The organism is Paenibacillus polymyxa (genome assembly GCF_015710975.1).
Classification (GTDB): domain Bacteria; phylum Bacillota; class Bacilli; order Paenibacillales; family Paenibacillaceae; genus Paenibacillus; species Paenibacillus polymyxa.
Genome location: NZ_CP049783.1, coordinates 1,367,501 through 1,425,171 on the forward strand (window position 1 = coordinate 1,367,501; position 57,671 = coordinate 1,425,171).

Below are 57,671 nucleotides of genomic sequence, written 5' to 3' on the forward strand. Positions count from 1 at the left end.
TTTATAAATAAAATCCGTACTCACTCGTTGTTCAGTTTTCAAAGATCAAATTCTTTTTCACTGCGTTTTTCAGCAGCTATAAGATCATATCATGTTCATTTCAAAAATGCAAGGGTTATTTTATTCTTTTTTATTAAAATCATTTCACCCTAATTATTCTTTTTTGAAACGGCTGTTTTATTGTCAGCTCAAATAATATACCACTTCGCTTTACTGATTACAACATGTAAAAAATACCAATTAAAAACCACTAACTGATTTTTGAAAGTCGGCTCTACTACTGTATCCATCAAACTTTTGAATTTGTTTTTCTTCATTATAATTATCGTGAGTATTTGACTGGATCTATTGCACTTGAAAAATGCTTTTCATGCATAGCGATTAGATATATTACAGGCCTAGACTGGGCGATCAATAATGCAGGCGGTGCTTTAGAGCAAGCACCATTAGCTAAAGTCAGGGTAATGACCTTCCTTTTTGAGTACCATAAAAATTAATGCATTCAGGTGTATATTGGAACATGAAAATTGAGATCCAACAAATGCTTACAGAGAATCAATTGTCAACGTTTCTTCAATAGTTGGTCTGAAAGCATTTCTGGCATACGGTGCTTACGTGGCATCAAAACATGCAATTCAAAGTCTTACCAATGCAACTGCGCTTGATTATGCAAGTCAAGGCATTCGTATCAATACTGTAGCTCCACGACAACCCAATAGGGCAGTTGAATATCAAGGAGTGCTAGCAGTTATGCTGTATTTGTACCAATTGAAGCCAGCTGGCGATTTCAAAAGTTGCAAAAGGTATTGCTTGGCTTCTCTCTGACGAAGCTTCCTATATAATATAATTGGATCTAAGTTAACGATTGATGGTGGCTTGATGCTTTTTAAAATTACTTCCCCCAATAAATAGCATCCTTTACATTCACATATACGCTTTCCCATCACCGTCCGCATCCCCCTATATCCCCCGTACCTCTGGATCAGTGCCAGGTTCGTCTTTTCTTCATCAGAAAAACGACCTTCTTTTATAGGCTGTCAGTCCGGTCATCCTCACTACATGCAGAAACGGGGATATGGGGCCATTAACAGAATCAAATCCGCGTCAGAAAATTCTTTTTAGAATGCACGCGGCAAAAGAGACTGTCCTCTGGACAGCCTCTTTTCTGTAATAGGTCTAACTCATTTAATTCGCTAGTCTGTAGGTTACTGATGGATGCCTGCTTTTATTGCTGGGTCAAGATGATAGGACCGTCTGCTGTAATTGCCAGCGTATGCTCGTATTGTGCCGACAAACCACCGTCCAACGTACGTGCGGTCCAGCCGTCCGCATCAATTTTACTGCGGTATGTGCCTGTGTTGAGCATCGGCTCAATTGTAATGACCATGCCCTCTTTCAAGCGTGGTCCACGGTGCGGAGGTCCGTAATGCGGAACCTGCGGTTGCTCATGCATTTCTTCCCCGATGCCATGCCCAATAAATTCGCGTACGACCGAAAAGCCTTCCGCTTCCGCGTAAGTTTGGATCGCATGGGAAATATCCCCGATCCGATTACCAACAACAGCTTGCTCAATCCCTTTATACAGAGACTCTTTGGTAACGTCCAACAGCTTTTGGGCCTGCTCAGACACATTCCCCACCGCATACGACCAAGCGGAATCTGCCAGCCAGCCATTCAGGTTCACAACCATGTCGATCGTCACGATGTCGCCGTCCTTCAATGGTGTTTTGTTCGGAAAACCGTGGCAAATCACATCATTAGGGGAACCACAAGTTGCAAACTGGTAGCCGTTATAACCCTTTTGCTCCGGCGTTGCGCCGTGCTTCTTCATAAATGATTCTGCAAAGGCGTCAATTTCCAGTGTCGTAATACCTGGCTTAATCATTTTAGCAATTTCCCGGTGGCAAGCAGCCAAAATTTCGCCGGCTTTTTTCATATTTTCAATTTGTTCTTTGGTTTTAATGATAATCATTAAATGTTCTCCTTCTTATCCATGTTCGTTCCACTTTTCACTGCTTCTTTTTTTCTGCTTCTATTGTAACGCTAAAAGCAGTGAAATGGAACCGATGTCAATTGATACCGTTTACAAGGGCTTAAACGGGGTTTATAATACTCCATAATTTGTATACAAGTATGCAAAATTATTTGCAAGATAGGAGTATTCTATGAAATATCCAACAACCTGGTTACAGGGCGCATCGCTTGGAGAGAGGATTGCTTGTGAACTCCGACTTCAGATTATACGTGGTATGCAGACACCCGGCACTGTTCTATCTGAAAATCAGATTGCTACCGATTTTGGTACCAGCCGTTCTCCTGTGCGTGAAGCCATGAAAGTGCTCTCAACCGAAGGACTTATCCGCTTGGAGCGCATGGGGGCGGTTGTGATCGGCATGACACCCGATGATATGGAGGAGCTATTCGACGTACGAATGCTGATTGAACATTTTGTTGTTCAAAGGTATGTACATAGGGATAATACCATATTGGTAAACACTTTAAATCAGATGATCGACAAAATGGAAGTCGCTCTCAAGCACAGAGATATCGCTGAATTTTCACTTCAGGATTTTAATTTTCATGAAGCTCTGGTTCTGGAAGCAGGCCATACCCGTATTCTCCATACCTGGAATGGTATGAGACAGTTGATCCTGACGGTTATGCTGGCTGCGACAGAACAACGTTTTGCGTCTAACATCGAAGAATCTCAAGTCACGATTCACAAGCACCGCACCTTTGCAAATGCTTTAAAACAAGGAAATGATCAAGAATTATCCCGACTCATTGAGGAACATTACCGAGACACTCGCAACGCGGTTAACGATAGTGTTTTGTCCTCCTATAGAAAGACATTATCCTAGCCGGAACATACCCGACAAAGAGCCAATTGTATCGCGTCTTTATGCCCACTCCAACTGACGCGGTTCTCTTTTCAGACTAAATTGTCGACAAGTATACAATTAACTATACATATTAGCACCTTTACTCTTTGAATGTTATGGAACCATCCTCTCCCTAGTCGCATTCGGTTTGATTATACTGCTGGATGTGTTAATTTAACGATAATAGCTAATAAGGTAAGTGAAGGGGAGAATGAATATGACTGAAACCCGATATATGATCGGCGTCGATATTGGCACGACCAGTACCAAGGCAGTGCTTTTTGAAGAAAACGGCAATATTGCCGCGCAGCATCATGTGGGCTATCCACTCCATACACCTGAGCCAGATGCGGCAGAACAGGACCCTGAAGATATTCTCAAAGCTGTCGTAGAGACGGTGCAAGAGGTCATGACACAAAGCGGAGTACCCGCCGAACATGTGCTGTTCGTCTCCTTTAGTTCGGCTATGCACAGCGTACTGGCGGTGGACAAGAACGGTAAACCACTGACCGCCTCCATCACGTGGGCAGATAATCGTAGTGCCAAATGGGCTGAAGCGCTCAAACATAAATACAATGGACACGATATTTACTTACGCACGGGAACGCCCATTCACCCCATGTCACCGCTGACAAAACTGATGTGGATTACACGAGATTTACCGGATGTAGCGGCCCAGACGTACAAGTTCATTTCTATAAAGGAATATGTCTTTGCCCGGTTATTCCACCAATATGTCGTGGATCACTCGATCGCCTCTGCTACCGGACTCATGAATTTGAAGCAGCTGGATTGGGACGAGGAAGCGCTCACTATTGCAGGTGTGACGAAGGAGCAGCTGTCCGAGCTGGTACCGACAACTCATGTGCTAAAAGGACTGGACGCAGCCTATGCACATGACATGGGCCTGCTGGAGACGACCCCTTTTGTGATCGGGGCCAGTGACGGTGTCTTGTCCAACCTCGGTGTGAATGCAATCAAACCTGGAGTTGTCGCTGTTACCATCGGCACCAGCGGAGCCATCCGTACTGTAGTTGATAAGCCTCTCACCGATGCGAAAGGGCGCTTTTTCTGTTATGCCTTGACCGAAAAGCTGTGGGTCATCGGCGGCCCGGTGAACAACGGCGGTATCGTGTTCCGCTGGATACGGGATGAATTTGCAGCCTCTGAGGTGGAAACTGCCAAACGCTTAGGAATTGATCCGTATCATGTGCTGACCCAAATCGCAGAACAGGTGCGTCCAGGCTCGGACGGTCTGCTTTTCCTTCCGTATCTATCTGGCGAACGCGCTCCTCTGTGGGACCCAAATGCGCGTGGCTCCTTCTTCGGCCTGTCCCTGCGGCACAAAAAAGAGCATATGATTCGCGCCGCACTGGAAGGTGTACTGTTCAATCTGTATACAGTCATGCTCGCTATGGAGGAAGTCATTGACAGACCGTCTGTCATTCACGCCACGGGTGGATTTGCACGCTCGGAGCTGTGGAGACAGCTCATGGCAGATATTTTTGATCAGGAAGTCATTATCCCCGAAAGTCTGGAAAGCTCATGTCTAGGCGCAGCTATTCTAGGCTTGTACGCGTTAGGGCGAATTGATTCGCTAGATGCAGTATCCGGTATGATCGGCACCACTCATCAGCATAAACCTGCGGCAGAGCATGTAGATATCTATCGCGATTTACTGCCGATCTATATTCGCATTTCACGTAAATTTGAAGAAGAGTTCAAGGATATTGCAGAATTTCAGGTCAAGTCCCTACAATCTTAAATTAGCGGAACCTGTTCTAATGTTGTTGCGTATTATCGTTTTATAAGACCTGTCTATACTCAGTTGGATAGGATAAGAAGGAGGATTAGACGATGCTCAAAAAATTACTGCACCGCCTGCTACATTCCACCTCTCATTCCCATAAGCGGCGATACAGCAGCTCAGATCGTTATTACGACCGTAGACGCCATTCTTCATCAGACGGATACAAGAACAGCCATAACGGTCACCGATATTATAAGGATAAACGCCGTCACTACTCTAGTTCCTAGCCACACAACAAAAAGCAGTGGCGGAGTACAACGTAACACAAGAAGCAAGCCACAGGCTCCTTAAGCTTATAAAGCGAAGCCCCTTCTCATCAAGGGCCTTCGCTTTATTGTTGTGCGCCCTTCGTTACGCAGAGCAACATCAGTGCATTTTACAGGAAATCGGCTATAACCGAAATTACAGAAATAGGGTTTTAGAGATAATCACCAACAAAATAAACAGTACCAGAATCGCTCCTACAGAGGTCCAGGCTCCTACGCCGCAACCCATACCGCCTACTCCACACATATGACTCATTTACAACACTCCCTTCGCTCATTTCAGGATCATTGTATGTAGACCTAGTCAAATGCGTAAGGGGCATTCCCCCATTTTTGCGGCGAATGCCTGTTTATTTTTAGGGATTAAAGTTATGGATTAACCTCTAACTGCAACAATGCTTCCTCCAACTCCTGCATAAACTGTCGACTATGTTCATAACGTGGACGAATTTGAAAAAGCCGCTCCAGTATATGACGCACAGGTTGACTCAGCATTAATTCTTCCTGCCAGCTTCCAGGGGGTTGATCCGGCTGAGGCTCATAACTGCTATACAGCATAAAAAGCATGAAATGCCCGACATCATACAAATCGCTGTAGAAGGCGACATCTTGTCGCTCAGGTGCGCGCTTTTCCAGCATGGCTTCGGTGAATACATCCTCCTGTCGTTCTCCCACGGCCAAAGCAAGCCCAAAGTCGATTAGGTACGGCTTCCCTTCGCGGTGAATTACGTTAGGAATACGGATATCGCGATGGATGTATCCCCGTTCATGCACATGCAGAACTCGCTCCATTAACTCTAAAATGTAGACGATACATTCCTGTTCCGTAAAGGAACGCTCCTGTTCAAAGATAAGCTCTTCCAAGGTCATACCGGAGACGTATTCCATGACCATATACATTCCGTCCGAATGTTGGTCAATTTCAAGCAACTTTGGAATAAAAGGGTGCTCCATCTTTCGCATAATGTGAGCCTCGCGCTGCAATAGTTGAACTGCCTGCGCTCGTTTGCTCGGTCTGGGCAGTTTTACCGCCACCTCCTGTCCGCTGTGCCGATCCAGACAAAGGTAGGTTAGACCATAGCTACCCATGCCTAAAAGCGAACGAACACAATAACGTCCGCTCAGCAAATCACCAGGCTGTTTGGGATAATCTATCCATGATTCATAAATGTTCCGCAACCAAGCAAACATACTTAGATCCTTTCCTATACATGCCGCAGCCACGTTTCCTATGCGACTTGTCCTCGTATTCTTGTATTCCGTTATTATATCATCCACGCCAAAAGACCATCAGAGCCGGGTAGGTCTGATGGTCTTATTAGACAAGATAATGATCGTTATGCCTCTCTGCGGCTACGTGGTGTCAGACCGAGCCAGGACAACAGCGAACTGCGCGTTTTGCGTTGCCGGCCCTGATAGGTACGTAGATTAGTGATTAACTGCCGATCCCGTTCTTCCTCGACCCTTTCTTTCATCCAACGTTTATGGTCCTCTAGTTGGTTAGATAAGCTAACATTCTTCTCCATCAAACGGCTGTGCTCTGCTTCCAGTTCCTCCAAACGGCTCCGCATTTCCAACAAAGCGGTTTGCACCATATCCTGCATCTGCGCCAGTTCTTGTGGCTCTACGGACTCCTGCGTTTGTACGGATACAGGTGCTTGCTCCAATCTATACTCCATGGTTGGGGTCAAAGTCTGGAACTGTTCCTGCGACTGCATGGGTTCCTCTGATAGCTCCTGAACATTCATTTCATCCTCTATCTCTGTCAGCTCAACCGTAGCAGCAGCTTGCTCCTGCATGACCGTCTCTTCCCTACCCTCAGCCGCCGCCATTATTTCTTGCCAGGTTGCGGTCAGTGACTCAGCATCCGAGATGGGTGGCAAGCGGAATTCTTCATCCTCCAATTGGAAGGGAGCGGTTATTCTCTCAAGTACCACCTGAACGGATTGCTCCATTGTCATATGCTGCTCACGCAACGCCCTCCGCATCACCTTCAAGCACTCAACATCCTCTGCACTGAACATTCTTGACTGATTAGTGGAACGTTGAAACACATATCCCTGTTCCTCCAGCGCCGCTGCATATTTACGAAGGGTACTCGCCCCGATTCCCAGTTGCTTTGCTGCTTCCGTCGTCGACTTGCTTTCTTCCATTTAATCATTACCTCCCCGGATGGTATGGAAAGAAATAAGCTTGTATATGTAGAATTCGCGGAAACCATTGGAAATCCTTTGGCAAAAAAGTTCTAATATTGCAGACTACTAAGAACCTTTGTCATAAACGAATACATTATAAAAATACAAGAAGCGACATCGCTAAGAATGCTCCTGCACTGTATACTCTTGAGACTCATTAAGATACGTCACATAAATGTCATACTCCCAATATTGTTACGTAAACTTTTCTTCCATGGATATGGCTCATGTTATGATTTATACGGAAACCACTTATAAATAAATAGATAACTTACATCCTGTCTTCCAATAAAAGAATATGGATAATCTACACTTATTCTTTGATTAATCCTAAATTGCTCCCCCTATTCACCGTTCTTTTTTAATTTATCGGAATGAGGACAAAAAAATGGATATTTTCAAAAGATCAGCAATATGTTATGTTATGTAACGTAAAATGGATTTCAGGCATAATTTGTAGCATATTAACGTTCGTTGGAACGAGGAGGAAACATAAATGAAGGGGAAGGCAAGGAAAGTAGCGATTGTCGGCGCGGGAATGGTCGGTTCGAGCTGTGCCTACTCAATGGTCAATCAGTCCATTTGTGACGAAATCATGATGATTGACCGCACGTATGACCGGGCTTTGGCCCATGCACTGGATCTGTCCCATTGTATGGATTTTACGTCTACACGCACCAAGGTCCGTGCAGGCACATATGCAGACTGCACGGATATGGATGTTGTGATTATAACGGCTGGGTCCAATCCTAAACCGGGTCAAGACCGCCTATCTGTATTGGACGATGCCGTGCATATCACCAGAGAGATTGTAACAGCTATTATGGAGGGCGGTTTCGACGGTATTTTCGTTATTGCCGCTAATCCTGTCGACATTGTTACTTATCTGGTGCAGAGTATATCCGGTCTGCCGCGCAACAAGGTGATCGGCACGGGCACCTCTATCGACTCATCCCGGCTCAAGACGTTGCTTTCTGAGGTGTTTTCCATAGATCCACGCAGTGTACAGGGGTATGCCTTGGGCGAGCATGGCGAATCCCAATTCGTGGCCTGGTCGCACGTTACGATTGGCGGCAAGCCGCTCTTGCACATTTTGCGTCAGCATAAGGAACGATTCAGACACGTTGATCTGGATGACATCGCCCGTAAAACAAGGGATGCCGGTTGGGAGATTTTCACCCGCAAAGGTGCCACTTATTTTGGTATTGCCAATGCGCTGGCGTACATTACCCGTTCCATTTTGAATGACGATGGTAAAATTATAGCAATTTCTGCCGTATTGGACGGCGAGTACGGACACACTGATGTCTGCACGGGCGTTCCAGCAATCATCGGCAGTAGAGGAATTCAGGAGGTCATCGAGCTTGAGCTGAGTCCAGAAGAACAAGCCAAGTTTGACGCCTCTTGCCGCCTGATCAGCAATAATATTCGTGCTATTTCAGGCTTAGTGTAAGCCCATAGAGTAAGTGTCTTATTCAGAACACGAACCTGCAGCACCAGCAAAAAAGCTCCTTACCCTCTTTTTAGGATAAGGAGCTTTTTCAGTTTCCATATTTCGTCTTATATCTCTTTATAACGAAATATCATCAGGCCAGCAAACGCAAACACGACAAAGCTACCCAGTACCACCATCAACAGTGTATCCGTTGGCACCATGAACGCCCCGAAATTGTCTCCCCCACTCGGCATCATTGCCAATAGAGGCTGAGTCCATGGATAGTACGGACCATAGGTCTGAGAGTTGGCGACCAGCATATTGGGCACGGTAAATACGAAATTCAATGCAAGCGGTGCAGCAAAGCTGGACCACAAAAAGGACACCATCAGTTGCAGGGCTGCTAGCGGCAAACAAGCAACCCAGCCTGCAAGCAGGCTTTGGGCAATTGCGGCCCAAGGAATCGGTCCGCTCATTCCCTGCACAGTTCCAACACCCAGCAGCGCTCCTCCAAACAGCAGCTGAGTCAGTCCGACCATAGCCATGATGATGGTCAGCTTGGCTGCGTACAACCCCGTGCGAGACAACGGCAATGACATCAGTTGCTTCCAGCCGCCGCCCCCATGCTCGAATCGGCAGACTAGAGACCCAAACACGGCGGTCAGCATCGGCAGGAACAGCATTGCATGTATTGTAAGCATAGCAGCCAGCAGCAACAGCCAGTTTCCTCCCGGATTCGCCAGCAAACCAATCAGGACGGCAATCGCTGGACTGACGAGCGCGAGCAGCCAGACAGGCGACTTTGCCATTTTCATGCGTTCGACAGAAAGTAGCCGCACGTATCCTCCAAGCATTACGCCACATCCTTTCGGCTAAAATGAGCTGCAGTCAGCAGGCTGAGAATTGCACCTGTTCCGCATCCGATGGACGCAAATATCCACGCTTGTGGCGCAACCCATGCGAATTGCGGCCAAGCCAGCGGAAACCATTCGGACAACTGGGAAGCAAACAAGCTCCCAATGCCTAACGTAATGCCCAGTGTTACAGGTAGCGCTTGATTATGGAACGTGACCGTTAGCCACAACAACAATACGAGTATAGGCAGCGTGCCGCCCAAGGGCCAAAATCCGAGCCGTATTAGCTCCCCTATCGGTGCAGGTTCTCCCCCAAAGCCAAGAAGCATTCCTAATGTCCAAGTCCCAATCGTCAAAAGTAGACAGGACACGCATAGCATTCCAATGGCTAATGTTAGCTTTGCCATATAAACACTAAATTTGGAAATAGGCAAAGCCAGCAGCTGCTTCCAGGAGTTAGATGTATGCTCCACATTCGCCAACATGGAAGCGACCATCGTAGCTCCAAGCACCAGCGCAAGGGGGACAAACAACGCGATGTTATCCATCAAGCTTTCCCATAAGCGACCCTTATATCGTGGAATCAGATAGTCATAGCGGAGTCCGAAATTCAGTCCCTGCATGGCCACCAGCCCAAGAGGACCGAGGAATACCAGGAACCAGATTCCCTTTCTGCGTGCTTTGAGCAGATCCGCTGTCAGCGCTCGCAGCATCATAGGGAACCCCCTCCTTTGCCCACCACCTGCATGAACATATCCTCCAGCGATTTGCGGCGTTCCTCTACACGATATACAGCATGTGTGTTTTCCACCAATCTTCTGACCAGCAGCGCAACAGCCGCATCATTCATGTTGTCAAAATTCAGTGCTGACCCATCCTTCACTGAATGATAGCCCTGTTCACGTGCAATCAATTGGGCTGCTTCGGGTTCCGATACTACAATCCGAATCCCCCCTGCGGACTCTTGTCGAAGATTGTGAATCGTATTTTGGAAGACTAGTTGCCCTTCACGAATAATACCGACGGTATTCGCCATATGCTCTACCTCGCTCAGCAGATGACTGGATACCAGTACAGTGATCCCCCGCTGCTTGGGCATCGCCTGTATCAATTCGCGCATTTCTTGAATGCCCTCGGGGTCCAAGCCATTCGTGGGCTCGTCCAGAATTAGCACTTCGGGATTGCCGAGCAGGGCTGCTGCGATACCAAGTCTCTGCTTCATGCCCAGCGAGTAGCCTTTAACCGAGCGTTTGGCGTGCTTGGTCAGGCGAACGACCTCCAATACTTCCGCAATGTTCTCTTTCGGTACATTCAAAATACGACGGATAGCCTCCAGATTTTCGATGGCGTTCAAATGACCATAATATGAAGGATACTCTACCAACGAACCGACTTTACGCAAAATATCGAGTCTATGTCTGCGGATATCTTTGCCGAATATACGGATCGTTCCTCGAGTTGGGCGAATAAGCCCAAGCAGCATGCGGATTGTTGTCGTTTTCCCTGCTCCATTGGGACCGAGAAATCCGTAAATATCTCCCCGTGCTATTTTCAGGTCCAGCTGATTAACCGCGGCGCGGCCTTTGTATATTTTGCTGAGACTGTTCGTTTCAATAATTGTTTCGTTCAAGTTCCTCACCTCGACACCTATCGTAACGTGCCAAGTTTAAAGCCAAGGGAACTCTGAGTTTAAGTTTTGTTTAAAAAACGGATTTGCGTCCCGGCTGATGAACTAGAAATCTCCCTCTCCAAATTCATTTCGCGCGCCAAGAGCTCTGTAATCGCCAGGCCAATTCCAGCTCCTTTTTCACTGGATTGCTGCTCCATTCCCGGGCCTTTATCTGTGATGACCAATGCCTCTCTTCCGTTATCCTTCTGTACTTGAATACCGATATATCGACCGGAGGCGGCATGCCGAACTACATTTTGAAAAAGATTGTCCAGCAGACGGCGGAAGCCTTGCTCATCGACATTCCATACCAAACTATGCTCAGGCAGGTCGATATCCACTTCAAAGCCTTCCTTTTCCCACACTGGGTACCAGCTGGCTGCACACTCGCGCACCAGCCGCAAGATATCACGCGGCTCGTTATTCATGGTGTATTTGCCACTGGATAGCAGATTATAGGTTAGCAAGTTGTCGATCAGACTCCCAAGGTCCTTTAACTTATTTTCCATCAGTGTAATCGACTGCTTCCCTTTGCTGCTGAGATTTTCCGCATCCAGGGTATACAGATGGCTGCGCACAACCGTAAGTGGTGTTCGAATATCGTGTGACAGATCGGCGACTAGTCTCTTCCGCAGTTCCTCCTCCTGACGCTCACGTCCTCGACTCTCTGCCAACTGCTCAACCATCCGATTAAACGACTCCTCCAGTTTGCCGATTTCATCCGGGCGTCCGGTAGCAACGAGAATGGGTAATCCATCCTCGCCTCGCTGCGACATGGCGGCCTGAAGCTGCAACAGCCTCCGCCGAATGCCTCCAAAAAACAGAAGCGATACGAATATAAAAGCCCCCAGAACCAATAGAATAAAAAGGAGATAATACATCAACATGCCATTGTCACTAGTCGGATGTTCAAAGAACGAACGGGGCACTTTTAATACCATATAGCCCTGATTCACATCATCCTTGCCCCCGCCAATAAAGGCCACGACCGTAAACGGCCCCTCAGAGCTGGCTTGCTTCATAAAAGATATAGCTTGCGCCGCACTCCATTGTTTTGGAATGGTAGGTTGTGTCGGTAGCTCCAGTCTGGTTAACCCTGCGGTATCGACCCAAAATATTTGTGAATCTGGGAACATATCCTGCTGTATTTTGCGCAGATGGGCTGAAATTTGCTCTGGACTAGCTCCCTTCAAGGCGATAGCTTCTCGATGCCAGCTATGTTCAGTTTGGGTCGTAGAGGGATAGTAAGGATTCTTAGGCTTGATATCCGTCTGCAAATTCAACAGTATGCTATATATCAAGGTTGTAACAGGCAATACAATGGGCAACAACATCATAGCTAACACAATAATGACCAAATAGCGGAACAACAGTGAACTACGAAACCGCCCTCTCTGGGCTGGACGGGAGCTGCGACGCCACCATGCCCACCTCTTACGCATACCGTTCATTATGCTTTCACCCGATAACCTACACCACGGATCGTCTCAATGATGCGGGGTGCCGCAGGATCAATCTCCAGCTTTTCCCGTAAGTGCCGAATGTGGACCATTAAAGTTTTGTCTCCGTCGATATATGGATCTCCCCATACCGCCTCATACATTTGCTCTTTCGTCATAATCTGGCCCAAATGCCGCAGCAAATAAGCAAAAATATGATATTGCTTGCCTGTTAGCGTAATTTCCTCCCCGGTATCACGATTCACAATACGATTATCTGGAGGAAACACAGACAGATGCCCCAGTTGTAGAGATTCTTCGGACACGCTTCCTGATCGCCGCAGCAAAATCTCCATACGTGCTATGAGTTCGTCGGGGTGAAAGGGCTTTGTCACATAATCGTCAGCAAAATCCAGTCCTTGTAACTTATCATCAATGGACGTACGGGCAGACAACATGAGGATGGGAAGCTCCGGGTACTCTTTCTTGAGCCGCTTCCCAATGGTGAACCCATCCAGGCCGGGTAACATCACATCCAAAATCACGAGTCGGCACGCGCGAGCTGCTTCCACAGCTCCATCCCCACTGCGAAGCCAGGTTACAGCGTAATTCCGCTCTTCCAAATACTGATGCGTCCAAGCACCAATATCTTGATCATCTTCGATGTATAGCACATTTGTTTTCATAATAGACACCTACTTATCGTTTTTCTTTTATGTAATGGGCATTATAGCAGTTATGGTACATAACCCACTTAAAAAGGTTAATAACTACCTTATACGACATACGCTTCACAATTTCAAATTTGAATGCAGGTGAACAAGGAGGCCTATCTGATGCTGCTGGAAGCGATATACCACCACCCGAAACGTAATTGGGCTTTTGGTTATGATGATGAAACGATAATTTTACGGCTCCGTACAAAGAAAAATGACCTGACTGCTGTTCACGTTCTTACCGTAGATAAGTACGACTGGGATCGTACTCGGCAGCTTATTCCGATGTCTAAATTTGCCACCGATGGCAGGTTCGATTACTACGAATGTACTGTAAAGCCTACTCACCGTCGGCTGAAATATGGATTTTTGCTGGAAGACGGCGAGGAACGAATTTGGATGAACGAGAACGATTTCACCACCGAGGAACCCCAAAATGCAGACAGTCTGTTCCAATATCCGTTTCTAAATCCGATTGATATATTGAAGCCACCTGCATGGGTGAAGGATGCTGTTTTTTATCAGATTTTCCCGGAACGCTTTGCCAACGGCGACCCCTCCATTAGCCCGGAAGGTGCTGAGGAATGGGGTGGCACACCGCAAAGAGACAATTTTTTCGGTGGCGATCTACAAGGGATTCTCGATCATCTGGATCATCTAAGCGAGCTAGGGATCAACGCCATATATATGACCCCTGTCTTCAAGGCGACGACCAATCATAAATACGATACTGAGGATTACATGGAGGTAGATCCGCACTTTGGGGACAAGGAGATATTAAAAAAACTGGTCGAGGCCTGCCATGAGCGGGGAATCAGGGTCCTGCTCGATGCGGTGTTCAACCACTCGGGGCGTACTTTTAAGCCATTCGTTGACGTACTGGAGAAAGGTGAAGCCTCTCCTTATAAGGACTGGTTCCATGTCCATAGCTTTCCACTGGAAGTGAACGATGGCACACCGACCTACGATACATTCGGGCTGGAACCGATGATGCCCAAGCTGAACACAGAGCATCCTGAGGTAAAAGAGTACCTACTGAATGTGGCAAAACATTGGATTGAAGAGATCGGTATCGACGGCTGGAGGCTGGACGTGGCAGACGAGGTGGATCACGCCTTTTGGCGTGAATTCCGTACGACAGTCAAGCAGGCTAACCCGGATGCATATATTTTGGGTGAAATGTGGAATGAATCGTCTGAATGGCTTCAGGGCGACCAATTCGACGCGACGATGAATTATCCGTTCACCTATGCGGTAAATGATTTTTTCGTCAAAAAAGTGACCGATGCCCAGAGCTTTGCCTTTGCCATTGGGCGACAGCTTGCCCGCTATCCACAACAGGCATCCGAGGTTGCCTTCAATCTGCTGGATAGTCATGATACACCGCGCCTGTTGACACTGTGCGGGGGCGACAAGCGACTGATGCGGCTGGCTGCTTTGTTCCAGTTCACGTACATGGGTGCGCCCTGCATTTTTTACGGCGATGAGGTCGGTCTGGATGGAGATGCTGATCCAGGCTGCCGCCAGTGCATGGAGTGGGACACCGATAAGCAGGACCACGAGCTGTTCGACTTTTATCGTGAGCTGATCGCTCTTCGCAAGGCACACCCTGTCCTTCGTGATCAAGGAAGCATCACTTTCCTGGAGGCACAGCCGGAAGGCGCTTCACTCGCCTACGAGCGCCGCAGCGACGAAGAAGTGCTGCTTGTGCTATTCAACCGTTCCGATGAGCATCACACTTTTGAACTGTCTATTCCAGAGCAGGAATGGGAGGTAGCCTTTGGCGAAAGCCAGTGGTCCGTAGGACCGGAGGGGCTGCATGTCGAGCTTCCACCCTACGGATACGCTGTGCTGAAGGCAGCACCTCCCCGGTCAGTAAAACCTGCTTAAGATGGTGGTGTGAAGACGAGAAGAAAGGCATAAGTTATGTAGGCGCGGATGCTGATGAAAGCACCTGCCGACTATGGCAAAAAACGAGATCGCCGGGAACAAGTTAGATAATTTGTTGCCGGCGATCTTTTTACGTCGAGGATGTAGCTTTTGCACAAGCTGATTATTTATTTTTGACATCTGTTCTTACTACCCCAACATCCGAAGCATTGATCGAAATGGGGTTACCGCCTTGCCCTGTGTGAGCTGAAGAAGATTGTCTAACGTCCACCCTAATTCTTTTGCCCTTAAAGCCAGTTCGTCTCCTTTTTCCCAATGCCATGGCCTCCTTAAGTCTTCGTGGCTTATAAACCTCTCAATATGACCTAACTGTGAAGAGATATGCTATATGCATATGCCGCTGAAAAAAGCAGGTCTCGGCGAATATCAGATCATAGCGAAAAGAGGCGATTAAAATGATTTTATCCACACAAAAAAACCGCTTCAAATGAAGTACCTTTTGAAGCGGTTTTTGAGCGGCTACCTGAAACAGTACAACAGTCTACGCAGGTAGCGTCTGTGTTTTCAATTGCACGTACAACTGGTGTGTCACCTGCTGCGGCTCAATACCCAACTCATCTTCCAGTAAGCTGACGAAGCTTTCATAATGCTTTTGAGCAGCTATATACTCTCCCAGTTGGGCATAAGCAGTCAGCAGCAAACCGCAGATATCATCTGAATAAGGTTCACGCTGCTGTAGGTTGAGCAAGCGTTGGACGGACTGCCGGGCACGACCTGAACGGAGCTCTTCTCTAGCCAGTTCTGAAGCACATGCCAGATACATATTGCGCAGCTTTTCTCTTTTTGCATACGCCCATGGGTAATCGTGTTCCTCCAGATAATTGCCACGGTACAGAGCCAACAGGCTCTCGATACGCGGCGTACCGCCGTTGCCAGATGCCGCCCATTCGGAAATTCCCCGCTCTAATAGCTCCACATCTGTAACCCAGCCATTACGGTTCAAACGATAGCGATCCAGATTGTACTCCAGCTTCGTATCTTGCATCCGTTCTTTCAGCGCCTTGCGAATTTGGTAAATGGACGTATGTAGATGAACAACAGCCTTGTCCAAATGATATTCGGGCCACAGCGCATCCAGCAATTGCTCCTTGCTAACCCATTCCCCTTCATGGTGTAGTAAAAAGGAGAACAGCTCCTGCGACTTTAATGTACGCCATTTGAATGGCTTTGCTCCCACGGCTCCTTGTCCATCCTCCAAAATTTCAAGCCTTTGAAAACAACGCACTTTGGGTAATTGCTCTGCTGCGACGACCGAGCTGGAAGGACGGGAATCTGCCAGCGTGGCTACAATCCGATCCAACGTTTTATTAAGCCGCCGGGCATGAACAGGTTTTAACAAGTAATCCAGTGCTTGCAGTTCGAATGCTTCAATAGCATATTCCGAGTACGCAGTCACAAAGACGATATGAATATGCGAGTCCAGCTGTTGAATCCACTCGGCGGCCTCCAGTCCGTTCATCTCCGGCATTCCGATATCTATAAAAACAATATCCACACGTTCTGCCGCCAGATGATCCAACCCAGCTTGTGCAGACGTATATTTGCCCATGACCGTTAATCGTCCGTCCGCCTCCAGCAACCGTTCCAAGTAGGTTAGTGCCGACCTCTCATCATCAATCAATATCGCCTTCATCTGTGTCCGCGCTCCCTTCCTGCTGCAACCATCCATTACATTGCTCCATGACCAAGCTGTCTGCTTTACCATCCGATTTTTAATTTCTTATATTTTATATATCGTATAAACTCGGGCGCGACATTAGCTTTTTTCGGCAGATGCACTGTATTTTTTATTCATTCACTAGGGCGAGATAAGGTCATTTCCGGCACACGGAAGCTTACTGTCGTCCCTTGCATAGGATTGCTTTCAATCTCCAATCCTTCTCCATACATATGGATCAGACGGCGATGGATATTACGCAGCCCCACACTGGAGGATACATGCTCCTCCGACAGTAAGTGTCGCAGTCGCTCTGGCGGAATCCCTACGCCGTCATCGGTCACGCTGACCACAAAATCGGCTCCAGCCTCTTGTACAATCACCCGCACCGTTCCACCTGTGGCCCGCTGCATTACACCATGTCGTATTGCATTTTCCACAATGGGCTGAATGCTTAATGGCGGGATCAGCGACCGGATGTTCCTCCCTACCTCTATAGTCATCTGCAAACGTTCTTCAAAACGGGCTTTTTCCAATGCCACATACGATTCTACCAATTCCAGTTCCTTGCATAGCGGAACTGTATTCTCCCTGTTCTGAAAATCAAAGCTTCCCCGCAAATACTGGCTCAGCTCCATAAGCAGCTCCGCTGCTTTGTCCGGGTCTACCGCTACGGTCGAAACAATGACATTTAATGCATTGTACAGAAAGTGCGGCTTGATTTGTGCCTGTAAAAAGGCCATTTCCGAACGCACCGCTTCCTCTGCCGAATGGCGCATGTTCAGCAGGGTGCGCACACGCGCCTTTAATTCCTCAGCATCAACAGGCTTACGTAGAAAGTCATTGGCTCCAGCCATGAAGCCTGCACGGATATCGCCGGGCAGGTCGCGTGCCGTCAGCAGCAACACGGGTAGTTCGGAGAGAGAATACCGTTCGCGAATCCGTCGGCACAGCTCAATACCGGACATTTCTGGCATCATCCAGTCCGTAATGACTAGGTCAAATCGGGTACGGCTATTCAGCAGCTGAAGCGCCTCCTCAGCATGTTCCACAGCCACCACACTACAACCTGTGGTGTATAACAGCTCTTCCAACACCCGAAGGTTAACCTCATCATCATCTACAGCCAGCACTCTGTAAGGAACATTCCTCACTTGCTCCAATCCATCTTCTTCAAGCGGATTCACATCCTGACTCGAGGTCACACCAGGCTGCAATATAACCTCAGACAAAACATTTTTTTGAGCTTCATGTGCCGACGTACCAGTCTCCGCTAAGGGCAGTGTAAAATAAAAGGTCGAACCTTTACCCAATCTGGACTCTACTCGGATATGGCCTCCATGCAGCTCCACCAGACGACGGGTTATGCCTAACCCAAGCCCAGTTCCACTATATCCTTCGTCCTCAGCATTCGCCCCTCGGTTAAAAGGTTCAAAGATGTGCAAAAGATAGTCTGGGGCAATACCTGGTCCGGTATCCTTCACACTAATTTCCATTTCGCGGTTCCTGGTCTTGGCAGAGATTACGATTTCGCCTTCCTCCGTAAACTTCATCGCATTCCCCAATAAATTGTATAAGATCTGATTCAGGCGATGTTCATCTGCATCCACCTTAGGCAACGAATTAGGCCATTCTTTGACGAATTGGAGCTTTTTCTTACCTACCGAATGACCCAATACCTCCAGCACAGAGTTCACTGCAGCTTGTACGTTTACAGGCCGGCGGTTTAAGGCTAATCTTCCATTTTTCAAATTAGAAAAATCCAAAATATCGTTAATCAAATAGGAAAGCCTGCGCCCTACATTCGCAATCAAGACCAAATTGTGCTTTTGCGGCTCATTGAATTGTGTCCCATAGCGGTCTAGCATGGATTGAGCGATATTAATAATTCCATGTAGAGGAGTACGCAGCTCATGTGACGTGTTCGCCAGAAATTCGTCCTTTAACCCATCCAGGGTTAGCAAACGTCGTGATAGGTTCTCAACCTCCATGAACGAATGTACAAAACGTTTGGCCAGCAGCAGCGTTTGAGCCAATACGAATATGAGCATTTCATAGGCTGTTACCCCACGTACATCTCCCCATCCCAGAACATACACAAAACTGGTCACCACAATCATAAGAATGCTCATAATACTAATGACTAGCAGTGCAGCGTCGTCCGTCCGTTGAACAAGTCCACGAATTAGGATCAGTAATACATATCCCACACTGACTACACCAAAAAGAAGGATAAACGTTTCAAAGGATGAGAGTACCAGTGTAGGCAACAATAGCCCCATACCCAGCATCAGTGCGGTTGTAATACTATAGAGACGCAGCACGATCCGATTCATAACAATCTGTGTCGTAAGATGAACATACCGAATCAGAAAATAGTAGAACAGCGTCGAAGAGAACGATTGAATTTTCAATATCCATTCATAAGGCAAATCCGGCATTCCCCAGACTAGCAGCTTCTCTCCATGTGTCAGAATGTAAAATATTGCCGCGACGCAAAAGCATGCTAAGTAAAGCAAGGCCTTCTCTTTTTTACGTAAAAGGTACAGCATGATAAAAAATACAGTAGGGATAAAAAATCCTGCGACCAGTACGGTGTCCTCTGCCATCGCTACTTCCCGGCTATGCGTAATACTGGCATAATCACCAAACAGCAGCGGATAAATGATTCCCCCGGAGGAATAGCTATAATTAGCCACATGCACGATAATATCAGTCGCATGTCCATCTATTGCAGCAAATCCAACAAAGGGGGCGTTGCCCTGTTTGCCTTTTTCGGCCGAAACAGAGGGAATACCGCTTGCCCCCACCTCTGCTCCATCAATCCATACTCGGCTAGAGTTGCGAATGTTTTGCATATGGATGCCGTACAGATTTTCCAATTTTTCAGGTAAAAGTACACGAACATGGTAGGTACCATATCCAGTCGCCTGTCCCCCAGGCATCCACTGATTCCATCTACCAGGCACATCCACAATTTTGGCGGAAGATCCGGTGCCTGATCCCAATTTGGAGGAGTTTCGACGATTTCCCCAATCCTGATCTCGCGTTTCCTGAAAAGATGAAGGCTGCAAAAGCTGATTAGGATAAAACTCCCACTCTCCTCCCAACTGTACAGCGCCTTCCTTGTCGGGGTCCCAATTACGCAAATCAATAACACCGTTGTGAGCTTTCCAATGACTGTTTCCGGATAATACGCCCGACACTAACGGATACACCGGCAACGCAACCGCAAGCAGAAGTATAATAAAAAATAAAACACCCTGTTTTTTCATAAATCCCCCGCTCTTTTCAATAACGTCTATCTTTTTGTATCGGTTATTCTATCCAGCTACATTAGAAGCGTTGTCCATACAAAAAGGGACGCCCGCCGCAGATAAAATCTGTGCGGAATCGTCCCCTTCTATACATCCTTGTAGTTCCTAACTTTTCCTATTAAGGAATCAAACCGTCATCATTGCCACCGCCAGGAATCGACCCTGAACCGTCGCCGCTGCCTGTTCCGCTGCTATCGCTTGGCGATGTTGCTCCACCATTGCTGTCGTCGCTGCTTGTTCCGCTGCTATCGCTTGGCGGTGTTGCTCCACCGCTACTGTCGTCGCTTCCTGTTCCGCCGTTATCGCTTGGTGGTGTTGCTCCATCGCTGCTCTCGCCGCTTCCTGTTCCGCCGTTATCGCTTGGTGGTGTTGCTCCATCGCTGTTCTCGCCGCTTCCTGTTCCGCTGCTATCGCTTGGTGGTGTTGCTCCACCGCTGCTGTCGCCGCTTCCTGTTCCGCTATTATCGCTTGGTGGTGTTGCTCCACCGCTGCTGTCGCCGCTTCCTGTTCCGTTGCTATCGCTTGGCGGCGTTGCTCCACCACTGCTTTGTTGCTGGCTGTCTATAAAATCTTTATACTCCTGAATCGCATCTTCCAGATTCATATAATTTTTCTTAACTTCCGGCATAGGATAATACGGGTCCAGACGATTGAATGCATCCACTACTCTGTGAAAGTAGACCGTCGTAGGATCTGTACCATTTACTGTAAGCAGATTGTTCGCAATGTTCTTAATCTCATTGACATCAAGATCAGTTACGATCCATTTGGATTGGTAGTTCGCAAACGCTGTAATCAAATCTGTGTTAGCCTGGTCTACCTGCAGTTGTGTGCTATCTGGATTATTAAGCACAAGGCTTGCCAGATTAATTTGCCCTTGAAGTTCTTCGTTATCTTGCTCGATATAATGACGGCCGAACATCAAAACTTCATTATTAGCCAAATTGATATTGTAATTCAACAACATAGTATCCACCGCTATAGGTGCAGCATACTGGCTCTGTACCCGTTGCAGTTCCTCGTATACGGGAACAACGTCTTGCAATTCAAAGCTGGACAACCCCAAGAAGATGGAGGCATGCTCTGAAGCAGAAGACAAGGATTGCTGAGCTTCAGCGCTTAACGCTCCTGAATTTTGCGCCAAAATTCCATTGATCGCTGTCTGCATTTCGATGACTTCGTTTCTCAATTGTAGCCTTTTCTCGTTATATTTTTCAATATAGGTCCCTTTAGCCTGACTTAATTGATTATAAGAGATCACCAATTGTTCCTCAGGAGTAAACGGCATAATGAGTGCAAAGTGGGCTTGTACTGTTTGTTGATCTAAAAGCGTCATTTCCGTATTCAAGTAATTACGAGCCACAGGATCAGACAGCAGTTTGAGTTGAATATCTTGAACCAACTGCTGCAGTTTTTCCCGTGTTGTAGCAGACACTGGCGCAGTGAATACCGTAAGCCTTTGACTCAGCTCCATGTTCAAGTTCAATACATCCAGCTGCGTCATAGCGGTGTGCATCTTCTCTGTATATTCCTGAATGAGGTTGTCTAGTTCAGTATTTTGAGAACCACTCTGATCGTAGATAACCTGCGCTTCTTGTAAAGTATTTTTAAGCACTGAGAAGTCCGCTGCTTGCAGTGCTAGGAATGATTCTGTGGCACCTTCTATTTTTTGTGTCCATTCCTCCAACTGCTCAGTTGTAGATAATGGATTCAGATATACTTTTGATCCTTCCCTCACTATGGACTTGTAACGCGCTTTGTCCGTTTTCAAATTCTCCACACGATCCGTTACATCGAGAAAATGCAGATAGGCATCTCTGAGTTTTACTGATGCTTTGTATACCTTGATTACTCGACCCAAGCTTTCTACTTCCCGATCCACAATGTTCTGAGGCGCATTCCCTTCCAACACATTGTTGCCAAATCGAATCGCTTGACTTAGTGAGTCATCCCAGTGAGGCGGAAATTCGTCACCAATCATTCGGTTTTGTTCAAGGGTAGTCGAAGCTAACTGAATCAGTCTAGTTAATTCCTGTGTTCCAATCACCGGTTCTGTGGCTGAGGCTGTGTACACAGAAACGTCCTGTTTCAATGTGCTGAGCGCTTGATCTACTTCTACTTGTGTAGCTGCTGTATTGTTTAGTACCAGCATAGCTTGATGGATGGCTATGGACAGGTTTTCCTTCGCTCCGGCTGGGTAAAGTGCTTGATCCGTTCCACCCTCGCCTGCACGCTCCAGCAGTTCTTTGGCTGCATGGACTTCTGTCTCCAGCCGACTGCGGTCTACGCTGATAATGTCACTGTTGTGTTTTTTCTTATCTTTGCTGTCTGTATCCGTGACAACCGCTCCAGTAGAGGACGATTTCGTCGTACCATTCACGAGACTAACAGCTTCTTTCATCGCATTATAGTTGATAATAACATCCTGTGGCTGTTTTTGTTCCGGCAGGTTAAGCTGGCTGATTGCTGCTCCCTTAGCCAACGTAATAAAAGGAACGCCCACATATTGAGATGCATCCAGCAAACCAATACTACCGTTAACCAACAGCTTGCCAAGTCCCTGTTGCAATGAAACACGACTAATCGCGGCATTACCTTCGGTCACGATCGATGCATCATTTTTCAGCGTCAAGTTGTCAATCTTTGTCGTCCCGGTTGCTGTCAATTGTGCATCTTGAGAGCCAAGCTCAACACCAGACCATGTCGTATTTTCCAAAATGGCTGATACCGGCTGGGTACCTGAGCCTTTGATTTCTAATACGCCTGTGGAGGACATGTTTTTCAAGGTTACCGAACCATTGACGATTAGGCGTCCATCAAAAGACACACCCTTACCGTCAAATACGCCACCGTCTGCGTTAATTTCCAGCTTATTTACACCTGTGAGTGTACGCAAATTACGGTTAAGATCGATTTTTGCCCCTTTTAATACCGCTTTATTATTTTCACCGAACAAACCTTGCAAAGATCCTTCCAGCTGGTAAGGGATATTTCCGATTCGAACCGTATTGCCCTCTGATTTCACTTCCCCTACTGGATGATCCAACAGGCTAACAAATACTTCCGCACCACTCTCCCGGTTCAACGGATTTTTCAAATCTGTTGCAGAAGCATCCTCTGATAATAGACCATAATTGCGAGCTACCTGAACTGCATTTTGCTGTGCGTCCGCATTACCTGCATCCTGCAAGTCCATTGCGCGTACTAGCGATACGATCAGTTCTTCCTTGGTAATGGCATCCCCCGGACGGAACAGTTCTCCGTTGCCTGTCATATACCCGGCTGCACGTACAGCCTCAATATAGGGAGCACCCCATGCATCCGAGGATACGTCCATAAAAGAAGTTTGCGGCTGATTGTTAACTTCCAACTGGAACAGACTGCACAAAATCTTAGCCGCTTCGGCGCGGGTCAAATTCTTTTGTGCCATAAAATCGCCCTGATTACCACCTGTCATCAAACCCAAAGTGCGAGCTTGTGCTACAAATCCAGTTTCACTTTGCGTATCTGCTGTCGCTGCATAAGCAGTCTGGGCGCCACCCATCCAAGGCAGAGATACAATGGAGCCTGAAGCAATCCCCAGCACCATTGCAGATGCAATCCATTTATTTCGATTTACAAGTTTCAATATTTTCACTCCTAGACGCTATTTATTGGCATATATCCTGTTATATCAAAGGCTTTAGTCATGTTTAGTTCTACGATTTATGCAACCAAGGAACTATGCTAAAAGAATTATATGAAATCCCACTGAACCGATTCTGAACAATTAGACCTATACAACGTGTTTCATAGAATATTGCTTGACTTGGAGCTAACTACACATGGCCTAATCTGCTTGTATTCATTTAATTTATTGCTGCGAATGGTTATTTAGACAGAACTAGCGAGGATGGGTGAGGCGGTAGAAAATGACTATGACCGTTCTAATATAAGAAATGACAAGAACGCCCTATCCATTGATATAGGGCGTTCTTGATCAGAAATGAGGAGGTGAAATCTAAATATTTGCAATTTGCTCATAGTGAGCGAGGATGCTCTTGGATAATGGAATAATGCTAAAACCTAACATGCCAACTACATATGTTGAATATCCGTTTTGTTCATTAACCCCTGCGTGCTTTGCGAGAGAGCAGGTTGCCCAAGGATTGAACCCCTTGTACAAACACGACTAGAATGACGACGGTTATGAGCATAACTAACGTATCAAAACGTTGATAGCCATACGCTATCGCCAGATCGCCAATGCCGCCGCCGCCGACCGCACCAGCCATAGCCGTTGCACCAATCAGTCCAATGGCGGCTGTCGTTAACGACAAAATCAGAGAACTGAATGCCTCGGGCAGCAAAAAGTATCGAATGACCTGAAACGGAGTCGCCCCCATCGCATCTGCTGCCTCCAATATTCCCGGATTGACCTCCAACAACGAATTTTCGACCAGCCTGCCGATATAGGGTGCTATATAAATAATTAAGGGGACAATTGCCGCACTGGTCCCAATGGATGTATGCACAATCAGACGGGTTAACGGAATGATCGCGATTAGCAATATAATAAACGGTAAGGAACGAACAATGTTAATGATCGGATTTAAAATACTGTACAGCCATTTGTTCTCCAAAATTCCGCCTGAACGGGTGACGACGAGTAAAATACCGATAGGGATACCAATCAGAGCACCAATAAATAATGATATGCTGACCATAAGTATAGATTCATACAAAGCTTCCCACAGTTGATCCCAAGTTATCGTGGTTCCTGTAATCATCATAGACTTTCCACCTCCTGAATATGAACCCCTTTGCTCTTGATAAAATCAACAGCCTGCTGAACGGCATGCTGCTCACCGCGCAATTGAAGTGTCATATAGCCAATCGTCGTTTCTTGAATCTCCGTCATGTTGGCAAACAAAATGTTCACATGGATATCGTGCTTCCGAATCAATTCATGAACCACTGGGTCGGAAGCTGCCTGTCCGATAAATTCCAGCTTGTAGATGCGTTGCGACTCTTGCTGCTCGAACGTTTGCAGCACACTATCCGGCACTTGATCGTGAATAACTGTGCGTACAAAGCTTTGCGTCGTTGGATGCTTCGGCTGTCCGAATACCTCCAGCACGTTGCCCTGCTCAATGATTTCTCCCTTTTCCATGACGGCCACCTTATTGCAAATCCGCTGAATCACCGACATTTCATGGGTAATGATCAAGATGGTGATCTTGTATTCCTTGTTGATTTTGCGAAGCAAATCAAGAATAGACTGCGTGGTCTGCGGATCAAGTGCCGAGGTTGCCTCATCACAGAGCAAAATGGACGGGTTGCTCGCAAGCGCCCGCGCAATCCCGACACGCTGCTTTTGCCCGCCGGAAAGCTCGCTGGGATAGCTATTTGCCTTATCCGATAATCCTGTGAATGCCAGCAACTCTGTTACACGCCTCTCAATTTCCCGCTTGTTGCGCTTGAGCAACACCAATGGAATGGCAATGTTTTCGAATACTGTTTTCGATTCCAGCAGATTAAAATGCTGAAAAATCATTCCGATCTTTTTCCTTACTTTTCGCAGCCCGGAGGTCGAATAGGCATTTAAGCTCTCCCCTTCGACAAGAACCTCACCGGTCGTTACTTTCTCCAGACGATTGACCAAACGGATAAGCGTACTTTTCCCTGCACCACTAAATCCGATAAAACCAAAGATATCTCCTTTATCTACTGTGATATTTATATTCTTTAACGCTTGAATGCTTAAGCCTTTTCTTACATAGGTTTTGGATACATTCCTAAGTTCAATCATAGCTCCTAACTCCTTCCGCTCCATCAAGTATGTAAGATCTCTCTGAGTTGATTTCTTTCCTATGGCATGAATACTCGAATTAAATCCGAGTATTTTAGTAAGTTTTATAGAGTATACTACTTCGATTTTATATTGATGTCAATATGTGTTTTAAGTTTGGTGCAAGCATTTCTTTCTTTGCATAAATGAACATGATATTGCAGATGGTATGGAATATGCCGAAGTATACACATCTTACCCGAACCGGGGCGGAAGCGGAGGAACATAGATGAAGCGAATATTAACCTTGTGGCTATGCATTGCAATGATGGGAATGTCCACAGTTATGGGAGAATCGGCATCAGCTACCCAAGCTGTGGACGGACAACCGTATCATTTTGGGTTTAAAAAAAGCAAAGGAGGCGAGCTGCCCTCCATCGCACAAGAAGGCTTTATGCACCTGATTGAAAGACAAGGCGGCATCTTTTTGGGGGATACGACTAAGAAAGAATTATTTCTTACTTTCGACAACGGTTACGAAAATGGATATACTCCCAAGGTACTGGATGTATTGAAAGCAAAAAAGGTTCCGGCCGCCTTCTTTGTTACTGGGCATTTTGTAAAAGACCAACCAGATTTGATGCGCCGCATGGCGAGTGAAGGCCATATCATCGGAAACCATTCATGGAGCCATCCTGATATGAGCACCATTTCTTCGGCAGAGATTCGATCTGAGCTGGATCGGGTACGAACTGCATCTGCAGAGCTGACCGGGCAAAAGGAAATGAAATATGTCCGACCACCGCGCGGCATTTTTAATGAAAAAGCATTGGCATCCTGTCGAGAAGCCGGATATACGAGTGTGTTCTGGTCGGTAGCCTACAAGGACTGGGACACGAATATTCAGCAGGGGACGGACTATGCCTATCGTCAAGTTATGCAGCAGCTTCACCCTGGAGCGGTCATTTTGCTCCATTCTGTATCCAAGGATAATGCCGAGGCACTGGGCTCGATCATTGACGAGGCACGCAAGCAAGGATATGAGTTCAAAAGCCTAGATGATCTTAAAGTTAAGCACTATCATTAAAAATAGCATCTAACTTAATGACTCAATACCGTCATCAGCCCGATCCACATCTGCCCTAGCAGACTGTGTGAATCGGGCTGATTAGTTTACGAATAAGAAAGGTCATTGATATAATGACGTAAGAAACGATTTGGATAGCACTTTTTTGGAGGTACATATATTATGCACTTTGTATTTGATTTGGATGGGACGATCTGCTTTAAGGGGCAGTGTGTGTCGGATAAGATCGCAGGCTGTTTGGAACAATTGACTCAAGCGGGACATGAAGTCATTTTTGCCTCGGCACGACCAATCCGCGACATGCTGCCCGTACTTCCTGAACGCTTTCACAACTACACCCTGATTGGTGGTAACGGCTCAATGATCTCCCAAAAAGGCAGTGTAAAATACGTAGAGTCCTTTCTTCCGGAAGTAAAGAATGCTCTACTCACACTGCTAGAGGAGCACCAAGCCACCTACCTGATTGACAGTGAGTGGGATTATGCATATACAGGCGCAGTTGATCATCCCATACTCAACAATGTGGATGTTAGCAAGTTGGCGCAAAAGCTGCCTTTGGCGTCCCTGAAATCTATTGTAAAAATACTCATTTTAACTGCTGACGATATGGAAGGCTTGGCTGCTAAGCTTCTACCGCTGGGTGTGGTCATTCATCAACACCGCAATGAACAGGTACTGGACATTAGCCCACAGAATATCCATAAATGGAACGCGCTTCAGAAGCTAGGTGTGCAGCCTCGTCAATTTATCGCTTTTGGTAATGATGCGAATGATATTCCAATGTTCAAAGAGGCACACCATGCCGTCATGATTCACCATCATGCTGAACTGGCTGCCTACGCGACTGAATCTATTCCTAATGAGGGAGAAAATCAAGAAGAACGGATTATCGCCAAAATACGCGAATTGGCTGAAACAGTAACTGTGTAGTCCAACGCTAAGGAAGGGGAGGCTTCTCTATGAGCCTCCCCTTCTTTTTATCATCTTAAGGATAACGAACATTTATTTTAAGGTTAACTTATACACTCTAGCTTCATAAGGGCGCAGCTTCAAAGCGTGCAAATTTTCTCCTTTTACCGGTTCATAGTTGGAGAGAAGCAGCTCCGCCTTGGCGATAGGAAACTCCTCACCGTCGGGCCAGTGGAACACTGGATCACGGTCAAAAAAATTCAGAATGACTAGCAAACGCTCTTGTCCCAGCATGCGCGCAAATACATACAGTTCTGTATCAAGTGGCAACAACAGCTTGTATTCGCCATAGACTATGACCTCATGTTGTTTGCGCAGAGCAATCAACTTGCGATAATAGTGATAAATCGAGTTCGGATTATTTCTTTCCGCCTCTGCATTAATGTGCTTGTAGTTATCATTAATTTTCATCCACGGCTCTCCATCGGTAAATCCGGCTGCAGGTCCGGCATTCCACTGCATGGGAGTGCGTGCATTATCCCGACTTTTTCGCCAGATCGCGGCCATAATCTGCTCCTCCGGCTCACCGATCTTTCGTTGCTGCTCATAATAATTCAATGTTTCTACGTCCCGGTAATCATCAATCGAAGGGAAGGCAATATTCGTCATCCCAATCTCTTCACCCTGATAAATATAAGGCGTGCCCTCAAGCATATGTGTGAAGGTTGCCAGCATTTTGGCGGATTCCACACGGTACTGGCCATCATTCGCAAAACGCGAGAGAGCCCGCGGTTGATCGTGATTGTTCAGATAATTGGCATTCCATCCTTCCTGATGAAGCACCGTCTGCCAACTACTCATTATTTTTTTCAGTTCCACCAGCGTCCACGACTTGTACTTCCATTTTTCCGTTCCTAACCCTTGGGCATCAATAAACATGTGTTCAAACTGAAACACCATATTCAGCTCATGCCGCTGATCTCCCACATAATCCAGTGCCTGCTCTGGCCCTAAACCGGACGTTTCACCAACCGTCATTAAGGGATAACGCTCCAGTACCTTTTCGTTCAGCATCCGTAGAAGTACATGTACTTGTTCAAGGTTGGAAAAGAGCTGATAGGCACGCACCAAGGTTTGTTTGTCAGGATTATGCGCATCCGGCAGTCCTTCGGCTTTGACAATATGGGCAATGGCGTCAAAGCGGAAGCCATCGACTCCCTTTTTTAACCACCATTCCACCATACGATAGAGTTCACCCACCATCTCTTCATTTTCCCAGTTCAGATCCGGCTGATGCTCGGAATATAGATGCATGTAATATTCGTCTGTAAGCTTGTCATATTTCCATACAGAACCGGAGAAATACGATTCCCAGTTGTTCGGATATCCGCCATTTTTGCCTGTTCGCCATATGTAGTAGTCCCGCTTCGGATTATCCTTGGACGAGCGTGACTCCGTGAACCACGGGTGCTCATCCGACGTATGGTTTAATACCAAATCCATCATAATTTTGATACCTCGTTCATGCGCCTGATGAAGGAGTTCATCAAAATCCTCCATCGTTCCAAACTCATCCATAATGGCATAATAATCGCTAATATCATATCCGTTATCGTGATTGGGCGACTTATATATCGGGCAAATCCAGATCACATCAATACCCAGCTCAGACAGATAATCCAGCCGAGACAAAATGCCGCGCAGGTCCCCTTTTCCGTCTCCGTCAGAATCCTGAAAACTGATCGGGTATATCTGATAAACAACAGCTTCCTTCCACCATATTTTTTTAGGCATGTTTCCCTCCTGTATCTTCTCTGTACATCCAATAGCTTATGCTCTTAACATACACGCAATACCTGTATGCGAATCGTCGGTGCAGGGAAATGAGGGACTTGTAAGCTTGCTTAGGTACACAAGCAGAGCTGCTATAGCCTACGATATGTTTTTTTAATTTTTTTTTTGAAAAACAGGTTGTATACATGGACTTGGCGTTACCTATATTTATGAACTACCCATATACTTGAACCAAAAGCGGTGCCATTCTTGAATTTAGGGAGGAATTGATATGAACTTTCGGCCCAAGGAGCCAAAGGATTTAATTGTGGAGTCAGCTGTGATCCCGCCCAACATCCATGTGGATGTGGAGTCAGCCACTGAGGGGGGAACACGCCGCCTGATGCTTAGTGATAACCCGGAGACGCTTACCCACGTGACGGTACCTACCGAGCAAGCCACTTTGTGGCATGATGTGGTTCGCACCACCACCCGGACAGTCAAGCACCGGATTTTCGGCTGGCATTATAACAAAATCGACAGCCCTGTTAAACTGGGCATCACCATAGAGAATAAAAGCACGGCCCGCCTGGAAGTACGCCATATTGAACGTGCCCTGGAGATTGTACCTGAGGATGGCAACTGGATTATTGATGTTGGGCAGTCTATTGCCAAAAGCTGTTTGGCGGGTACGATGAAACGTCTGAAGCCAGTAGACCGTCACAAATTTGGCAGAGGCACCGCCTTGCTGGAGGAATTTGAGCTACCCGAAGGATCACTGGCCGGATTCGTCTATGACCTCACGGTAGAATATGCCGAAGGCCACGGTACGCTGGACTATGTGATTCGCACCGTAGTCAGCAAAGATACGCAGACTGATCTGCGCGAGATTCATGAGGATGCGCTCCCCCCTGTACCCCCGCCACAGGCGCATCCACGGGGCGTATGGTCCTTTTCTGAAACAAATGCGCGTATGCCGGAGTATGTAGTAGGGCAAAGCGCCAACTACCGAGCATGTGCCACTAAGAAGCTGAACGGCGAAACTCCTGCAGATCTTCTGTTTACAGGGGAACGCAGCGAGCTGGGGCCTGCGCTTGATAATCGCGGACAATTCGGAACAATATATAACGCAACCATTCCTATCGTTAATCACAGTAGTGAGGTACGTACCGTACGAATCTACGCTAATCCACGTGGAGGTGCATTCGCCGGGTCTGTACGCGTAGATGGTCATGTATACGGTATCCCCTTGCTACAAGATAATACCAAGGTATGCCGACTGACTGACATCCGCGTCCCGTCTGGCCAGTCGAGCTATTCTCTTAGCTTCATGGTTGCAGGTAGCGCGACTACTCCGCTGGGTTTATACGTGATCACACTATAATCGTAATAACATTAGATGGACACATGGGTCGCCTCAATAGTGCAAAGAATATAATTAAGATGTAGTTGTTCTAAAAAAATCAAATAACCCGGTGACCATAGATCATCGGGTTATTTGTGTCGATTTCTTTATAGAATACGCTATTTCAGATTACACTACTCTACTAAGTATAAAATTGGATGGTGGAGTAGGCTCCGGCTTACCAAACAAATAACCCTGAGCTAGCGACACACCTGCATCACGACAAAATTCAAAATCCTCCATTTGCTCTACACCTTCAGCCAACACCTGACCACCAAAACGAAAAGCGGATTCCACTATCCCAGTAATTTGGCGTTTTTGATCACTGTTACTGTGACAGCCATCAATTATACTGCGGTCAATTTTAACATAATCGGGCTGGAGGCAATTCATAAGCTCTGTCGTAGAATAACCTGCCCCTACATCGTCCAGTGCCACCGAAACTCCCCGTGTACGATATTGTTCAAAGATTTGATGCAAAAAATTCAGGTCGTCTATTTCTTCCGTCTCTACGACCTCAAACACAAAATCCTCCGTATTCATGGATAGCCGATCAATTGTCTCAAAGGTATGATTCAAGCAATAAGCCGGATTATAAATAGTTGAAGGGAGAAAATTAATAAATCGTTTAATTCCCGTCGGAAGGCATGTCGCACTTTTTTCAATGGCGGAAATACGAGCCGAGCGATCCAAATGAGCATGCAAGCCAGCTTCACGAGCAACTTCAAACAATCGGAAAGGCTGAAAAGACTTATCGGGCTGTGATGGACGCAGCAAAAACTCAAAGCCTATGATATTCAGCTTGTAGTCAACAATAGGTTGCATATGGCTGGTAAAGTTTTGATTCTTAATAATACTCACCAGATCCGGATGTTGCAGTCGAGCTTGCAATTGACTAAATAAAAGCCAGTCCTCAAATCCCTCAACATGTTGCAAACCAGTCACCACAACTTGCATTCGGTCCAAGCACTCCTGCGGCAGACGAGCCAGTCCGTTAACCAACTGTTCCAACTGTGAACGGCTGTCGTAGCGAAACACGATGTTATCCTCACACCAATGTTCTGGTTTCATTTGTTCCGATAGCATACCCAAGCCCTCTAATGCTGGAGTAAGCGACACCCTAGAATGCCTAATTTTCAGCAATCCTTGATCCTTAATAGGTAATATGATGCTGCAATTGCTGCAAGTCATAATGGTCCTCCTCGGAACAATTTCCCGGTTTTTTCACCATTATATCACAAACAATTAGAACAAAAGTACTATATAATTACGTGTTTTGACAAAAAATAAGCTTATTCCGAACAACAACTTAGGACTTAAGTACATATTCGACAAAAACAAAGCCTTTTTTACACTCATAATAAACACGGTACTATTGTATTGGGCATCAAAAAAAGCAGCAAATCTCTTGTTTAAAGAGACTTACTGCTTCATTCTGTTATGGAGTGGAGACTAAAATCCCAAGTTACTTGGACGCCTTTGGCTTCGTTGTTATAGCCGGTTTTGCAGCCGCAGGTTTAGTCGTTTTGACAGCTGGCTTCGCGGTTGCTTTCGCAGGTGCCGCAGCTTCCTTCACAGAGGTCGTTGCTGCACTAGGCTTAGCGCCAGCTTTCAAGCTGTATTTGGCAAACCCGTCTGCCGCGTTGCTCAAGTATGAAATTTGTTGATTTCCGGCCAGCACGTCTTTGGCATCAGGAGAGGACTCAAAAGTAACCTTGGCCTGACCAAAAGGAGCAATAGACCAGTTGCCGTCCGCTGACGGGTTAATCGTTCCGTTCGTACGGATATAATCAACAACGACTTGGCGACTTTCATCCGGTGCTGCCATCACAATTCGTTTGCCATCTGGGTTAGCCAGTTTGGAGGAGGAAGCACGATAGTTATTGGTCGCAACAATAAATTTCTGTGCAGGATCAATAGCCTTCCCATTGTATTGCAGATCCTTGATACGATGGGCTGAAGAATCAATAATAGTTCCCTTGGCATCATATCGTGCAGGCTGAGTTACATCAATCTGGTAATTCACACCGTCAATCACATCAAAATTGTAGGTTGGGAAATCTTTGTTGATCAGCGATTGTTCCTCAGTTTTGCTAGGATCAATGCGGTTGAACTGACCCGCAGACCACTCCAGCCACTCCTGAATTTCAGCACCAGTAACTTCTACAGCATGAACCGTGTTCGGGTACACATACAGATCGGACACGTTTTTAATCGCTATTGTACCTTCAGGAATGTTGGTATAATACTCGGCACCGTTGCGACCACCGGCTTTGAATGGAGCGCCTGCCGATAATACGGGGAGATTTTCGTATTCGGTTCCTTTAAGATGGTTTTGAACATACCATTTCTGTGCATTTGTCACAATTTGAATGGACGGGTCATCCTGCACTAATGCAAAATAGCTGGTAATCGGTGCAGTCGTTGTTCCGACAGGTTGACGGATATAATCCAGCGTTCCTTGATGCTCTCCTTTAATTGCATCAACCAGTTTAAAGTCAGGAATAAACTGCGCAGTCTGATTGGTGGTACTCACAACTGGACGTACTTGAGACTGAGAGTTGATTACATTCCACTCACGGTTTTTCTTTTCCAGGCTCAGATCAATAATGCCCAGATCCTTGCCCCACGATGAAGCTTCTACTGCTGGTACGCCATTAATAGTTCCTTTATCCAAATCTACACCCTTCATATCTTTAAAATCTGAGCTTGGGAAAGATTTATGAGCATGCCCAAACAGAATCGCGTTAATCCCGTCTACCTTGCTCAAATATTTAACGGCATTTTCCATCATTGGCGTTTGCGGCACATCCTCATAGCCTGTATGTGCAAGCACAACAATAATGTCAGCCCCTTCTGTTTTCATTTGCGGAATAAACTTTTTGGCTGTTTCCACAATATCCTTTGTAACGACCTTATCTTTCAAATTAGCTTCATCCCACTGCATAATTTGGGGGGTTACCAGACCGATGACACCCACTCTGAGTGTATGCTCTTCGCCCTTCTCATCCATTACTGTTTTATCAAGAATCTGATAAGGGGTAAAATAATTTTTAGTAGCTTCGCCCCCTTTATCAACATAAACGTTCGCATTTACGTAAGGAAAGTCAGCGCCCTTGAGCGATTTGTCCAAAAAGTCGAGACCATAGTTGAATTCGTGGTTTCCCACAGTAGCCGCATCATAGCCCATCAAATTCATCATCTTGTAGACTGGATGGACGCCGCCTTCTTTCTCAAAGGTTTTGTTGCGGGCCATATAATCGCCTAATGGGTTGCCCTGCAGCAAATCACCGTTATCGAACAGCATACTGTTTCTTGTTTCACTACGTGCTTTCTGGATCAAACTAGCTGTACTAACCAAGCCATATTCGTTGGTTTCTTTGTCTGAATAGTAATCATAATTCATCAGTGCTCCATGAATATCCGTTGTTTCCATGATCCGCAAATTCACCGTAGCGCTATCGCGAGAGTCGCTAGCTGCCCAGGATGGAGCGGCTGAAAACACCAGTAGGCTACAAGCTACAACTGCTGCTGTAAACCCTTTAAACCAATTTTTACGAAATAACAAAATATATCCCTCCTCATTAAGGTGTATGCCTCATATACATACTTTTGCACATATATGTAAGCTTTGAACCCACCATTCCTATTTTAATCCAACGCCAGACAAAAGAGTAGTCATTTGCTTAAAATATTTATGAAAAAATAATTATTTCTCGTATAAAAAAAGCCAGTAAATCTCCTGAAAAAGTTGGAAATTTACTGGCTTGTCCGTTTATATTGTTTCTATTTCGTCCACATCTGGCGCTCCGTTTGTTGACCCACGTACTCAATACGAGTTGGATTGACGTCTAAAATGACATAATCGGGATCATCTGGTCCGGAAAACCATTTTTTCAGAGAATCATTCCACACTTGTTTGCGTAACCCCTCATCAGCTGTAATCTGGACGGTAGCCTCCACTTCCAAGACTTCCTTCGTGCCACCCACTTCATAGCCCAGCAGCAAATAAGCATTCGGATTGTCCTTTAGCTCATCCACTTTATGTGTTTTGCGATCCGTCGCCAGATGAATGTTCATTCCATCGTTAAAAAGGGCCATATAGCGTACTTTCGGTTTTCCGCCCTCTACCGTACCTAACGAGCAAAATTTGTTGTTATCCAAAGCCTTCACAATGGCTTGTTCCAGCTGACTGCGATCCAGTGTCTCCGTTTTACCCACAGTACAACAACTCCTTTTTACGAATTAGAATTCTATAGGGCTATGCCACTTGGCACCAGCTCTCCTAAACATACAGTGTAGCTGTTCTGAAAATAACATGACCGGAACAGATCTGAATGATTCATGTTCATTTTCAGATCGAAGCTCACAGTAAAAGTGTACCCTGTCGTTCGACAAATGAACCGTGAGCGCTTCCTCAAAGCTGGACAGACCCGCTTTCAAGGCATATAATCGTCGTAGTAAACCCGAATAAACGAACCCATTAAACCATACAATGCCAGGGGTGCTGGAATCGGCCGGCTGAGAGTGTGTCCCAAGACACTGACCCTTACAACCTGATCTGGGTAATGCCAGCGTAGGAATGCTTAAGCAAGATGTGCCTTTTATTAAAACAGGACATCCCTTACTTTGGTATATACAAGCGCAAGCGTCCCGGAATCTCGGGACGCTTTTTTTTGTTGAAGATAAAGTTGTTGGAAAGATTGCTTCCGGCAGATGTGATTTTTGTGAAAATGGGGAATATAAACTGTCTGATTGGACGGATAACGGGTAATTAAAAAGGAGAGAACACAACGATGAAGCGCATGAAAATGTTAAGCCTGGGTCTGATCAGTCTGTGGCTCATGGCTATGACTCTGACCGCTTGCGGCGGCAATCCCCCTACATCTCAAAAGGAGGTTCCTGCTGCCGACACTTCAACGTCTACCTCGGCAAAGGGGCTCAAAGATGTTAAAGTCGTGCTCGACTGGACACCCAATACGAATCACACGGGACTCTATGTCGCCAAGGACAAAGGATTTTACGAAAAAGCAGGCTTAAATGTCCAAATTGTTCAACCTGGTTCAGGGGGAGCCGACCAAATGGTTGCTTCGAATGCTGCACCTTTTGGTATCAGCTATCAAGAAGGCATCACTCAGGCTCGCATCCAAGGCGTACCGCTCGTATCCATCGCTGCGGTGATTCAGCACAACACCTCTGGCTTCGCAGCTCCGGTAGACCGCGGAATTAAAAGCCCGAAAGATTTCGAGGGTAAAAGCTACGGTGGCTGGGGTTCTCCTGTAGAAGAAGCGGTCATGAAATCCATCATGGATTCAGACCAAGGTGATGTGAGCAAAGTGAAAATCGTCAATATGGGCAATGCAGACTATTTTACAGCCGTGAAGCGGGATATTGACTTTGCCTGGATTTTCTACGCATGGACCGGGATTGAGGCCGAGCTTCGAGGCGAGCCCTTGGATATGCTGTATGTAAAAGATTATTCCAAAAGTCTCGATTACTATACACCTGTAATTGTGAGTAATGAACAGACGATAAAAAATGATCCTGACCTAGTCAAAGCGTTCATGGATGCTACCGCACAAGGCTATGAATACACTATCGCCCATCCAGAAGAAGCGGCGAATATCTTAACTAAAGCTGTGCCAGAGCTGGACAAAAAACTGGTACTTGCTAGCCAAAAATGGCTAAGCCCGCGTTATCAAGACGATGCCACGCAATGGGGCTTACAAAAAGCAGAGGTATGGCAAAACTACTCGGATTGGATGTATGAACGCAAGCTGCTCAGCAAATCTTTGGAAGTCGATAAGGCCTTCACAAACGACTTCTTGCCCAAGCGTTGATCATTTTGTTAAATCGCTAAATAAGACTGGACTAGAGAAGTGAACGAAGCGCCACTACGCGCTTTGTGTGTAAAAATGCCACACAACCTATCAAAAAACTAAAGTGCTTTTAAGGCGGTTGGTAGCGGAGCGGTTCATTTGAATCTGGAAAAGCGAAGCGTTCGCCTGAAGCTTTCTTTAGGAAAGCTAGCTTCGGAAGCATACGCTCAGGGGGATTCTTACCTTTAAAATTTAATTCAAAGAATCCCATGGCAACAGCGATCGTAAGATCAAATGAAACGCGAAGCGGTCTCCCCGCCTTAAACCAATTTATTTTCCTAATAACTTAAACAATAAAGGACAGGTGAAATTCACATGGCTAATACACTGCTCAGCATTCAAGTAATCCCTAAAACACCTAATAACGAAGACTCTTACCCCTATGTAGACAAGGCGATTGAGGTCATCCAGCGTTCCGGTGTCAAACATCAGGTGAATCCATTGGATACGACCATGGAGGGCGAGCTCGACGAGTTGCTGAAAGTGGTTAAAGAAATGCACGAGGCTTTGACGGAAGCTGGAAGTCCCAGCGTCATTTCACAGATCAAAATTGCACATAACCCACAGGGCATCAGCATGAACAAGCTGACCGAGAAGTATCGCCCATGAATCCGAAAGGCAAGAACGCATCCTGGTGGAAAAGCGTATGGCCGCCCCTTGTGGCGGTCCTCTTCTTTTTAGCGGCTTGGCAGGGAGCGGTTTCCTATTTACATATTGAATCCTGGCTGCTGCCAGCTCCATCCCTAATCGTAAAAGAGGGTATGGCGCAGTCGGCGTTGCTTGGTGCCCATACATGGGCTACGATTCGCCTGACGCTTGCGGGATTTGCTATAGGGACAGCAACAGGACTGCTGATCGCCATCATTCTCCATACGATTCCTTTTCTCAAATCTGCTCTGTACCCGCTCCTGATCCTTAGCCAAAACATTCCGATTATCGCCCTCGGTCCGTTGCTCATGGTATGGTTCGGTTTTGGCGTGCTGCCCAAGCTTATGGTCATTACATTAGTATGCTTTTTTCCCGTGGCTGTAGCAGCCATGGACGGGCTGACACGGACAGACCGTATGATGATGAACTACATGCGGATGTCGGGTGCAAGCCGCCGGGCTATTTTTCTAAAACTAGAGCTGCCACACTCCCTGCCACAAGTCTTCTCTGGCATTAAAATCGCTGCTACCTACAGTGTGATGGGCGCAATTATTGCCGAATGGATTGGGGCCAGTGAAGGAATTGGATATTATATGTTGCTGCAAAAATCTGCCTATCGTACGGATCTCATTTTTGCCGCTATCGGGATTATTGTTACACTCAGCTTACTGATGTTTGTCGTTATTCTACTACTGGAGAAATGGTTGGTGCGCTGGAAACCCGATCAAGAATAGCCTCCACATATTTGCATTAAAGCATTAATGAAAGGACGTGGCACATATGAGTCTGCATCCGACGGACTTGACATCACCACACATGGCTCATGAGCAGCAACAAGCCGGGGAACCGCAGGTAATCACGCCTGCCCCTCCTGCTTTGGAATTGGACGGGATCAGCCTCGCCTTCCAGAAAAAACGAAGCACACTGCCTGTACTGCAGAATGTGTCCCTCACCGTCAAGCCGGGAGAATTTGTCTCCCTCGTCGGTCCGTCAGGCAGTGGCAAAAGCACGCTGTTTCACATCATCGGCGGGCTGCTCAAGCCGCAGCAGGGACGTATTCATATGCATGGACAGGACGTGACTAGTGAACGCGGTCATATTAGCTATATGCCGCAGCAGCCCGCCCTTTTCCCGTGGCGCACCACGCTGGACAACATACTACTCGGGCAGGAAAATGCACCGCGAAAGGATGCAGTAGCAGAGTCCCGATACGTCAGCGAACGTGAACGACGCAAAGAAGCCTTGCAATGGCTTGAGCAGGTTGGGCTGGGCAAGTTCGCGAAGGCGTATCCGCATACGTTATCTGGTGGCATGCAGCAACGTGCGGCCTTTCTTCGTGCCCTGCTTAGCCCACAGGAATTAATGCTGCTGGATGAGCCGTTCAGCGCACTCGATGCGCTGACACGTGCAGACATGCAGCAATGGTTATTGCGGATGTGGGAGAAGAACCGCCGCTCTGTGCTGTTCATTACCCACAGCATTGAAGAAGCGCTGTTGCTCTCCGACCGCATCTATGTGCTGTCAGCGCGACCTGCTTCAGTGATGCATGTCGTAGACGTTCCTTTTCCTCGCCCGCGTAGGGAAGAAATCACCCTCGATCCACGCTTTATGGAATGGAAGCGGACAATGACTGGCTGGATGCGTGAGGAAAAATACAAACTGGATGGCGATATGGACACCGCTGAAAGTGCTCGTAAAAACACCCTGAACGATGGGGCAAATTTCTTATGAATGATTGGAACCTGCACTCTGCATTCAGATTGAACGCAGCAGCAACTGCTCCCTTAATCGACGCGCACATTCATGTAGACAGCTACCCGCCTGAGCAACAAGAGCTATTGCTCGCTTCGCTTGCCGACAACCATGTAGAAGCCATTATAGCCGTGTCCATGCATCTCGCCTCCAATCAAGCCAACCTGCGCCTGGCTGAGCGTTGGCCCGGGCTAGTACGTCCAGCCTTCGGCTTTCATCCAGAACAGGCTCTGCCACCACAAGCCGAGCTTGACTTGTTGTTTGATTGGATGGACGAACATGTACAACAAATGATTGCGGTAGGTGAAGTCGGCCTGCCCTATTACAATCGGCTGGAAGCCTCACGCAGCGGAGATGCTTTTGACCTCGCTCCCTATATAGCACTACTGGAGCGATTTATCCAGTTTGCAAGCAAGCATAGCAAGCCCATCGTGCTGCACGCCGTTTATGAAGATGCAGACATGGCCTGCGACCTATTGGAACGTCACGGCGTTACGCAAGCGCATTTTCACTGGTTCAAGGGCTCTGCCGCCACGACCAAACGTATGGCCCGTAATGGCTATTATGTGTCCTTCACACCGGATCTCCTGTACGAAGAAGAAATCCGCAGTTTGGCAAGACAGTATCCGTCTAATCAGGTCATGGCAGAGACAGACGGCCCATGGCCATTCGAGGGCCCTTTTACCGGACAGCAGACACATCCACGGATGACTGCCGAGGTCATTCGCGAGTATAGCAAGCTGACCGGTCAAGATGAAGCTACTGTCCGTCAATTGTTTTATGATAATACGAGCCGCTTCTACTCCCTGTCCAATTCATAAAGGCATATCAGCTAGTTACTAAAAGGCTCACAACCATAACTTGTAGTCAAAGCAAAGAACCTCCTTATATACGCGAAACTTTATCATGCGTAATTAAGGAGGTTCTTGTAATTTTACATACACGTGTTGCTCAAATGCAGCTCATCCATTGCAACGTTTTTTGACGTTGCTCCACTTTATTGCTTCAAGAAACCCTTCTGTTCCAAAAATGGCTTCAACTGCAAACGCGCTGGCTCGGTCAATCTCGTCGCCATTTGCTCAGACCAAGGTGTAGAGCGTTGACCGCCCGTACGTTCCTTCAGATATTCAGCTGATGTATGGTCGTATACCTCTACAGCTTTCATCGTCTGATTTTTATCGTAACCATTCATATGCAAAACACCGGACAGTGGAAGTCGTGGACGCAAGCCCGTTTCCTGATCCGGTACACCAATGCACATACCGAACACTGGATATACCAGCTCTGGTAACCCTAACAACTCGGATACCTCTGCTATTTTAGTACGAATGCCCCCGATGTAAACGATGCCCAAGCCGAGTGATTCAGCGGCCACCGCTGCATTTTGTGCAGCTAACGCGGCATCAATGGTTGCAACCGTATAATTTTCGACGGACCCTTCGTAGGAAGGCTGGCCTGGCTGATGATGAATCGTCACCTGCTTCAAACGATACAGGTCTGCGCACCACACCAGAAATGTAGGGCATTGCTCAACATAAGCCTGCCCTCCTGCCAACTCGGCCAGTTTTGTTTTTAAGGAAGGCTCGGTAACGGCAATAACGGTATATGCCTGCACATTGCTGGACGAGGATGCCATTTGGCCAGCTGCCACAATAGCTGCGAGCTGCTCGTCGGTAATGGGGTCTGACTTGAATTTTCGCACAGACCGGTGGTTCATCAACAAGGAAATCGTATCATTCATGACGGCTTCACTCCTAATCCATAATATAAGCTCTTTATCTGCTTCAAGCTGTGAGTACACGAAAAGGTTCTTGCATACTTGCATGGCACTCCTACAAATATTATGAAACTTTCGCCAATGATAAGCAACCTGACGCGATGAAAGATGGCACCATGGATTACACAAATGAAAAACTTAGCAAAAAAGCAAGTACGCACAAAGCTAAAATTGTGTGTACTTGCTCTAATTACAAAATGATCTCGCTACAAATATCCAGCAGTATGCGTCTGCCTAATACATCAAAACATTTACAGCTTCACGCGCTGGAGACGCAGCGCATTCAGCACGACCGAAACAGAGCTGAATGCCATGGCCGCTCCCGCCAACCATGGAGCAAGAAAGCCTAAAGCAGCAATCGGAATGCCGATCACGTTATAACCGAGCGCCCAGAACAGATTTTGCCGTATGTTTGTCATGGTCCGCCGGCTCATTTCGATCGCGTCCGGAATGCTATTTAGGTTACCACGCATGAGCGTAATATCGGCAGCCTCCATGGCCACATCCGTACCCGTACCCATTGCCATCCCTATATGAGCTGTAGCCAGCGCCGGCGCATCGTTAATACCGTCCCCGACCATGGCTACGATCTTGCCCTGTTCCTGAAGTCGTTTTACCTCTTCGGCCTTTCCTTCAGGCAACACTTCCGCCAGCACCCGTTCAATTCCCGCCTGGGCGGCAACGGCCCGCGCCGTCCTTTCATTGTCACCCGTAATCATGATGACTTCAATGTTCATCGCCCGCAGACGGGCAACAGCTTCTCGTGACGTTTCTTTAATTGTATCCGCGACGGCCACTAATCCGGCATAGGAACCGTCCACAGCGACAAGCATCGCCGTTTTCCCTGCGCCTTCCAGTTCATTCATTTGCTGCTCGGTTGAGTCATCAATCGCGATGCCTTCCCTGCTCATTAACCGGCGTGTGCCCACCAATACCTGCTTGCCTTCCACAGAGGCCTTCACACCATAACCCGGAATATTTTCAAAATCCGTCGGGCTCACTAGCTCAATACCTCGATCAGCAATCCCTTTTACAATAGCTTCTGCCAGCGGATGCTCCGAGCTTTTTTCTGCCGCACCGAGCAATCGCAGCAAATCCGTTTCAGCCAGGCTGCTTGCGCCAACCATAACATCCGTTAGCTCTGGCTTGCCGTTCGTAACCGTACCTGTCTTATCCAAAATCACTGCGTTGACGGAACGGGTCATTTCCAAATGCTCGCCGCCCTTGAACAAAATACCGTACTCAGCGGCACGTCCCGATCCTGCCATAATGGACGTTGGGGTAGCCAATCCGAGCGCACAAGGACAAGCAATGACGAGAACTGCAATCATTTTCTCCAATGATCCTGCAAAATCAGACGGTGTCACAAGGAAAAACCAGACGAGAAACGTCATCACGGCAATAGCAACTACGATGGGAACAAAGATACCCGAGATTTGATCCGCAATCCGCTGAATCGGGGCCTTGGAGTTTTGCGCATCTTCCACGACCTTAATAATACGGGCCAACGCCGTATCACCACCCACACGCTCAGCCTGGATACGAAGTACTCCGTTTTTATTGAGCGTGGCTCCTGTGACCGGGGAACCCTCTCCTTTTTCAACCGGAAGACTCTCGCCACTTAACATGGATTCATCCACTGCCGAACGCCCATCCACGACTACACCATCGACGGGAATTTTCTCCCCTGGACGCACAATAAAGATATCCTTCACACGCACTTGTTCAATCGGTATATCTAGCTCTTGTCCATCACGTACCACACGTGCCGTTGTCGCCTGTAGGTTCATCAAGCTCTTGATCGCCTCAGACGAACGTCCTTTGGCTACCGCTTCGAACCATTTACCGACCAGAATAAGCGTAATGAGTACCGCGCTTGTCTCGTAATACAGCTCTGGCATGGTCATGACAGGCATTCCCGCCATTCCCTCCATGACATCAGACGGACGCAGGGTAAGGTACAAGCTGTAAAAATAAGCCGCAGACGTACCCAGTGCAACTAACACATCCATATTCGAACTGCCGTTGCGAAGCGCTTTATACGCGCCCACATAAAACTGCCATCCAATGATGAACTGAATGGGTGTTGTCAGTACAAGTTGAAACCATGGATTCAAGAACAGTTCCGGTACATAAATCCATGAGGTAAAGGAAAAATGAGCCACCATCGCCCACAATAACGGAAGCGACAGCACTGCCGATATTATCCACTTCCATTTTTTACGTTGGATATCCTTACTGCGAACATCCGCAATATTGTCCTCAGCACTCTGTGGGATCGCTCCGTAGCCCAGCTGTTCAATCTTGCTTACCAGATCACTAACCGTAGTACTCCCAGCAGAATATTCCACATGAGCTGTTTCCATCGCCAAATTAACCGTAGCACCTGTTACGCCTGGTATTCGGTTTAATCCTTTTTCAATTCGAGCTGCACAGGCTGCGCAAGTCATGCCCGTCACATTCAAATTGGCTTCTTCACTCACAGTTCCAAAACCAAGAGAAGCAATTTTATCGCGGAATTCAGGGATTTCCACCTGCTTGGGGTCATAGGATATAGACGCCTGCTCCAATGCCAAATTCACATTAGCCTGCGCCACTCCGTCTATTCGGTTTAAACCTTTTTCAATACGGCTTGCGCAGGCTGCGCAGGACATCCCCGTAATATGAAGCGTTGTATGCTTATCACCGTCGGTCGCGCGGTTTTCCATGGTAGTCCTCCTTCTACATACCCCAGTGGGGTATATTGTGTTCAAAAAGAAAAAGCTCCTAACATGGAAGCTTCTTCTTCGAACAAATCTGTTCACGAATCATACAGCACCTTAATCTTAAACAACATCATAGCCTTGGTCTGCAATGGCTGTTTTCAGAGCTTCAACACTCAGCTTGGATTCGTCATATTCTACACTTACCTGTTTCGTTTCGAGGCTGACCTTGCCGGTAGCGCCTACTTTCTCCAAAGCTCCTTCTACGGCTTTCACGCAATGATTACAGCTCATGCCTTCTACGTTCAATGTAACTTGTGCCATTTTCGTTTCCTCCTCAAGGGTACGTCCATACCCATAATGTGTATATCTGCTACTTTTAACGGATTAGCTTCTTAACCGTAATTAGTAGCTCATCAATCACTTCTTGCTCTCCTGCCTGCATGCGCTCAATGACACAGCTTTTCATATGCCCTTCCAGCAGTAGCTTGCCGACACCATTCAGTGCCGACTGAACAGCCGCAATCTGGTTCAACACATCGTCACAGTAAGTGTCCTTCTCAATCAAGCCCTTAATCCCGCGTACCTGCCCTTCAATACGGTTTAACCGAGATACAAGGCTGTTCTTGAATTCCGCCGAATGATGACTTTTTCTAACTGTCTTCTCCCCATCTGTTCCACAATGAGTCCCGTGGACTTCAGTGTGGGAAACAGGTTGCTCCTCAGCCATACATCAGCCTCCTGTGTGGTGTAATGCACTCATGCATTTAATATAACCCCATCATAATATACCCCCACGGGGTATGTCAACATTCCTAAAAAATGTCACCATTTTGCCTTGTTTCACACTTTTGAGCGTGCTTCCTTGGCAAGTACAACAAAGCTTAACAGCGCACCCAGCTCAGCTATAGCAATAACAACCGCCATCGGTACGGGGGTTGTTCCACTACCCAAGCCTACCAACGGTGAAGCGATGGAGCCCAGCAATAGAGGCAGCAAGCCAAGCATGGCGGACGCACTGCCTGCGGAACGCTGCTGACTCTGCATGGCCAGTGAAGTCGTCGTTGTACTCACAATACCTACGCAGGATACGACAAAAAACATCGGAATTAATACAGCTAACAATTGGCCTCCGGTAAAAGCTACGGTAAGCAAGCTGATCCCGGCTACAGCCGCAATTATCAGACCTGACAAGAGCAATTGTCGTTCGCTAAATCGACCCACGAGTCTACCCGTCAACTGGGAAAACAGTACAATCCCCAAACCATTCACTGCAAAAATGATGCTATACGTCTGGGGAGAAACCCCGAAAATATCCTGAAGCACGAAAGGCGAGCCAGCGATGTACGCAAACATCGCCCCTGTAATCAGTGCCTGCGAGAGGGCATAACCCATAAAGCGCCGATCTGCAAATAGATGACCGAGTGTTCCCAGCGTCTGCTTCAAGCCACCGGATGACCGACGGTTCGTTGGCAACGTTTCTGGAAGACCCAATACAACGGCAATTAGCATGGCCACACCAACTACACACAGCACCATGAAAACACCGCGCCAGGAAACAAAATTCAAAATGACACCGCCCAGCACAGGTGCAGCAATGGGAGCCACACCATTCACCAGCATGAGCAGTGAGAAAAAGCGTGTCAATTCTTTGCCCGAGTACAGATCACGGGCCACTGCTCTGGAAATCACGATCCCCGCCGATCCCGTAAGCCCTTGAATAAAGCGAAGCGCAATGAGCACAGCGATATTTGGAGCAAACACACATAACAGCGATGCCGCGGCGTACAGAATAAGCGAAATCACCAGCGGTCCTCTGCGACCCCTCACATCGCTAAGCGGACCAGCAACGATCTGACCAACGGCCAGTCCCAACAGACAGGCTGTCAGACTAAGCTGCGCTAGCGAAGTAGTCGTATGCAAATTGTCGGCTAATGTAGGCAGTGACGGCAAATACATATCTATGGACAATGGTCCGAAGGCACTTAATGCACCCAGAACAAAGGCAATCCATAATATTCGTGATTTGGTCATATCTGCGGCAACCATTACCGTATTGGATAACCGATTCATGATAATAATCATCCTTTTCACTAAAATATAAATAATGACTTCAATATATTATGATATCATTCATTTCATCTGGCTTCGAATAATTACACGCTAATCCGCGATTTTTTTTCAAAATTGCTATAAATCAGGCAGGAATTTACCAATTTCAGGTCGAATTACACGGTAACCAAAACAAAAAAATTGTAGAATCTGGAGAATGATAATGGTCTATGATGGAGTGCTGCTGGGTCTCATTGTAGGCCTGTTTAGAGGAGGCTGGCGGCAAGGTCTGATCCGTTTCAGTCATATTCGCCTTATAGCCGGTTGGATGTTCCCCCTGCTGCTGGTGGTTCAATTCATTATTTTTTATGCTCAGGAAAAGTGGGCTTGGCTGGCAGCCATTAATGGGTATCTATTTATGGGAGTCTACGTGGTCGGATTGATATTTCTCTGGTTGAACAGACATCATAAGGGATTCAAGCTTATTTTAATCGGCGTGTTGATGAATTTTATAGTTATGGCAGTGAATGGCGGCAGGATGCCGGTCTCGCTGAGCGCTTCTGAAGTACTGGGTCCCTATTATACAGATATGCTTAAATCCGGCAGTGTCATCTCGAAACATTACATGATGGATGCGAGCACACGTTTATCATTGCTTGGTGACATCATTCCCCTTTCCAAGCCCTATCCCCGCACGCAGGTGATTAGTATTGGAGATGTCGTCATGAACTTCGGGATGTTCCTGTTTATCCAAAATGTGATGGTCGTAAAAAGAAATAAGGATAATCAACAAGAAACCAACCCCCACCATGCCTAGTTCAGAGCTTATTCCAAGGAAGGGAGGGAACCGTATGAAAAACTTGAAATACTCCCGTGTGATTATCAATGCTATTATCGTTGCTTCTGTCGTAATCGCTTTGACTTCCGGTTACAAAATTGGAGGCTAGTCACCGATAAAGAAAAAAAGGAAGCACAGGCTCAACAAAACAGGCTGGATTCCGGCCTGTTTTTTCATGTGAAATTTTCGATTACAAAATTGTAAATTATCCCATTCACCCCTGGTAGCTTTGACATCAAGATACGACAAGGCAGGAGAAAAAATGATGAGTATATTAAAAAAGCTGCAAGAACGGGTTACCACGACGGGAATATACGTATTTTTCATGTGTATGGTAGGCCTGATCGTTCTCTTGTATACGAACCATTGGTCCTTTTTGCACTATTCGACGACAGAGTGGGTCACGATCTATTCCCTGTTGGGAGCAGTTCTGATTCTGGAGCATTTTACATTCCAGTTGCCACCAGCCAGTAACAAGCAGTCCATGGATTCCTCCGTGTACCTCGCTTGTATTTTTGTGCATGGCACTGAAATTGCCATTTTGATTTTGCTGTTCAATGTGATCATTGCTGCGTTTCGGCATACAGAACTGTCCTGGTGGAAACATGCCGTCAATTTTTCCATTTACGCACTTTCCATTTTCCTGTCGTCAACCGTATTCGAACTAAGCGGCGGAACGCAGGGAGCCTTGAACGAGGACCATTTTGCTTCCTACCTGCTCGCATTGATCTGCTACTTTACGGTAAACACAATCACCTTGGGCATCTACTTCTATATCGCATATAAAGGGTCGTTCAATGAGCTCAAACAGGCTTTTTTGGCAGAATCCCTGCTTGTATACTTATGTACACTCATCCTGTCTTTGGTCTTGACCACGCTGATTTACTACAACGGCATTTTAGGACTTTTGCTGTTCTTGGGGCTAAGCATGCTCTTATCCCACGCGTTCAAGCAAATGTTCACGATGTATCGTGAGATTGAAGAAAAAGCCAACACGGATCGCAGAACAGGGCTGTACAATCACAGCTACTTTGAAAATACACTTGAAGCTGAACTAAATACATCCAGATCGCAGAATACTCCCCTAAGTCTGGCGCTGATTGATATTGATGATTTCAAAAAATACAATGATCATTTCGGTCATCTCAAGGGCGATCAGCTACTGGGGTTTCTCGGTGAGTTTCTCAAAAAGGAAACGTTCGGTACTCATATTACCGTATCCCGCTATGGTGGAGAAGAATTCACTTTGCTTATGCCCGATCATACTGCTGAACAAGCTTATGAAAAGGTCAATGCTATCCGAAAAAGACTGAATGATTCCCGTTACGAGGGAGTTGAAATTTTCCCACACGGGTGTCTGTCCTTCTCCGCAGGCATTGCACAAAGCCGCATTGACATCTACGACAAATCACAGCTGGTCGATCTAGCGGATAAAGCACTGTACTATGCCAAGAAACAGGGCAAAAATATCGTTCATACACACGGCAGTCTAAATGAAGTGGAACGCGAGGTCGATCTCGGACAGGATATTCGTGATCTGGAGCAGCAGCTTAATCTATTCTTGTACAAGGATATTAACACCTTCAAGCATTCCAAACGGGTATTCAGATATGCAGCAGACATGAGCGATGTGCTTCAGCTCGGTCCGAAGGATAAGCGGCGTTTTTTACTGGGAGCCCTCATTCACGACATCGGCAAACTGGAAATCCCCTGGAATATTCTTAATAAAAAAGAGAAGCTGTCTAGCGAGGAATGGCGGATGGTACAAGCTCATGTCATGTGGGGCAAACGTATTGTCGAAGCCAATGAACGATTCATAGATTTAGTTCCTTTTGTGGAGCTGCATCATGAACGTTATGACGGGGGAGGCTATCCGTTTGGCTTTAAGGGCGAGCAAATCCCAAGGCTGTGTCGGATGCTGACGATCATCGACTCTTTTGACGCGATGACAACAGAACGTCCCTATCAACCGACCAAAACATTCGAGGAGGCCATCGAAGAATTGCGTACTTGTTCGGGGAGCCAATTCGATCCCGATCTAACGGCTATTTTTATCCAATATATTCAACATAAGCAACCTGCTTTCACGCAGTCTATAGAAGCAGGCATCTAATGTCTCATACACTATTCCACTTTATCCCTACTGTGAAAGAAATCCTGGCGATTTCTTTCACAGTAGGGACTTTTCATAAGAGTGGCATTTTGCATCATGCTTATTATTTCAAATTTCATATAAATGTCATAATTCGCTCCATCTATTCACGCTATATGCACTATGATTAAGATAGGAATTGGTTTGTCCGTATAAAATGCTACAAATGAGGATATCCTCGCTTCAAGTAATCGAGAGAAGGTGACTTCACAGGCATGTTGTACCTGTCCAGACCAGCCCGTGTGGCTTGTCTTTTATTGCTGTGTCTCCCTCTTCTGCTCCTGTTTCCTCACTCATCGTGGGCTCATGCATTTGTCGTTGAATCCAGCCCGACCGAAAATCAGGTTTTGGACAAGTCCCCTTCTCAGGTGACTATCACTTTCAACGAAGATTTGCAGTCTGCCTTCATGTCCATCAAAGTGACTGATGAAACAGGCAAGCGGGTCGACACAGGAAAAGCACAGCTCAATCCAGAGCACCAATCCACCATGGAGATCCAATTGATTCCAGGGGTGAAGAATGGAATTTACACCATCACTTGGAGAGCTTTGTCCGCAGATGGACACCCAGTCAATGGAGTGATTCCATTTCAAGTAGGTAGCGGTTCCAATGCGTATACCGATCAAGCTACCCCTTCTGAAAGCTCTGGGACATCACGAATCGACTTAATTGCTGTCCGTTGGCTCCTTTACATAGGGTTATCGCTGCTGTTTGGAGCGATTTGTTTCCGACTGTTCCTCTTACCGAGCATAAACCGAGCCAAGAATCGCAGTGAACAGCAGATGCTTAGTCAGCGACCCTCTGACACATTACCCCGTTGGACTAAGCTGCTCTGGAGCGGCTACGGCATAACGTCTGCTGTCATTTTAATTAGCCTACCGCTTCAGGCGTCTTGGGATGCCGGAGTTTCCATCGGGGAGGGCTTCTCACTCCCTATTCTGGGAGAAGCTCTTCAATTTACGGGAGCAGGGCAAATCTGGTTTATCCAGATGATTCTCGTGCTGCTTCTAAGCGTAACGCTAATTTATGCGATCGATCCCAGCATTTCTGATCGCCAGCGCCGTGTTTGGGGCTACAGCTCCGTTTTACTCACGCTGAGCCTCATGCTGTCCAAGGCCTTTGTCGGGCATCCGGCAGCAGCCACCCACCCGGCTCCAGCCATTGTGGCAGATTTCGTCCATCTTGCAGCGTCAGCTTTTTGGATCGGATCACTTGCCGTCATGGTGGTGTGCCTGCCTGTTGCCGGATTGGAGCTGCCTGTATCCGTGCAGGCAACTCTGCGACAAACGGTCCTGCGCCGCTTCGCTGGCTGGGGCATGGCTATGGTGGCGGCGCTACTCGCCACTGGTATCTATGGAGCGGTGCTGTACATTCCAGCTCCCTCCATGCTGCTGAACACATCCTATGGACTCGTTCTGCTTGGTAAAGCAGCGCTACTGCTAGTAATGCTGGTCTTCGCAGCCAGCCAGTTTCGCAGCGCTCGGCAAGCGGCGGCGAGCAAGCGAGCCGCCGGAGGATTGCGTACCGAGCTGTCCGTCGGTCTGCTCGTGATGCTACTGGCAGCGGTGCTCACTCACCTGTCACCTGGCCAGGCACCTGCTGTACCGTTTGAGGAGACTCGCACTACTGGCGAATACAGCGTTACACTGGCAGTCAGCCCTAATGCTGTGGGCAGCAATGAATTTAAGGTATCCGTTCAGGATAGCAAGGGGGCTGCCGTTTCAGGAATCCAGCAGGTCACATTAACGCTTATCCCAGCTAATCCTGACCAAGATCAACAGGAATTTGTCTTGCCCGTGAAGCAGCAACAGCCTTTCCGCAGTCAGGAATTGATAACCTCCGAAGGAACATGGGCGGTAAAAGTACATGCTCTGACAGCATCACTCGATGCGGTTGATGCTGAATTCACTCTGCAAGTAGACGGTAAAAAATAATTATTTTATTCTTAAAAGGAGCGAAATAAATATGAATACAACGATTCAAACAGCAAAATTCAGGTTTTCCAGGTTAGCAACTTCCATGGGTTTAATTGCGGCTGGTGCCTTGCTTTTTGCAGGTATGGCCAGTGCGCATGTGACGGTCAAGCCTTCCGTTTCACAACCTAATGCGTGGGAAACGTACACGTTGAAAGTGCCTGTGGAAAAAAACATTCCAACCACTAAAGTCGCCTTAAAAATTCCCAAAGAGGTCGTTTTCAAACAATACGAGCCTGTACCGGAATGGAAGGTAGCCACCGAAAAAGACAGCTCTGGCAAAATAACTACCGTCACCTGGACGTCTGAAAAAGACGGAATCCAAGCAGGTCAGTACCAACGCTTCAGCTTTGTAGCACAAAATGCAGATCAGAATACTGCAGCAGCCTGGGACGCCTTCCAATATTACAGTGACGGAAGTATTGTGGAATGGACAGGCGATGAAGGAAGTAACAATCCTCATTCTATTACTACAATCACGGCGGATGCCACACCGGAAACTCCTGCTCCTGCCGCAGACAGCGGACATGATTCGGCAGGCACCGCAGAGGGTCATGCAAGCACAGATACGGCTAAAGATAGCAGCAGCACCGCACCTACCTCGGACAATGCTGCTGAGGCTGCCCCTGCTGCTTCTGCTCCAGCCAGCTCTGCTGCACAAACCACAGCACTTGTTCTCTCGATCATTGCAGTCGTGCTTGGTGCAGCAGCAGTAGGCATTACACTCAAGCGTCGCAAGTAATCTGGGTTACAATAAAATATAAGACTGTTTTAAAAAGAAAAAGCTGACACCGTTTTAAAAGGTGTCAGCTTTTTTATATGAGAAATAACAATGTTTTCGTATACTATTCAGCCTAAATATATCCTCAGATTTATCTCATCCTATCATTTCACATTCACCTATCTATCATTTTTTTGGTAAAATGATAGGAACCTCACGATTCTAACATGATAGCATTGCAATCTATTGAGCATAGGAGATCATAGGATGAAAATCGTAAATAAGGCTTTTTTATCTAGCGTTATCCTTCTGAGTACCGCAGCGGGCATCTATAGCCCTATGGCACAAGCGGAGGCGGGTAAGGTCAGCATCATGCTGGACGGATATCCATTGCCGTTCCCTGTACAGCCTGCCATGATGGACGGCACGACGATGGTTCCCTTTCGCGCTATTTCTGAGGCTCTGGGCATTACAGTGAAATGGGATCAAGCCAGCCAAAGCATCACCGCTACCAAAACGCAAGGCAGTGCAACCAAGCAGGTGGTTCTCAAAATGGGGAGCCGCAATGCCACAGTAGACGGGCAAACGGTTCAACTCACAGCCGCACCGCAAACCGTGCGCGGCAGCACGATGATTCCGCTGGGCTTTTTCGGGCAACAGTTTGGAGCCACAGTCAACTGGAATCAGGGAACACGGACGGTCTCTATTACATCGCCACGTGAAGCTATGTATACTGTAGGCTTCTATGCGCTGTCTTCCTTTGACCAAAAATCCAAAATACCGAATTTTAATGCCGTTGCCTTCGGCTGGAGCCGAATTGATACAAACGGACAGTTCACAACGACTGGCAAAGAATATAAATGGCCACAAGCTGCCGGAGCTGTAACGCCTGAGTCTATTTTACAGGAGGCAGATAGCCAGGGGACTTCCCCTTACCTGATGGTTTATTCTGTAGACGGTAATCATGAGCTAACCAAGGTTTTGGAAAATACGCAGCTTCAAGAACAAACCATTTCCCAAATCGTCAGCACTGCGACCGATAAGCAGTTCAAGGGCATTACGTTAGATCTTGAAGGATTGGGCTGGAGCGGCGATAAGGCCAAAGCTCGTTCTGATTACAATGCTTTTATTAAAAAGTTATCGGCCAAAGCGCATCAAGCCGGACTCAAGCTCACCGTCGTTCTGCATCCGCTGAATAGCTCTTACGCTGGCTATGACTACAAAACGCTGGGCAATCTGGCGGACGATCTGATCATCATGGCCTATGATTACGGACAAAAATCTACACCTGAGCCATTGGATAAAGTGGACGAAGCCATAAAACTGGCGTTGAAGGAAACCTCGCGGGATAAGCTCATTTTGGGAATTTCAATGGGTAGCGAAAAAGACAGCACCGTTAACGCCAAGATCGGTTTAGCCAAACGTTATGATCTCAAAGGAATCGCAATCTGGCGTCTGGGCATCATCGGAGAAACAGCCTGGGCACAGATGAACGAATCCATCGAGTTTAAATAGTGTCCATTTTGTAAAAGGAATCCGTCCTTATTCCGCCCGCTAATGATTTTCATGCGCTTTCTATGAAATCATCGGTGGGCTTTTTTCATGTCTATTTTAGCAAAATGCTTGCCTGACTTGGAAATTGTCTCCACAGGCTCGCATCCTTGTTCTCCGTAGAAGATCCCCCAGTCTCTCATAAAATCCAGCAACGGTCTTAACGTATCTCCCAACGGGGTAAGCGAGTATTCCACACGTGGTGGGTTCTCGTTATAAATTTCACGGTGCACAATTCCATCACGCTCCAATTCGCGTAGCTGCAAGGTTAGCATCCGCTGTGTAATATTAGGCAAGGTTCGTCGAATTTCATTATAGCGCCGTGGTCCTGTGGTCAAATGATACAAGATGACCCCCTTCCACTTGCCTCCAATCACCCCGACAGTTTTCGCTACCGGACATCCAAAATTAACGCTAACTGTATGTTCCATCTCCTGTGCCATGTATTCCCCTTCTTTCTACAGGATGTAGGCTAATAGCCTCAGACCTATAACAAGGAACAAATATGTGCGTACTTGTTCCCTGCAAAAACTTTCTATATGATAACTATATATTCGATATTAGCTCTCATTATAGTAGCAGAAAACCCATAGAGCACCAACTAAACCCATATCAAAAGGAGTACATTTTATGTTCAATACATCAGCTAAAAAGCAGGAAATTCTGGATGCCTTTTTATTCAGACATGCCACGAAGGAATTCGCCCCCGATCGCATCATACCTGAGGAGGATTTTCAATTCATTCTCGAAACCGGACGACTTTCCCCAAGCTCCGTAGGATTTGAACCGTGGCAGTTTGTGGTCGTGCAAAATCAGGCATTGAGAGAAAAGCTGGCGGCGGTTTCCAGTGGTGGTCAAAAGCAAATTCCTGCGGCCAGCCACGTCGTTTTGATTTTGGCACGTAAGGATGTCCGTTATGATTCACCTTACGTGGAGTACATGTATAAAGAGGTTAAGGGGATGTCTGACGAAGACTTTGCCTCCCTACCAGGCCGCTATAAGATTTTCCAGGGTGAAAACCAACGCCTGCTGGAAAACGAACGCACGTTATTCGACTGGGCCTCCAAGCAAACTTATATTGCCTTAGGTAATATGATGACAGCGGCAGCTCAGATCGGCATTGATTCCTGCCCGATTGAAGGCTTTAACTATGATCAGGTGCATGCCATTTTGGAGGAAGAAGGCCTGCTGGAGGACGGGCTGCTGGATATTTCAGTCATCGCTGCCTTCGGTTATCGTGCTCATGAACCCAAGCGGGAAAAATCCAGGCAACCACTGGAGAAAGTTACACGTTGGGTCCTGTAACCTGCGACTCATACCCTTCCAAACCTAGGACATTAAAGCATCTAAAAAGCGGGCTTGCGGCGCTTCATCTGAATGATGAACACACCGTAGCCCGCTTTTTCAGATCACTTCAATCTCTATTAAAATTCCTTTGGAAGCCAGGTTATCCAGGCACTCCTTCATATATTCGTCATCATGCTCCACATATGCGTCCGCGCCTGCCAGTTCCTCGCCTAGCTCCGCTTCCCAAGGTTCACACTGCTTACCACGATACAATGGCTGTTCCCATAGTGGATCAACATTGTATCCTCTTCTTTTCATTTCGTCCATAATGAGCTTATGATAGCGTACCAGCAGCATGGGGTGATAGTCGAACACATAATTCACTGTGGCGTGTGGCTTTCCCCACCCGTTCCCCCGCAGGGCACAACACTCACGATGTTGTCCCAACAGTTGGGGACGGGGGAGCTTGCCAATCAATTGTTCATGCCAAAGCCTCATGCTTCCACAACCTTATCTGTAGCTTTTTCTGTATTATTGGATTAGCATACGGATACCTGTCAGTACAATACCGATCAGGAAGCCTGTTACTGCGCCGTTAATACGTATCCACTGCAAATCCTGTCCCAGTTTGTCCTCCATCAGTGCAATCAGGGATTTGTTGTCCATTTTGTCTACATTTTCGCGCACCAGGTTACCAATCCGGCTATGATTGGCTTCCACGAGACTAGTAATTCCTTCCACGATTCGTGCATTAATTTTGTCCAGCAATTCGGTATTCCCTCTTAAATCAGCCAGCATCCGATCCAGTAACGGTAAAATGTAGGTCGGCACATAGTCTTCGTCTTCCATATAGTTCAATAAGCGGGTACGAAGCTCTTCCATTTTACCGAGCACGGACGCTTCGCCTTCCCAAGCTTCAATCAGGCTATCCTTCCAGCCGTTCAGCCCTTCCTGAACCGTATCCTTCGTTGCCAATCGGGTCACCTGTGTTCTCAGACCGTCGATCACTGCCAGACGGCGCGGATGCTCTTCCCTTTGCAGCTCTGCTACCTGATCCAGCAGGAAATGACGAATCATTTCACCCATGCGCTCTTCGTTCAGATAGCCGAGGAAGGCGTTCAAGGCAAATTGCATCAGCCCGCTCACCTGCAAACCACTGACAGCCTGCATCCCTAAGGTGCCAAGTGTATAGCCTGTTTCCGGTCGCAAAAGCCAGGATTCCGCCTGCTCCAGCGTGTAATCCAGTGCGCGAATATCATAGCCCTTCTCACTGGATTGGCGGGCAAGCGCCTCCAGTAGTGGTCCGGCATCGATGTCCGTCACCTGTCGCTTGATCTCAGCCACGATAATCGGAGCCAATTCCGCGAGCGGGAGCGACTGGACGAGCCGCTTGGCGAGCACATCTATCGATGCTGCTGCTTCTGGTGTACGCAATCCTTTTTCCACACCGCCCAGCATCAGCTCCGCCAAACGAATGTCCGCGATTTTAGAAGCAATGCTGTCTTTGTTCAGCAAGTTATTTTCCACCGTATTCACCAATGCATTCGTGAGCTTGTCCCTATTTTTAGGGAGAAGCGCCGTATGTGGTATCGGGATGCCTAGCGGATGACGGAACAATGCTGTGACAGCGAACCAGTCTGCCAGTCCCCCTACAAGTCCTGCCTCAAAGGCTCCGGCTAACAATCGAGCCCAGCCATATTGCTGGAAGGGCACGGTGGCTGCAAAGCCTGCCCCTAGAATAACGAGCGACCAAGCCGCTGCGGTTTTCGTATTTTTGGGTTTTTCCATCCTGTAATCCTCCAAACTGACTATCGATAAGTTAAGCAACTATACATATATTACCCATCATATCATTGCCTGTGTAATTTCCAAAGTTGAGAGCACTTATAATTCAACACATAAGGACATTTTTTGCGTAATTTTTTATGCATATATCTCTCTTTTTTACATTCATGTTCGTGAACCAAATCACAACACTGGGTCCAAAATCTCATTTTCAATAATAAGCCTTACGAACCATTTTATCAGAACCAAGTCCTAAATTTCTTAAACCGAAAGGAGAAGTGAATGGAAAAGTTGAATGGGCATGTAAGATATTTTTTTCAACACTATCCTATATTTGACCCCAGAAAGGATTTGAATCCATGATGACCTCAGAATTCTTTCAACAATATTCGACCTTTTATACGGATAACCAGGTTGAATATCCATAAGAAGCGGGGCTTCTATAAAACTCACACACATAATTTGATATATAGACATATTTAATGTGATAAAATAAACTTTTATTAAATAGTAAATCATGTTTAATCAGCCATTATATATTGGTAAATCAAACCAAGATAAGCTAGATAAAATTGCTTTTTTGTAAAGGAATTGAATATGACAACAGACCAAAAAAACACCGAGGGCCTCTGGAACGGCGAACCTGTCGTAATTGTGCGCACTCCCTCCGCTTTTGCCAAGCAATCCCTTTTATATATTCAGGAATTAGGCTATTTCCAAAAAACCTCTGATTTTACAATAGAAAGGAAAGAACTCACCTCCTTTTTGCTTGTTTTTACGCTGTCTGGTAAGGGAGAATTACTGTACCGGGACAAGAAGTATATTTTAAAGCCTCATGATTTGTTTTTTATTAATTGCGATGAATATTTACAATACAGCACCTCCGGTGATGAAGCCTGGGAGTTTATCAGCTTATACCTGTACGGCAACCTGATCGAACATTTTTACGAACAATTTGCCAAGCATAATAAACCGGTAATATCCCTGCACAATCCATATGTTATATTAGACAAGCTGCATGCACTAATCTGCGGGCAGTCTGATCGAAGCCTTTCCGGCGAGCTGCTAACGTCCAGACTCATTGGTGAAATACTGACGTATATTTTGCAGCATCCTTATGATCATCGGTATGTAAATGCAGGAACGCTCAGCGAAGTACGTCAGGTGCAGCAGTATTTGGACCAGTCCTACTGTGAGCGAATTACGCTGGACTCGCTGGCAGACATGTTCAACCTAAACAAATTTAATCTTGCTAAAAATTTCAAAAAACAGATTGGATTTTCTCCAATTGATTATCTCATTAATGTCCGGATCACAGCCGCTCAGGGATGGCTTAAAACCAGTGACATATCCATTGTGGATATCGCAAGGTACGTTGGGATTCCCAATACGAGCCATTTTATCAACCTATTCAAGGAAC

General features: G+C 46.8%; 49 protein-coding genes and 1 riboswitch (1 of these 50 cut by a window edge). Of the genes, 22 read left to right on the forward strand and 27 right to left on the reverse strand.

Features of this window, described 5'->3' with window-relative positions; translation table 11 throughout:
• Window positions 1-597 precede the first annotated feature (597 nt).
• Window positions 598-825: an SDR family oxidoreductase gene (locus G7035_RS06270; RefSeq protein ID WP_230877853.1), complete on the forward strand. Its 228-nt coding sequence runs from the start codon at window positions 598-600 to the stop codon at window positions 823-825.
• Between the two features lie 400 nt (window positions 826-1,225).
• On the opposite strand, the gene map is transcribed toward G7035_RS06270, so the two are convergent.
• Complete coding sequence (gene map / locus G7035_RS06275; protein ID WP_013369117.1) at window positions 1,226-1,972, reverse strand: type I methionyl aminopeptidase; 747 nt, start codon at window positions 1,970-1,972, stop codon at window positions 1,226-1,228.
• Between the two features lie 193 nt (window positions 1,973-2,165).
• Here map and G7035_RS06280 point away from each other — a divergent pair, with 193 nt between their 5' ends.
• From G7035_RS06280 to G7035_RS06290, 3 genes are all read left to right on the forward strand, one after another.
• Window positions 2,166-2,861 (forward strand): GntR family transcriptional regulator, encoded by a 696-nt coding sequence (locus G7035_RS06280; RefSeq protein WP_019685953.1) that lies wholly within the window; start codon window positions 2,166-2,168, stop codon window positions 2,859-2,861.
• Window positions 2,862-3,099: 238 nt separating this feature from the next.
• Window positions 3,100-4,647: a gluconokinase gene (gene gntK, locus G7035_RS06285; RefSeq protein WP_019685952.1), complete on the forward strand. Its 1,548-nt coding sequence runs from the start codon at window positions 3,100-3,102 to the stop codon at window positions 4,645-4,647.
• Window positions 4,648-4,739: 92 nt separating this feature from the next.
• Window positions 4,740-4,919, forward strand: a complete 180-nt coding sequence (locus G7035_RS06290) for a hypothetical protein (protein ID WP_080561121.1) — start codon at window positions 4,740-4,742, stop codon at window positions 4,917-4,919.
• A 175-nt stretch (window positions 4,920-5,094) separates the two neighbouring features.
• Here G7035_RS06290 and G7035_RS27290 read toward each other — a convergent pair whose 3' ends face one another.
• From G7035_RS27290 to G7035_RS06300, 3 genes are all read right to left on the reverse strand, one after another.
• Window positions 5,095-5,214 carry a hypothetical protein gene (locus G7035_RS27290; RefSeq protein ID WP_013369112.1) on the reverse strand — a complete coding sequence of 40 codons (120 nt, stop codon included), beginning with the start codon at window positions 5,212-5,214 and terminating at the stop codon, window positions 5,095-5,097.
• Between the two features lie 113 nt (window positions 5,215-5,327).
• Entirely contained in the window at window positions 5,328-6,149 is an 822-nt protein-coding gene (locus G7035_RS06295) for a serine/threonine protein kinase (protein ID WP_019685951.1), read from the reverse strand.
• A 146-nt stretch (window positions 6,150-6,295) separates the two neighbouring features.
• Window positions 6,296-7,111, reverse strand: a complete 816-nt coding sequence (locus G7035_RS06300; protein ID WP_019685950.1) for a MerR family transcriptional regulator — start codon at window positions 7,109-7,111, stop codon at window positions 6,296-6,298.
• Between the two features lie 538 nt (window positions 7,112-7,649).
• On the opposite strand from G7035_RS06300, the gene G7035_RS06305 reads away from it, so the two are divergent.
• A complete protein-coding gene (locus G7035_RS06305) occupies window positions 7,650-8,606 on the forward strand; it encodes an L-lactate dehydrogenase (protein WP_019685949.1) in 957 nt (318 codons plus the stop codon).
• Window positions 8,607-8,713: 107 nt separating this feature from the next.
• Here G7035_RS06305 and G7035_RS06310 read toward each other — a convergent pair whose 3' ends face one another.
• The 5 genes from G7035_RS06310 to G7035_RS06330 are packed head-to-tail and all read right to left on the reverse strand — an operon-like array spanning window position 8,714 to window position 13,236.
• Entirely contained in the window at window positions 8,714-9,442 is a 729-nt protein-coding gene (locus G7035_RS06310) for an ABC transporter permease (protein WP_019685948.1), read from the reverse strand.
• Window positions 9,442-10,158 (reverse strand): ABC transporter permease, encoded by a 717-nt coding sequence (locus G7035_RS06315; RefSeq protein ID WP_019685947.1) that lies wholly within the window; start codon window positions 10,156-10,158, stop codon window positions 9,442-9,444. Before G7035_RS06315 ends, G7035_RS06310 begins: the two co-directional genes overlap by 1 nt.
• Entirely contained in the window at window positions 10,155-11,072 is a 918-nt protein-coding gene (locus G7035_RS06320) for an ABC transporter ATP-binding protein (RefSeq protein ID WP_019685946.1), read from the reverse strand. Before G7035_RS06320 ends, G7035_RS06315 begins: the two co-directional genes overlap by 4 nt.
• 59 nt (window positions 11,073-11,131) lie before the next feature.
• Window positions 11,132-12,562: a sensor histidine kinase gene (locus G7035_RS06325; RefSeq protein WP_019685945.1), complete on the reverse strand. Its 1,431-nt coding sequence runs from the start codon at window positions 12,560-12,562 to the stop codon at window positions 11,132-11,134.
• Window positions 12,562-13,236, reverse strand: a complete 675-nt coding sequence (locus G7035_RS06330) for a response regulator transcription factor (protein ID WP_017427209.1) — start codon at window positions 13,234-13,236, stop codon at window positions 12,562-12,564. The genes G7035_RS06325 and G7035_RS06330 overlap by 1 nt, the downstream gene beginning before the upstream one ends.
• 150 nt (window positions 13,237-13,386) lie before the next feature.
• Here G7035_RS06330 and G7035_RS06335 point away from each other — a divergent pair, with 150 nt between their 5' ends.
• The gene (locus tag G7035_RS06335; protein ID WP_019685944.1) at window positions 13,387-15,156 is read left to right on the forward strand and encodes an alpha-glycosidase; all 1,770 of its coding nucleotides are present in this window, start codon (window positions 13,387-13,389) and stop codon (window positions 15,154-15,156) included.
• Window positions 15,157-15,319: 163 nt separating this feature from the next.
• On the opposite strand, the gene G7035_RS06340 is transcribed toward G7035_RS06335, so the two are convergent.
• From G7035_RS06340 to G7035_RS06365, 6 genes are all read right to left on the reverse strand, one after another.
• Window positions 15,320-15,472, reverse strand: coding sequence for a hypothetical protein (locus G7035_RS06340; RefSeq protein ID WP_016818821.1), 153 nt, complete (start codon window positions 15,470-15,472; stop codon window positions 15,320-15,322).
• 225 nt (window positions 15,473-15,697) lie between these two features.
• A complete protein-coding gene (locus G7035_RS06345) occupies window positions 15,698-16,921 on the reverse strand; it encodes a response regulator (RefSeq protein WP_230877836.1) in 1,224 nt (407 codons plus the stop codon).
• 86 nt (window positions 16,922-17,007) lie between these two features.
• Complete coding sequence (locus G7035_RS06350) at window positions 17,008-20,148, reverse strand: hybrid sensor histidine kinase/response regulator (RefSeq protein WP_019685942.1); 3,141 nt, start codon at window positions 20,146-20,148, stop codon at window positions 17,008-17,010.
• A gap of 160 nt (window positions 20,149-20,308) precedes the next feature.
• The gene (locus G7035_RS06355) at window positions 20,309-23,818 is read right to left on the reverse strand and encodes an S-layer homology domain-containing protein (protein ID WP_172494046.1); all 3,510 of its coding nucleotides are present in this window, start codon (window positions 23,816-23,818) and stop codon (window positions 20,309-20,311) included.
• Window positions 23,819-24,296: 478 nt separating this feature from the next.
• Window positions 24,297-24,962, reverse strand: coding sequence for a methionine ABC transporter permease (locus G7035_RS06360; protein ID WP_017427204.1), 666 nt, complete (start codon window positions 24,960-24,962; stop codon window positions 24,297-24,299).
• Window positions 24,959-25,981, reverse strand: a complete 1,023-nt coding sequence (locus tag G7035_RS06365; protein WP_016818826.1) for a methionine ABC transporter ATP-binding protein — start codon at window positions 25,979-25,981, stop codon at window positions 24,959-24,961. The genes G7035_RS06360 and G7035_RS06365 overlap by 4 nt, the downstream gene beginning before the upstream one ends.
• 268 nt (window positions 25,982-26,249) lie before the next feature.
• Between G7035_RS06365 and pdaA the strand changes: the two genes are divergently transcribed.
• Together pdaA and G7035_RS06375 are read left to right on the forward strand one after the other, a co-directional pair.
• The gene (gene pdaA / locus G7035_RS06370) at window positions 26,250-27,047 is read left to right on the forward strand and encodes a delta-lactam-biosynthetic de-N-acetylase (RefSeq protein ID WP_019685940.1); all 798 of its coding nucleotides are present in this window, start codon (window positions 26,250-26,252) and stop codon (window positions 27,045-27,047) included.
• Between the two features lie 162 nt (window positions 27,048-27,209).
• Complete coding sequence (locus tag G7035_RS06375; protein ID WP_019685939.1) at window positions 27,210-27,977, forward strand: HAD-IIB family hydrolase; 768 nt, start codon at window positions 27,210-27,212, stop codon at window positions 27,975-27,977.
• 72 nt (window positions 27,978-28,049) lie between these two features.
• On the opposite strand, the gene G7035_RS06380 is transcribed toward G7035_RS06375, so the two are convergent.
• A complete protein-coding gene (locus tag G7035_RS06380; protein ID WP_019685938.1) occupies window positions 28,050-29,750 on the reverse strand; it encodes a glycoside hydrolase family 13 protein in 1,701 nt (566 codons plus the stop codon).
• A 271-nt stretch (window positions 29,751-30,021) separates the two neighbouring features.
• Here G7035_RS06380 and G7035_RS06385 point away from each other — a divergent pair, with 271 nt between their 5' ends.
• Window positions 30,022-31,113, forward strand: a complete 1,092-nt coding sequence (locus G7035_RS06385) for a hypothetical protein (protein ID WP_019685937.1) — start codon at window positions 30,022-30,024, stop codon at window positions 31,111-31,113.
• A 150-nt stretch (window positions 31,114-31,263) separates the two neighbouring features.
• On the opposite strand, the gene G7035_RS06390 is transcribed toward G7035_RS06385, so the two are convergent.
• The 3 genes from G7035_RS06390 to G7035_RS06400 all read right to left on the reverse strand — a co-directional run bounded on the left by G7035_RS06390 (window position 31,264) and on the right by G7035_RS06400 (window position 35,355).
• The gene (locus G7035_RS06390; protein ID WP_019685936.1) at window positions 31,264-32,325 is read right to left on the reverse strand and encodes an EAL domain-containing protein; all 1,062 of its coding nucleotides are present in this window, start codon (window positions 32,323-32,325) and stop codon (window positions 31,264-31,266) included.
• A gap of 274 nt (window positions 32,326-32,599) precedes the next feature.
• Window positions 32,600-34,702: a bifunctional 2',3'-cyclic-nucleotide 2'-phosphodiesterase/3'-nucleotidase gene (locus tag G7035_RS06395; RefSeq protein ID WP_019685935.1), complete on the reverse strand. Its 2,103-nt coding sequence runs from the start codon at window positions 34,700-34,702 to the stop codon at window positions 32,600-32,602.
• Window positions 34,703-34,920: 218 nt separating this feature from the next.
• Window positions 34,921-35,355 (reverse strand): pyridoxamine 5'-phosphate oxidase family protein, encoded by a 435-nt coding sequence (locus G7035_RS06400; protein WP_019685934.1) that lies wholly within the window; start codon window positions 35,353-35,355, stop codon window positions 34,921-34,923.
• A gap of 269 nt (window positions 35,356-35,624) precedes the next feature.
• Window positions 35,625-35,734: riboswitch (TPP riboswitch) on the forward strand.
• Between G7035_RS06400 and G7035_RS06405 the strand changes: the two genes are divergently transcribed.
• From G7035_RS06405 to G7035_RS06430, 6 genes are all read left to right on the forward strand, one after another.
• A complete protein-coding gene (locus G7035_RS06405; protein ID WP_019685933.1) occupies window positions 35,717-35,908 on the forward strand; it encodes a hypothetical protein in 192 nt (63 codons plus the stop codon). It overlaps the preceding riboswitch by 18 nt.
• 22 nt (window positions 35,909-35,930) lie before the next feature.
• Complete coding sequence (locus G7035_RS06410) at window positions 35,931-36,974, forward strand: ABC transporter substrate-binding protein (protein ID WP_019685932.1); 1,044 nt, start codon at window positions 35,931-35,933, stop codon at window positions 36,972-36,974.
• Between the two features lie 354 nt (window positions 36,975-37,328).
• A complete protein-coding gene (locus tag G7035_RS06415; RefSeq protein WP_016818835.1) occupies window positions 37,329-37,622 on the forward strand; it encodes an MTH1187 family thiamine-binding protein in 294 nt (97 codons plus the stop codon).
• Window positions 37,619-38,395: an ABC transporter permease gene (locus G7035_RS06420; RefSeq protein WP_019685931.1), complete on the forward strand. Its 777-nt coding sequence runs from the start codon at window positions 37,619-37,621 to the stop codon at window positions 38,393-38,395. The genes G7035_RS06415 and G7035_RS06420 overlap by 4 nt, the downstream gene beginning before the upstream one ends.
• A 46-nt stretch (window positions 38,396-38,441) precedes the next feature.
• Window positions 38,442-39,392, forward strand: coding sequence for an ABC transporter ATP-binding protein (locus tag G7035_RS06425; protein WP_019685930.1), 951 nt, complete (start codon window positions 38,442-38,444; stop codon window positions 39,390-39,392).
• The gene (locus G7035_RS06430; RefSeq protein ID WP_019685929.1) at window positions 39,389-40,234 is read left to right on the forward strand and encodes a TatD family hydrolase; all 846 of its coding nucleotides are present in this window, start codon (window positions 39,389-39,391) and stop codon (window positions 40,232-40,234) included. The genes G7035_RS06425 and G7035_RS06430 overlap by 4 nt, the downstream gene beginning before the upstream one ends.
• A gap of 176 nt (window positions 40,235-40,410) precedes the next feature.
• Here G7035_RS06430 and nfsA read toward each other — a convergent pair whose 3' ends face one another.
• From nfsA to G7035_RS06455, 5 genes are all read right to left on the reverse strand, one after another.
• On the reverse strand, window positions 40,411-41,154 hold the full coding sequence (gene nfsA, locus G7035_RS06435; protein WP_013369076.1) for an oxygen-insensitive NADPH nitroreductase: 744 nt from the start codon (window positions 41,152-41,154) through the stop codon (window positions 40,411-40,413).
• 287 nt (window positions 41,155-41,441) lie between these two features.
• The gene (locus G7035_RS06440; protein ID WP_019685928.1) at window positions 41,442-43,898 is read right to left on the reverse strand and encodes a heavy metal translocating P-type ATPase; all 2,457 of its coding nucleotides are present in this window, start codon (window positions 43,896-43,898) and stop codon (window positions 41,442-41,444) included.
• Window positions 43,899-44,015: 117 nt separating this feature from the next.
• Entirely contained in the window at window positions 44,016-44,216 is a 201-nt protein-coding gene (locus G7035_RS06445) for a copper ion binding protein (protein WP_019685927.1), read from the reverse strand.
• Window positions 44,217-44,271: 55 nt separating this feature from the next.
• Window positions 44,272-44,622 (reverse strand): metal-sensitive transcriptional regulator, encoded by a 351-nt coding sequence (locus G7035_RS06450; protein ID WP_017427194.1) that lies wholly within the window; start codon window positions 44,620-44,622, stop codon window positions 44,272-44,274.
• A gap of 113 nt (window positions 44,623-44,735) precedes the next feature.
• Window positions 44,736-45,965, reverse strand: a complete 1,230-nt coding sequence (locus G7035_RS06455) for a multidrug effflux MFS transporter (RefSeq protein WP_019685926.1) — start codon at window positions 45,963-45,965, stop codon at window positions 44,736-44,738.
• A 202-nt stretch (window positions 45,966-46,167) separates the two neighbouring features.
• Between G7035_RS06455 and G7035_RS06460 the strand changes: the two genes are divergently transcribed.
• From G7035_RS06460 to G7035_RS06480, 5 genes are all read left to right on the forward strand, one after another.
• A complete protein-coding gene (locus G7035_RS06460; RefSeq protein ID WP_017427192.1) occupies window positions 46,168-46,761 on the forward strand; it encodes a DUF5317 domain-containing protein in 594 nt (197 codons plus the stop codon).
• A 283-nt stretch (window positions 46,762-47,044) separates the two neighbouring features.
• Complete coding sequence (locus G7035_RS06465) at window positions 47,045-48,895, forward strand: bifunctional diguanylate cyclase/phosphohydrolase (protein ID WP_019685925.1); 1,851 nt, start codon at window positions 47,045-47,047, stop codon at window positions 48,893-48,895.
• A 296-nt stretch (window positions 48,896-49,191) separates the two neighbouring features.
• Window positions 49,192-50,868, forward strand: a complete 1,677-nt coding sequence (locus G7035_RS06470; protein ID WP_230877854.1) for a copper resistance CopC/CopD family protein — start codon at window positions 49,192-49,194, stop codon at window positions 50,866-50,868.
• A gap of 31 nt (window positions 50,869-50,899) precedes the next feature.
• The gene (locus G7035_RS06475; protein ID WP_019685923.1) at window positions 50,900-51,649 is read left to right on the forward strand and encodes a YcnI family copper-binding membrane protein; all 750 of its coding nucleotides are present in this window, start codon (window positions 50,900-50,902) and stop codon (window positions 51,647-51,649) included.
• 246 nt (window positions 51,650-51,895) lie between these two features.
• Window positions 51,896-53,143 (forward strand): stalk domain-containing protein, encoded by a 1,248-nt coding sequence (locus tag G7035_RS06480; RefSeq protein WP_019685922.1) that lies wholly within the window; start codon window positions 51,896-51,898, stop codon window positions 53,141-53,143.
• 68 nt (window positions 53,144-53,211) lie between these two features.
• Here G7035_RS06480 and G7035_RS06485 read toward each other — a convergent pair whose 3' ends face one another.
• Window positions 53,212-53,622: a winged helix-turn-helix transcriptional regulator gene (locus tag G7035_RS06485; protein ID WP_019685921.1), complete on the reverse strand. Its 411-nt coding sequence runs from the start codon at window positions 53,620-53,622 to the stop codon at window positions 53,212-53,214.
• Window positions 53,623-53,809: 187 nt separating this feature from the next.
• Here G7035_RS06485 and G7035_RS06490 point away from each other — a divergent pair, with 187 nt between their 5' ends.
• The gene (locus G7035_RS06490) at window positions 53,810-54,484 is read left to right on the forward strand and encodes an NAD(P)H-dependent oxidoreductase (RefSeq protein ID WP_019685920.1); all 675 of its coding nucleotides are present in this window, start codon (window positions 53,810-53,812) and stop codon (window positions 54,482-54,484) included.
• 99 nt (window positions 54,485-54,583) lie between these two features.
• Here G7035_RS06490 and G7035_RS06495 read toward each other — a convergent pair whose 3' ends face one another.
• Together G7035_RS06495 and G7035_RS06500 are read right to left on the reverse strand one after the other, a co-directional pair.
• Complete coding sequence (locus tag G7035_RS06495) at window positions 54,584-54,964, reverse strand: TIGR02328 family protein (protein WP_019685919.1); 381 nt, start codon at window positions 54,962-54,964, stop codon at window positions 54,584-54,586.
• Between the two features lie 33 nt (window positions 54,965-54,997).
• Window positions 54,998-56,254, reverse strand: a complete 1,257-nt coding sequence (locus G7035_RS06500) for a DUF445 domain-containing protein (RefSeq protein ID WP_016818853.1) — start codon at window positions 56,252-56,254, stop codon at window positions 54,998-55,000.
• Between the two features lie 594 nt (window positions 56,255-56,848).
• Between G7035_RS06500 and G7035_RS06505 the strand changes: the two genes are divergently transcribed.
• Window positions 56,849-57,671, forward strand: the 5' portion of a protein-coding gene (locus tag G7035_RS06505; RefSeq protein ID WP_016818854.1) for an AraC family transcriptional regulator. 59 nt of this gene lie beyond the right edge of the window; the window shows 823 of its 882 coding nt (coding positions 1-823); its start codon is at window positions 56,849-56,851; its stop codon lies off the right edge, out of view.

Coding starts and splice junctions, on each gene's coding strand:
- map (WP_013369117.1), bottom strand. CDS start 1,972: ATGATTATCATTAAAACCAAAGAACAAATTGAAAATATGAAAAAAGCC.
- G7035_RS06280 (WP_019685953.1), top strand. CDS start 2,166: ATGAAATATCCAACAACCTGGTTACAGGGCGCATCGCTTGGAGAGAGG.
- gntK (WP_019685952.1), top strand. CDS start 3,100: ATGACTGAAACCCGATATATGATCGGCGTCGATATTGGCACGACCAGT.
- G7035_RS06290 (WP_080561121.1), top strand. CDS start 4,740: ATGCTCAAAAAATTACTGCACCGCCTGCTACATTCCACCTCTCATTCC.
- G7035_RS27290 (WP_013369112.1), bottom strand. CDS start 5,214: ATGAGTCATATGTGTGGAGTAGGCGGTATGGGTTGCGGCGTAGGAGCC.
- G7035_RS06295 (WP_019685951.1), bottom strand. CDS start 6,149: ATGTTTGCTTGGTTGCGGAACATTTATGAATCATGGATAGATTATCCC.
- G7035_RS06300 (WP_019685950.1), bottom strand. CDS start 7,111: ATGGAAGAAAGCAAGTCGACGACGGAAGCAGCAAAGCAACTGGGAATC.
- G7035_RS06305 (WP_019685949.1), top strand. CDS start 7,650: ATGAAGGGGAAGGCAAGGAAAGTAGCGATTGTCGGCGCGGGAATGGTC.
- G7035_RS06310 (WP_019685948.1), bottom strand. CDS start 9,442: ATGCTTGGAGGATACGTGCGGCTACTTTCTGTCGAACGCATGAAAATG.
- G7035_RS06315 (WP_019685947.1), bottom strand. CDS start 10,158: ATGATGCTGCGAGCGCTGACAGCGGATCTGCTCAAAGCACGCAGAAAG.
- G7035_RS06325 (WP_019685945.1), bottom strand. CDS start 12,562: ATGAACGGTATGCGTAAGAGGTGGGCATGGTGGCGTCGCAGCTCCCGT.
- G7035_RS06330 (WP_017427209.1), bottom strand. CDS start 13,236: ATGAAAACAAATGTGCTATACATCGAAGATGATCAAGATATTGGTGCT.
- G7035_RS06335 (WP_019685944.1), top strand. CDS start 13,387: ATGCTGCTGGAAGCGATATACCACCACCCGAAACGTAATTGGGCTTTT.
- G7035_RS06345 (WP_230877836.1), bottom strand. CDS start 16,921: ATGGTAAAGCAGACAGCTTGGTCATGGAGCAATGTAATGGATGGTTGC.
- G7035_RS06350 (WP_019685942.1), bottom strand. CDS start 20,148: ATGAAAAAACAGGGTGTTTTATTTTTTATTATACTTCTGCTTGCGGTT.
- G7035_RS06360 (WP_017427204.1), bottom strand. CDS start 24,962: ATGATGATTACAGGAACCACGATAACTTGGGATCAACTGTGGGAAGCT.
- G7035_RS06365 (WP_016818826.1), bottom strand. CDS start 25,981: ATGATTGAACTTAGGAATGTATCCAAAACCTATGTAAGAAAAGGCTTA.
- pdaA (WP_019685940.1), top strand. CDS start 26,250: ATGAAGCGAATATTAACCTTGTGGCTATGCATTGCAATGATGGGAATG.
- G7035_RS06375 (WP_019685939.1), top strand. CDS start 27,210: ATGCACTTTGTATTTGATTTGGATGGGACGATCTGCTTTAAGGGGCAG.
- G7035_RS06380 (WP_019685938.1), bottom strand. CDS start 29,750: ATGCCTAAAAAAATATGGTGGAAGGAAGCTGTTGTTTATCAGATATAC.
- G7035_RS06385 (WP_019685937.1), top strand. CDS start 30,022: ATGAACTTTCGGCCCAAGGAGCCAAAGGATTTAATTGTGGAGTCAGCT.
- G7035_RS06390 (WP_019685936.1), bottom strand. CDS start 32,325: ATGACTTGCAGCAATTGCAGCATCATATTACCTATTAAGGATCAAGGA.
- G7035_RS06405 (WP_019685933.1), top strand. CDS start 35,717: ATGCTTAAGCAAGATGTGCCTTTTATTAAAACAGGACATCCCTTACTT.
- G7035_RS06410 (WP_019685932.1), top strand. CDS start 35,931: ATGAAGCGCATGAAAATGTTAAGCCTGGGTCTGATCAGTCTGTGGCTC.
- G7035_RS06415 (WP_016818835.1), top strand. CDS start 37,329: ATGGCTAATACACTGCTCAGCATTCAAGTAATCCCTAAAACACCTAAT.
- G7035_RS06420 (WP_019685931.1), top strand. CDS start 37,619: ATGAATCCGAAAGGCAAGAACGCATCCTGGTGGAAAAGCGTATGGCCG.
- G7035_RS06425 (WP_019685930.1), top strand. CDS start 38,442: ATGAGTCTGCATCCGACGGACTTGACATCACCACACATGGCTCATGAG.
- G7035_RS06430 (WP_019685929.1), top strand. CDS start 39,389: ATGAATGATTGGAACCTGCACTCTGCATTCAGATTGAACGCAGCAGCA.
- nfsA (WP_013369076.1), bottom strand. CDS start 41,154: ATGAATGATACGATTTCCTTGTTGATGAACCACCGGTCTGTGCGAAAA.
- G7035_RS06440 (WP_019685928.1), bottom strand. CDS start 43,898: ATGGAAAACCGCGCGACCGACGGTGATAAGCATACAACGCTTCATATT.
- G7035_RS06445 (WP_019685927.1), bottom strand. CDS start 44,216: ATGGCACAAGTTACATTGAACGTAGAAGGCATGAGCTGTAATCATTGC.
- G7035_RS06450 (WP_017427194.1), bottom strand. CDS start 44,622: ATGGCTGAGGAGCAACCTGTTTCCCACACTGAAGTCCACGGGACTCAT.
- G7035_RS06455 (WP_019685926.1), bottom strand. CDS start 45,965: ATGAATCGGTTATCCAATACGGTAATGGTTGCCGCAGATATGACCAAA.
- G7035_RS06460 (WP_017427192.1), top strand. CDS start 46,168: ATGGTCTATGATGGAGTGCTGCTGGGTCTCATTGTAGGCCTGTTTAGA.
- G7035_RS06465 (WP_019685925.1), top strand. CDS start 47,045: ATGATGAGTATATTAAAAAAGCTGCAAGAACGGGTTACCACGACGGGA.
- G7035_RS06475 (WP_019685923.1), top strand. CDS start 50,900: ATGAATACAACGATTCAAACAGCAAAATTCAGGTTTTCCAGGTTAGCA.
- G7035_RS06480 (WP_019685922.1), top strand. CDS start 51,896: ATGAAAATCGTAAATAAGGCTTTTTTATCTAGCGTTATCCTTCTGAGT.
- G7035_RS06485 (WP_019685921.1), bottom strand. CDS start 53,622: ATGGCACAGGAGATGGAACATACAGTTAGCGTTAATTTTGGATGTCCG.
- G7035_RS06490 (WP_019685920.1), top strand. CDS start 53,810: ATGTTCAATACATCAGCTAAAAAGCAGGAAATTCTGGATGCCTTTTTA.
- G7035_RS06495 (WP_019685919.1), bottom strand. CDS start 54,964: ATGAGGCTTTGGCATGAACAATTGATTGGCAAGCTCCCCCGTCCCCAA.
- G7035_RS06500 (WP_016818853.1), bottom strand. CDS start 56,254: ATGGAAAAACCCAAAAATACGAAAACCGCAGCGGCTTGGTCGCTCGTT.